The organism is Halorubrum sp. JWXQ-INN 858 (genome assembly GCF_009806985.1).
Taxonomy (GTDB): domain Archaea; phylum Halobacteriota; class Halobacteria; order Halobacteriales; family Haloferacaceae; genus Halorubrum.
In genome coordinates this window covers 53,706-109,599 of the sequence record NZ_WUAX01000009.1, presented here as the reverse complement: position 1 = coordinate 109,599, position 55,894 = coordinate 53,706, and the positions used below count along the sequence as shown (strand labels likewise).

53 protein-coding genes and 1 tRNA gene (2 of these 54 only partly in view) are annotated in these 55,894 nt (G+C 69.7%); 31 read left to right on the top strand and 23 right to left on the bottom strand.

Going from position 1 to position 55,894, the window contains the following annotated elements; genetic code table 11:
- Nucleotides 1-332: the 3' portion of an acyltransferase gene (locus tag GRS48_RS07730; RefSeq protein WP_159485217.1), read on the top strand. It extends 577 nt beyond the left edge of the window; 332 of the gene's 909 nt are visible here — the last part of the coding sequence; the start codon falls outside the window, past its left edge; its stop codon occupies nt 330-332.
- 104 nt (nt 333-436) lie between these two features.
- Nucleotides 437-1,198: a hypothetical protein gene (locus GRS48_RS07725; RefSeq protein ID WP_159485215.1), complete on the top strand. Its 762-nt coding sequence runs from the start codon at nt 437-439 to the stop codon at nt 1,196-1,198.
- Between the two features lie 68 nt (nt 1,199-1,266).
- Here the strand turns inward: GRS48_RS07725 and hisS are convergent, their stop codons facing one another.
- From hisS to GRS48_RS07705, 4 genes are all read right to left on the bottom strand, one after another.
- Nucleotides 1,267-2,583 carry a histidine--tRNA ligase gene (hisS, locus tag GRS48_RS07720; RefSeq protein ID WP_159485213.1) on the bottom strand — a complete coding sequence of 439 codons (1,317 nt, stop codon included), beginning with the start codon at nt 2,581-2,583 and terminating at the stop codon, nt 1,267-1,269.
- Nucleotides 2,584-2,692: 109 nt separating this feature from the next.
- Nucleotides 2,693-3,055: a DUF5518 domain-containing protein gene (locus tag GRS48_RS07715; protein ID WP_159485211.1), complete on the bottom strand. Its 363-nt coding sequence runs from the start codon at nt 3,053-3,055 to the stop codon at nt 2,693-2,695.
- 125 nt (nt 3,056-3,180) lie between these two features.
- Nucleotides 3,181-3,774 carry an alpha hydrolase gene (locus GRS48_RS07710; protein ID WP_159485209.1) on the bottom strand — a complete coding sequence of 198 codons (594 nt, stop codon included), beginning with the start codon at nt 3,772-3,774 and terminating at the stop codon, nt 3,181-3,183.
- The gene (locus GRS48_RS07705; protein WP_159485207.1) at nt 3,775-4,125 is read right to left on the bottom strand and encodes a DNA-binding protein; all 351 of its coding nucleotides are present in this window, start codon (nt 4,123-4,125) and stop codon (nt 3,775-3,777) included.
- Between the two features lie 225 nt (nt 4,126-4,350).
- Between GRS48_RS07705 and GRS48_RS07700 the strand changes: the two genes are divergently transcribed.
- Complete coding sequence (locus tag GRS48_RS07700; RefSeq protein ID WP_159485205.1) at nt 4,351-5,463, top strand: 60S ribosomal export protein NMD3; 1,113 nt, start codon at nt 4,351-4,353, stop codon at nt 5,461-5,463.
- 176 nt (nt 5,464-5,639) lie between these two features.
- Here GRS48_RS07700 and GRS48_RS07695 read toward each other — a convergent pair whose 3' ends face one another.
- The 3 genes from GRS48_RS07695 to GRS48_RS07685 all read right to left on the bottom strand — a co-directional run bounded on the left by GRS48_RS07695 (nt 5,640) and on the right by GRS48_RS07685 (nt 8,373).
- Entirely contained in the window at nt 5,640-5,831 is a 192-nt protein-coding gene (locus GRS48_RS07695; RefSeq protein ID WP_159485203.1) for a UPF0175 family protein, read from the bottom strand.
- 397 nt (nt 5,832-6,228) lie between these two features.
- Nucleotides 6,229-8,109, bottom strand: coding sequence for an ATP-dependent DNA helicase (locus GRS48_RS07690; protein ID WP_321168349.1), 1,881 nt, complete (start codon nt 8,107-8,109; stop codon nt 6,229-6,231).
- A 111-nt stretch (nt 8,110-8,220) separates the two neighbouring features.
- On the bottom strand, nt 8,221-8,373 hold the full coding sequence (locus GRS48_RS07685; RefSeq protein WP_159485201.1) for a hypothetical protein: 153 nt from the start codon (nt 8,371-8,373) through the stop codon (nt 8,221-8,223).
- A 164-nt stretch (nt 8,374-8,537) separates the two neighbouring features.
- Here GRS48_RS07685 and GRS48_RS07680 point away from each other — a divergent pair, with 164 nt between their 5' ends.
- Nucleotides 8,538-10,616, top strand: a complete 2,079-nt coding sequence (locus GRS48_RS07680) for a long-chain fatty acid--CoA ligase (protein WP_159485199.1) — start codon at nt 8,538-8,540, stop codon at nt 10,614-10,616.
- Nucleotides 10,617-10,648: 32 nt separating this feature from the next.
- On the opposite strand, the gene GRS48_RS07675 is transcribed toward GRS48_RS07680, so the two are convergent.
- Both GRS48_RS07675 and GRS48_RS07670 read right to left on the bottom strand, forming a co-directional pair.
- Nucleotides 10,649-12,055, bottom strand: a complete 1,407-nt coding sequence (locus GRS48_RS07675) for an aspartate ammonia-lyase (RefSeq protein WP_159485197.1) — start codon at nt 12,053-12,055, stop codon at nt 10,649-10,651.
- A gap of 113 nt (nt 12,056-12,168) precedes the next feature.
- A complete protein-coding gene (locus GRS48_RS07670; protein ID WP_159485195.1) occupies nt 12,169-13,551 on the bottom strand; it encodes an aspartate aminotransferase family protein in 1,383 nt (460 codons plus the stop codon).
- A 255-nt stretch (nt 13,552-13,806) separates the two neighbouring features.
- Here GRS48_RS07670 and ilvD point away from each other — a divergent pair, with 255 nt between their 5' ends.
- Nucleotides 13,807-15,591 carry a dihydroxy-acid dehydratase gene (ilvD, locus tag GRS48_RS07665; protein ID WP_159485193.1) on the top strand — a complete coding sequence of 595 codons (1,785 nt, stop codon included), beginning with the start codon at nt 13,807-13,809 and terminating at the stop codon, nt 15,589-15,591.
- A gap of 153 nt (nt 15,592-15,744) precedes the next feature.
- Here ilvD and GRS48_RS07660 read toward each other — a convergent pair whose 3' ends face one another.
- Together GRS48_RS07660 and GRS48_RS07655 are read right to left on the bottom strand one after the other, a co-directional pair.
- The gene (locus tag GRS48_RS07660; RefSeq protein WP_321168348.1) at nt 15,745-17,334 is read right to left on the bottom strand and encodes an MATE family efflux transporter; all 1,590 of its coding nucleotides are present in this window, start codon (nt 17,332-17,334) and stop codon (nt 15,745-15,747) included.
- Between the two features lie 121 nt (nt 17,335-17,455).
- Entirely contained in the window at nt 17,456-18,565 is a 1,110-nt protein-coding gene (locus GRS48_RS07655) for a mechanosensitive ion channel family protein (RefSeq protein WP_159485189.1), read from the bottom strand.
- Nucleotides 18,566-18,656: 91 nt separating this feature from the next.
- On the opposite strand from GRS48_RS07655, the gene GRS48_RS07650 reads away from it, so the two are divergent.
- The 7 genes from GRS48_RS07650 (at nt 18,657) to GRS48_RS07620 (ending at nt 25,034) form a co-directional block, all read left to right on the top strand.
- Nucleotides 18,657-19,397, top strand: a complete 741-nt coding sequence (locus GRS48_RS07650) for a proteasome assembly chaperone family protein (RefSeq protein ID WP_159485187.1) — start codon at nt 18,657-18,659, stop codon at nt 19,395-19,397.
- A gap of 224 nt (nt 19,398-19,621) precedes the next feature.
- Nucleotides 19,622-20,671 carry an HTH-type sugar sensing transcriptional regulator TrmB gene (trmB, locus tag GRS48_RS07645; RefSeq protein ID WP_159485185.1) on the top strand — a complete coding sequence of 350 codons (1,050 nt, stop codon included), beginning with the start codon at nt 19,622-19,624 and terminating at the stop codon, nt 20,669-20,671.
- Nucleotides 20,672-20,864: 193 nt separating this feature from the next.
- Complete coding sequence (gene thyA, locus GRS48_RS07640; protein WP_159485183.1) at nt 20,865-21,893, top strand: thymidylate synthase; 1,029 nt, start codon at nt 20,865-20,867, stop codon at nt 21,891-21,893.
- Nucleotides 21,893-22,444: a dihydrofolate reductase gene (locus tag GRS48_RS07635; RefSeq protein WP_159485181.1), complete on the top strand. Its 552-nt coding sequence runs from the start codon at nt 21,893-21,895 to the stop codon at nt 22,442-22,444. Before thyA ends, GRS48_RS07635 begins: the two co-directional genes overlap by 1 nt.
- Before the next feature lie 184 nt (nt 22,445-22,628).
- Nucleotides 22,629-23,432: an archaeal proteasome endopeptidase complex subunit alpha gene (gene psmA / locus GRS48_RS07630; RefSeq protein ID WP_159485585.1), complete on the top strand. Its 804-nt coding sequence runs from the start codon at nt 22,629-22,631 to the stop codon at nt 23,430-23,432.
- A 101-nt stretch (nt 23,433-23,533) separates the two neighbouring features.
- A complete protein-coding gene (locus GRS48_RS07625; RefSeq protein ID WP_159485179.1) occupies nt 23,534-24,478 on the top strand; it encodes an MOSC domain-containing protein in 945 nt (314 codons plus the stop codon).
- Between the two features lie 16 nt (nt 24,479-24,494).
- The gene (locus tag GRS48_RS07620; protein WP_159485177.1) at nt 24,495-25,034 is read left to right on the top strand and encodes a hypothetical protein; all 540 of its coding nucleotides are present in this window, start codon (nt 24,495-24,497) and stop codon (nt 25,032-25,034) included.
- A gap of 61 nt (nt 25,035-25,095) precedes the next feature.
- Here the strand turns inward: GRS48_RS07620 and GRS48_RS07615 are convergent, their stop codons facing one another.
- Nucleotides 25,096-25,959 carry a hypothetical protein gene (locus tag GRS48_RS07615; RefSeq protein ID WP_159485175.1) on the bottom strand — a complete coding sequence of 288 codons (864 nt, stop codon included), beginning with the start codon at nt 25,957-25,959 and terminating at the stop codon, nt 25,096-25,098.
- Nucleotides 25,960-26,120: 161 nt separating this feature from the next.
- Between GRS48_RS07615 and GRS48_RS07610 the strand changes: the two genes are divergently transcribed.
- The 5 genes from GRS48_RS07610 (at nt 26,121) to GRS48_RS07590 (ending at nt 30,598) form a co-directional block, all read left to right on the top strand.
- The gene (locus GRS48_RS07610; RefSeq protein WP_159485173.1) at nt 26,121-26,822 is read left to right on the top strand and encodes an HAD family hydrolase; all 702 of its coding nucleotides are present in this window, start codon (nt 26,121-26,123) and stop codon (nt 26,820-26,822) included.
- The gene (locus GRS48_RS07605) at nt 26,819-27,460 is read left to right on the top strand and encodes a class II aldolase/adducin family protein (protein ID WP_321168347.1); all 642 of its coding nucleotides are present in this window, start codon (nt 26,819-26,821) and stop codon (nt 27,458-27,460) included. Before GRS48_RS07610 ends, GRS48_RS07605 begins: the two co-directional genes overlap by 4 nt.
- 54 nt (nt 27,461-27,514) lie before the next feature.
- The gene (locus tag GRS48_RS07600) at nt 27,515-28,471 is read left to right on the top strand and encodes a ribose 1,5-bisphosphate isomerase (RefSeq protein ID WP_159485171.1); all 957 of its coding nucleotides are present in this window, start codon (nt 27,515-27,517) and stop codon (nt 28,469-28,471) included.
- Nucleotides 28,468-29,607 (top strand): carbohydrate kinase family protein, encoded by a 1,140-nt coding sequence (locus GRS48_RS07595; RefSeq protein ID WP_159485169.1) that lies wholly within the window; start codon nt 28,468-28,470, stop codon nt 29,605-29,607. Before GRS48_RS07600 ends, GRS48_RS07595 begins: the two co-directional genes overlap by 4 nt.
- Nucleotides 29,608-29,692: 85 nt before the next feature.
- Nucleotides 29,693-30,598, top strand: coding sequence for a DUF6159 family protein (locus tag GRS48_RS07590; RefSeq protein WP_159485167.1), 906 nt, complete (start codon nt 29,693-29,695; stop codon nt 30,596-30,598).
- Nucleotides 30,599-30,617: 19 nt separating this feature from the next.
- On the opposite strand, the gene GRS48_RS07585 is transcribed toward GRS48_RS07590, so the two are convergent.
- On the bottom strand, nt 30,618-31,568 hold the full coding sequence (locus GRS48_RS07585) for a D-2-hydroxyacid dehydrogenase (RefSeq protein ID WP_159485165.1): 951 nt from the start codon (nt 31,566-31,568) through the stop codon (nt 30,618-30,620).
- Between the two features lie 118 nt (nt 31,569-31,686).
- Between GRS48_RS07585 and GRS48_RS07580 the strand changes: the two genes are divergently transcribed.
- On the top strand, nt 31,687-32,157 hold the full coding sequence (locus GRS48_RS07580) for a nuclear transport factor 2 family protein (RefSeq protein WP_159485163.1): 471 nt from the start codon (nt 31,687-31,689) through the stop codon (nt 32,155-32,157).
- A 48-nt stretch (nt 32,158-32,205) separates the two neighbouring features.
- Here the strand turns inward: GRS48_RS07580 and GRS48_RS07575 are convergent.
- Nucleotides 32,206-32,278 (bottom strand) — tRNA-His (locus GRS48_RS07575).
- Nucleotides 32,279-32,393: 115 nt separating this feature from the next.
- Between GRS48_RS07575 and GRS48_RS07570 the strand changes: the two genes are divergently transcribed.
- From GRS48_RS07570 to GRS48_RS07545, 6 genes are all read left to right on the top strand, one after another.
- A complete protein-coding gene (locus GRS48_RS07570) occupies nt 32,394-32,849 on the top strand; it encodes a DUF5814 domain-containing protein (RefSeq protein ID WP_321168346.1) in 456 nt (151 codons plus the stop codon).
- 69 nt (nt 32,850-32,918) lie between these two features.
- A complete protein-coding gene (locus tag GRS48_RS07565) occupies nt 32,919-33,797 on the top strand; it encodes a COX15/CtaA family protein (RefSeq protein WP_343160880.1) in 879 nt (292 codons plus the stop codon).
- 149 nt (nt 33,798-33,946) lie between these two features.
- Nucleotides 33,947-35,536, top strand: a complete 1,590-nt coding sequence (locus tag GRS48_RS07560; RefSeq protein ID WP_159485161.1) for a COG1361 S-layer family protein — start codon at nt 33,947-33,949, stop codon at nt 35,534-35,536.
- A gap of 11 nt (nt 35,537-35,547) precedes the next feature.
- Complete coding sequence (locus GRS48_RS07555; RefSeq protein WP_159485159.1) at nt 35,548-36,552, top strand: ABC transporter ATP-binding protein; 1,005 nt, start codon at nt 35,548-35,550, stop codon at nt 36,550-36,552.
- Nucleotides 36,549-37,331 carry an ABC transporter permease subunit gene (locus tag GRS48_RS07550; RefSeq protein WP_200840229.1) on the top strand — a complete coding sequence of 261 codons (783 nt, stop codon included), beginning with the start codon at nt 36,549-36,551 and terminating at the stop codon, nt 37,329-37,331. The genes GRS48_RS07555 and GRS48_RS07550 overlap by 4 nt, the downstream gene beginning before the upstream one ends.
- A 27-nt stretch (nt 37,332-37,358) precedes the next feature.
- A complete protein-coding gene (locus tag GRS48_RS07545) occupies nt 37,359-38,150 on the top strand; it encodes an ABC transporter permease subunit (RefSeq protein WP_159485157.1) in 792 nt (263 codons plus the stop codon).
- A 32-nt stretch (nt 38,151-38,182) separates the two neighbouring features.
- On the opposite strand, the gene GRS48_RS07540 is transcribed toward GRS48_RS07545, so the two are convergent.
- The 3 genes from GRS48_RS07540 to GRS48_RS07530 all read right to left on the bottom strand — a co-directional run bounded on the left by GRS48_RS07540 (nt 38,183) and on the right by GRS48_RS07530 (nt 42,875).
- Nucleotides 38,183-39,250 carry a zinc-dependent alcohol dehydrogenase family protein gene (locus GRS48_RS07540; protein ID WP_159485155.1) on the bottom strand — a complete coding sequence of 356 codons (1,068 nt, stop codon included), beginning with the start codon at nt 39,248-39,250 and terminating at the stop codon, nt 38,183-38,185.
- A gap of 59 nt (nt 39,251-39,309) precedes the next feature.
- The gene (locus GRS48_RS07535) at nt 39,310-41,085 is read right to left on the bottom strand and encodes an L-lactate permease (RefSeq protein WP_321168345.1); all 1,776 of its coding nucleotides are present in this window, start codon (nt 41,083-41,085) and stop codon (nt 39,310-39,312) included.
- 284 nt (nt 41,086-41,369) lie between these two features.
- A complete protein-coding gene (locus tag GRS48_RS07530) occupies nt 41,370-42,875 on the bottom strand; it encodes a replication factor C large subunit (protein ID WP_159485153.1) in 1,506 nt (501 codons plus the stop codon).
- A 153-nt stretch (nt 42,876-43,028) separates the two neighbouring features.
- On the opposite strand from GRS48_RS07530, the gene GRS48_RS07525 reads away from it, so the two are divergent.
- Nucleotides 43,029-45,707: an AAA domain-containing protein gene (locus GRS48_RS07525; protein ID WP_321168344.1), complete on the top strand. Its 2,679-nt coding sequence runs from the start codon at nt 43,029-43,031 to the stop codon at nt 45,705-45,707.
- A 192-nt stretch (nt 45,708-45,899) separates the two neighbouring features.
- Here GRS48_RS07525 and GRS48_RS07520 read toward each other — a convergent pair whose 3' ends face one another.
- Together GRS48_RS07520 and GRS48_RS07515 are read right to left on the bottom strand one after the other, a co-directional pair.
- Nucleotides 45,900-46,076, bottom strand: coding sequence for a 50S ribosomal protein L37e (locus GRS48_RS07520; RefSeq protein ID WP_159485151.1), 177 nt, complete (start codon nt 46,074-46,076; stop codon nt 45,900-45,902).
- Complete coding sequence (locus tag GRS48_RS07515; RefSeq protein WP_159485149.1) at nt 46,073-46,315, bottom strand: LSM domain-containing protein; 243 nt, start codon at nt 46,313-46,315, stop codon at nt 46,073-46,075. Before GRS48_RS07515 ends, GRS48_RS07520 begins: the two co-directional genes overlap by 4 nt.
- A 452-nt stretch (nt 46,316-46,767) precedes the next feature.
- On the opposite strand from GRS48_RS07515, the gene GRS48_RS07510 reads away from it, so the two are divergent.
- The 3 genes from GRS48_RS07510 to GRS48_RS07500 all read left to right on the top strand — a co-directional run bounded on the left by GRS48_RS07510 (nt 46,768) and on the right by GRS48_RS07500 (nt 50,386).
- Complete coding sequence (locus tag GRS48_RS07510; RefSeq protein ID WP_159485147.1) at nt 46,768-48,120, top strand: ribonuclease J; 1,353 nt, start codon at nt 46,768-46,770, stop codon at nt 48,118-48,120.
- Nucleotides 48,117-49,163: a geranylfarnesyl diphosphate synthase gene (gene idsA3, locus GRS48_RS07505; RefSeq protein ID WP_159485145.1), complete on the top strand. Its 1,047-nt coding sequence runs from the start codon at nt 48,117-48,119 to the stop codon at nt 49,161-49,163. The genes GRS48_RS07510 and idsA3 overlap by 4 nt, the downstream gene beginning before the upstream one ends.
- 296 nt (nt 49,164-49,459) lie before the next feature.
- Complete coding sequence (locus GRS48_RS07500) at nt 49,460-50,386, top strand: DMT family transporter (RefSeq protein WP_321168343.1); 927 nt, start codon at nt 49,460-49,462, stop codon at nt 50,384-50,386.
- A gap of 63 nt (nt 50,387-50,449) precedes the next feature.
- Here GRS48_RS07500 and bcp read toward each other — a convergent pair whose 3' ends face one another.
- Nucleotides 50,450-50,920 (bottom strand): thioredoxin-dependent thiol peroxidase, encoded by a 471-nt coding sequence (bcp, locus tag GRS48_RS07495; RefSeq protein WP_159485143.1) that lies wholly within the window; start codon nt 50,918-50,920, stop codon nt 50,450-50,452.
- A 323-nt stretch (nt 50,921-51,243) separates the two neighbouring features.
- Here bcp and GRS48_RS07490 point away from each other — a divergent pair, with 323 nt between their 5' ends.
- The 3 genes from GRS48_RS07490 (at nt 51,244) to GRS48_RS07480 (ending at nt 53,141) form a co-directional block, all read left to right on the top strand.
- Nucleotides 51,244-51,801: a diadenylate cyclase gene (locus tag GRS48_RS07490; RefSeq protein ID WP_159485141.1), complete on the top strand. Its 558-nt coding sequence runs from the start codon at nt 51,244-51,246 to the stop codon at nt 51,799-51,801.
- A 55-nt stretch (nt 51,802-51,856) separates the two neighbouring features.
- On the top strand, nt 51,857-52,282 hold the full coding sequence (locus GRS48_RS07485) for a universal stress protein (protein ID WP_159485139.1): 426 nt from the start codon (nt 51,857-51,859) through the stop codon (nt 52,280-52,282).
- A 76-nt stretch (nt 52,283-52,358) separates the two neighbouring features.
- Complete coding sequence (locus tag GRS48_RS07480) at nt 52,359-53,141, top strand: MBL fold metallo-hydrolase (protein WP_159485137.1); 783 nt, start codon at nt 52,359-52,361, stop codon at nt 53,139-53,141.
- Between the two features lie 108 nt (nt 53,142-53,249).
- Here the strand turns inward: GRS48_RS07480 and GRS48_RS07475 are convergent, their stop codons facing one another.
- From GRS48_RS07475 to GRS48_RS07465, 3 genes are all read right to left on the bottom strand, one after another.
- Nucleotides 53,250-53,804: an HIT family protein gene (locus GRS48_RS07475; RefSeq protein ID WP_159485135.1), complete on the bottom strand. Its 555-nt coding sequence runs from the start codon at nt 53,802-53,804 to the stop codon at nt 53,250-53,252.
- A 268-nt stretch (nt 53,805-54,072) separates the two neighbouring features.
- Nucleotides 54,073-54,978 carry a type II methionyl aminopeptidase gene (gene map, locus GRS48_RS07470; RefSeq protein ID WP_159485133.1) on the bottom strand — a complete coding sequence of 302 codons (906 nt, stop codon included), beginning with the start codon at nt 54,976-54,978 and terminating at the stop codon, nt 54,073-54,075.
- A gap of 161 nt (nt 54,979-55,139) precedes the next feature.
- On the bottom strand, nt 55,140-55,894 hold the 3' portion of the coding sequence (locus GRS48_RS07465) for a type II glyceraldehyde-3-phosphate dehydrogenase (protein WP_159485131.1). Its footprint extends 313 nt past the window's final position; the window shows 755 of its 1,068 coding nt (coding positions 314-1,068); the start codon falls outside the window, past its right edge; the stop codon is at nt 55,140-55,142.

Sequence of the window (55,894 nt, the reverse complement as noted above, 5' to 3'; positions counted from 1 at the left end):
AGACCGCGGTGCGGAACTTCCACACCGAGATCGGCGACGACGCGCGCGTCACCTACGACGCCATGGTGCGGGCGGGCTGCCGGATCGGCGAGAACAGCGTCGTCGGCGCGCGCGCCGTCGTACAGGGCGACGTGCCGGATCACCACGTGGTCGTCGGCACGCCCGCCCGGAGCGTCCGCGTCAAGCCCGGCTGGGAGGCCGTCGCCGAGGAGGTCGAGGACGGCAAGCTCGAGAACCGACAAGACGAGCGGGAGATCCCCTACGAGCTCCCCGACGACCTCGACCGGTTCGACGAGTTCGACCGCCACCTGACGCCGCCGGACTCGAAGTAGCCCGGTCGGGTCGAACCGACGCCCCGTACCGCCTGGATCCACCGTCCCGTACCGCCTGGATCCACCGTCCCGTACCACCACGACCCACCCGTACCACCACGACCATGCCACGCGCCGTCGCCGTCAACGTCGCCGCCAACACGAACGAGCCGGGGTTCCGCGGCCCGGTGTATCCCGACGGCTCGTTCGCGTACGTCCCGATCCCCGAGCCGGCGGCGACCCTCCCGCGCGACCGATTCCCGGTCGACGAACCCCTCCCGACGTACGCCGACCTCGACCTCCCGTTCTCGCTTCCGGAGGAGCTTCGCGGGACCGCCGTTCACATGGACCCGGAGTTCCCGGGCGTCCACGGCCGCCGCCACGCCACCTACGGCGACCCGTACGCCGTCAAGGCGGGACCGATAGCCGACCTGGCGGCCGGCGACTGGCTGCTGTTTTATGCAACGCTGACGGCGCGTCCGTACGGCTGGCGGGGACCCGTCGGTCAGGGGACGGACGCCGTACCCGACCCGGGCGCGATGGACGACGACCTCGCGCCCGACTGGGGGGCGTACCTCATCGCGGGGATCCGCGTCGAGACGGTCCTGGAGGGGCCGGGCCGCGAGGCGGCGGCCGCACTCGCGCCGACCAACGCGCACCTGAAGCGCGACCCGTTCGACGCCCGCGTCGTCGTCCGTGGCGACCCGGCGGCGTCGGGCCGCTTCGAGCGCGTGGTTCCCCTCAGTACGCCCGACGCGGGGGCGACAGCGAACCGGATCGTCACGGCGCTTTCGTCCGACTCGGGCAAGGGTCCGTGGTGGCGGCGACCGATGCGGTTCGACGAGGACGCGACGGCGACGCTCCTCGATCGGATCGCGTTCGAGTAGCAAATCCGCCGATACCGCGTCGTCGGGGCGGTGGACGACGAAATAGAACTGCTACGCGGCGGTGACGCTCACTCGTAGTCCTCGTAGGTGGGTCGGCCGGACGCGGGCGGGAACTCCTCGACGGGGACGGTCGTCTCGTCGCCGCTAGCCATGTCCTTGATCGTGAGCTCGCCGTTCGCGAGGTCGCGCTCCCCGACGACCACGACCGTTTCGGCGTTGATCGAGTCGGCGTAGCCGAGCTGGGCCCCGAACGAACGGCCCGAGACGTCGCTCTCGACGACGTGGCCGAGGTCGCGAAGCCCGCGCGCCACCTCGGCGGCTTTGGCCCGGGTGTCGCCGACGGAGAGGACGTAGTAGTCGGTCTCCAGCTCCTCGTCGGGCCAGACGCCCGCGCGCTGACACAGCAGCTTGAGCGTCGCGTGGCCCGGCGCGACGCCGACCGCGGGGGTCGGCTGGCCGCCGAAGCTCTCGATGAGGTCGTCGTAGCGCCCGCCGCCGAAGACGGAGCGGGACACCTCCCCCGTCGAGTCGAAACACTCGAAGACGACGCCGGTGTAGTAGTCGAGCCCGCGGGCGGTGGTCAACGAGACGTCACAGAACTCGCCCGCGCCGAAGTCGTCGGCGGCCGCGAGCACGTCCCGCAGGTTCTCGACGGCGTCCTCGACGTCGTCGCCGCCGGCGTCGGCAACCGCGTCGAGGTCGTCGACGTCCTCGACGCCCGTGATCAGGTCGTCGAACTCGCGGGCGGTGGCGCGGTCGAGCCCGGCGTCCGAGAGCAGGCCGAGGTACTCGCCCTCGTCGACCTTCGCGCGCTTGTCGACCGCGCGGATCGCCCCCGCGGTGTCGACCGCGTCGGGGTCGGCGGCGAGCGCGCGAACCAGCCCGCCGAGGATGTCACGGTGGGAGACGCGGAACTCGAAGTCGTCGCCGGTCAGTCCGAGGTCGACCAGCGCGTCGGCGGCGACCGCGAGCACCTCGGCGTCGGCCTCCGGGGCCGCGGAGCCGAACACGTCGATGTTCGTCTGGTAGAACTCACGGAACCGCCCCTGCTGGACCTGCTCGTACCGCCAGAACGGACGGGTGGACATCCACTTGATCGGTTTCGAGAGCTCCTGACCCTTCGCGACGACCATGCGGGCGACCGTCGGCGTGAGCTCGGGGGTCATCGCGACCTCGCGACCGCCCTTGTCCTCGAACGCGTACAGCTCGTCGACGATCTCCTCGCCCGACTTGTCGACGTACATCTGCGTCCGTTCGAGCGCGGGGGTCGCCACCTCGCGGAAGCCGTAGCACGCGGCGGCGTCCTCGATCGCGTCCGTCACCTCCCGACGGGCCGACTGCTCGCCCGGATAGAAATCGCGGAACCCTTTGAGTCCGTCGTACATAAGGGCCGGTTCGATAAGCGGCCGCTTGAAACCACTCCTTTGGCTCCGTGGCGCTCGACCGGTCGACCGGTCGGCCACGGTCGGACGCGTCGACGAACGCGCCCCGCCGTCAGTCCCCGAGAACGCCGCCGATCGCGCCCGCCAGCGCGGAGTCGATCGCGAACAGGAGCGTGAGGAACAACCCGACGACGAACACCCCTGCGCCGCCGAGGAGGCCGCCGAGCGGCCCGCCGACGAGCCCGACGAGCCCCCCGAACGTCGCGAGCACCAGCGTGACGACGATTCCGCTTATCGACCCCGCGAGCAGCCCGTGCCACGTCCCCGAGAGGAGCCCGCCTCCGGCGACGTAGCCGGCGACGAACCCGCCGATCAGCCCCGCACCGATGTGGCCGACGATCGGCGCGAACGACGCCAACAGCCCCGCTATCACCATCACGACGAACCCGTATCCGACCGCACGCCAGTCGGTCATACCGCTCCGTAGTCGGTCAACGCTGATAAGGGTTGACGACGGCGTCGACCGCGATCGGGCCGTGTCAGTCGTGTGAAACGCACGGATCGTGTGGATCGTACTGGCGAGCGCCGACGTCGAGGGAGTCAGTCGTTCCGGCCGTGGACGTACGTCTGGTCGTGGTCGGGGAACACGTCGGCGACCGTTGCCCCGCCGTGTTCGGCCGCGATGAGCGCCCGGATCTCGCCCTCGTAGTCGGCCTTGGGGATCTCCTCGCTCGGCCCCTGTTCGACCTCGAACGTCGCCGCCACCAGCCGGTCGACCGCGTGACGGCCGAAGCCGGACAGCGGCGAGATGTAGTCGACGCCGTGGCGGTCCTCCAAGCTCTGTGCCTGTGCCCGCGAGACGGTCGGCACGCGGTCGTCGCGTCGCGTGCCGTCCGCGACCGCGTCGACGTCGAGCTCGGCGATCGTCTCCAGCGCGTGCTCGTGAACGCGCTGGATCCCGTTTCGGGGGTAGCCGTCGGCGAGCATCCGATCGGCGGCCTCCTCGGCGACCGCACGGTCGAGGGGGACGCGCTCGAACGGGAAGCCGAGCTCCGCGGCGGCCCGTTCGGCGTGTTCCCAGTCGTCGGTGAGCCCGAAGCTCCCCGTCACACACCGGACGTCGTAGAAGCGATCGAGCAACAGCGCGGCGAGCGAGGAGTCCTTCCCCCCGCTGTACAGGAGCGCGAGCTCCATCTACCGCCGCCGGATGTCGAAGCTCTTCTGCTCGGGCTGGAGCTCCTTGAGCAGGTTCCGCATCTGGTCCTCGTCGATCCGGCCCTGGACCCGACCGCTCTGGGCGAGCGAGGCGACCTGCTGTTTCACCTGCTTTGCGAACTCAGGTTTCGACATCTCGACCGCGTTGAGTCGCTGTCGCGCACCGTCCGTGAGGTGCTGTTTGAGAACCGCCTCCTGTTGGGCCTGGGCGCGTTCTTGGGCCTCCTGCTGGGCCTCCTCGTTGCCGCCCTCCTGTGCGCGGTCCTGGAGCTCCTGCATCTTCTTTTCGCGCAGTTCTTCGAGCCGTTCGTCGTCGGGGTTCCCGCTCATAGACGCCCTTCTCGTTCCGGGCGAAAAACGATTTCGGAGGATCACGCCTCGGCGACACGCCCCGACGAACCCCGGCGACATGCCCCGACGAACTCCGGCGACGCGCCCCGACGAACCGAGCCGAGGGGTCGTGGACGCGCCGATTCGCGTGGATCCGTCCGAGCCGATCGGCTCGGGGCGGGCGGGTCGGGCCGCTTAAACCGGTCACCGACGTACGACGGCGACATGAGCGAGTCACGCGAGTTCTGTCCCCGCTGTGGTGACGCCGTCCCGGAGCGTCGCGAGCCGCTACCCGGCGAGCCGCGCGGGCGGGACGCGTTGCTGTGTGACGACTGTTACTTCGAGGACTTCGAGCTGGTCGACGCGCCGGACCGGATCGAGGTGTTGGTCTGTTCCGGCTGCGGCGCGGTCCGTCGCGGCGAGTCGTGGCGGGACGTCGGCGCGCGCGACTACACGGACGTCGCCGTCGACGAGGTCGCCGAGGCGCTCGGCGTCCACGTCGACGCCGAGGACGTCGAGTGGGGCGTCGATCCGGAACAGGTCGACGAGAACACGATCCGGATGCACTGTCGGTTCTCCGGCGTCGTCCGCGGCACCCTCCGCTCGGCGGACGTCACCGTCCCGGTGAAGGTCTCGCGCGGGACCTGTGACCGCTGTGGGCGGATCGCGGGCGGGTACTACGCGGGGATCGTCCAGATCCGCGCCGACGACCGACCCCTGACCGCCGAGGAGCGCGCGGAGGCGTTGGAGATCGCCGAGTCCTACGTGGCCAGACAGGAGGGGAAAGGCGATCGGGAGGCGTTCATCACCGAGATCAAGGAGACGGACGACGGGCCGGACGTCAAGGTGTCCTCGAACCAGCTCGCCGAGAACGTCGCGACGCGGATCACGGAGCGGTTGGGCGGTAGCTTCGAGTCGTACCCGACGCTCGTCACGGAGGACGGCGACGGCAACGAGGTGTACCGAGTCACGTTCGCGATCCGACTCCCCCGGTACGCCGCCGGCGAGATCGTCGACCCCGAGGACGGCGACGGACCGGTGTTGGTGACGAGCGTCTCCGGCCGGGTCGGCGGGATCCGGCTCGCCACCGGCGAGCCGTACGCGTCGGCGTTCGAGGACGCCGACGCGCCCGAGGTGACCCGCCTGGGAACCCGCGACGACGCGGCCGAAACCACCGTCGTGACGGTGGAGGACGAACACGCGGTCCAGGTCCTCGACCCGGAGACGTACGAGGCGAAGACCGTCCCGAAACCCGACTTCTTCGATGACGACGCCGACACCGTGTTGGCGATCAAACACGGCGGGGACGTCCACGTCGTCCCGGACGAGGAGACGTAGCGGTCGGGGCGGGAGAAGCGGGAAACGGGAGGAACGGAAACCCGGGGAGCGGGAGAAACGAACGTACCGAGACCTGCCGCCGGCGCTCGGACGGAGAGCGACGCGTGAACGGGTCTAAAGCGCAGAACGGCTGAAAAGGGCTGAAAGCGCTGCTGTCGGTCGATTCCGCTCGCCGCTCAGTCCGCGCGGACCGCCTGCTCGCCGTCGAGCGCGGCGGCGCGCTCGGACTCCGTGACCTCGATCCCGCGGCGCTGGAGCTGGTCGATGAACTCGGCCTCGCTGAGGCCCGCCTGCGTGGCCGCCTGGGACAGCGTCAGCGTTCGCGCACCGTACAGCGTCAACGCGGTGGACAGCCCGTTCGTTGCCATACACAACCGTGCTGCGCGAAAGATTATGAAGGTTACTACTTCCTTCAGGTCCCTGATACACCTTATACGATAATAGGTGTCGTGCGATCCGATCGAGAGTGTATAAGGACGCCCCTGGAACCTCGTATGAATCTCGCATGAACCTCGCATGAACCTCGCAGGAATTATCACCCTCGCCGGCCGAGGGCAGGTATGAACAGACAACAGTTCTTCGCGCTGTTCTTCGCGTTCCTCATGGTGAGTTCCATGGTCGCGTGGGGAGTCAGCCTCATATAGCGGGTCGCCCGCACCGCGACCCCTTCGCCGTCGTTGAGCCGTCGGTCCGTAACTCTCCGCTTTGCAGACTCCCCGTCTCGTAGATCCCTCTCCGCACCTTACAGCTCATCAACCGCGCCTCTCAGCGATCCCCCCACACGTCCGACAGCGGGTGGTTGTCCCGCCGCTCGGCGTCCGCCTCCGTTCGGGTTCGCGTCCCGCCGCTCGCCCCGCCGCCCTTCGAGGTTCCGTCTCCTCCCGATCCGCTCGACGGCGAGCCGCTTCGCGCCGATCCGCCGCCCGCTGCCCGGGTCCCCGACCCGCCCGCCCGTCGGGGGCCCGACGGCTCGGCGTCGATCCCCGCGAGCGCGGCCGCCGCGTCGAACGGGGGAAGCGAGGGAGCGGTCATCGCCTCGACTTGGTCGCGGAACCACGGCGGGGTGTCCGCCTTCGCGCGGTCGAACAGGTCGAAAAGCGAGTCGTCCGCGAGGTACGTCGCGCCGTAGTCGTCCGGCGCGCGCACGACGCGACCGCACGCTTGGATGACGGTCCGTAGCGCGGCCCGGTGGTACCACGGCCACTGTCCCTCCGCCAGCCGGCGGGCGACCCGTGAGTCCTTCGTGTTGAGGTACGGAGCCTTACAGATCACCTGCCAGCGACAGAGGTCTCCCTTGAGATCCAGCGCCTCCTCCATCTTCACCGAGACGAACACCTCGGGGTCGGTGCTCGCCTTCCACGTCTCCAGCTCCGCGTCGCGGTTCCCGCTGGTGTGTCTGCGGACGCGCGCGGCGACGCCGAACTCGCCGAGCTTCTCGACGAGCCGCCCGGCGATGTCGTACGAGTGGGCGTGGATCAGCCCCTTCTCGTCGGGGTGTTCCGCCATCAGGCGCACGATCAGCCGGGCGATCCCGGGGATCGTCTCGTCGCGGTGGTCGTACGTCATCGACCCCTGTCGGACGTCGTACAGCGGACGGTGTGCCAGCGGGAACGTGTGTTCGACGTCGACCAACGCGACCCTGTCGGGGGCGAGCCCCACCCCCCGACAGAACGCGTCCTTCGAGAGGATCGTCGCCGACAGCAGCGCGAACCGGTTGCCCCGGTCCCACACCGTGTGCCGGAGGTACCGGGCCGGATCCAGCGGCTTGATCGTGATCGTCGTCCCCTCCCCGTCGGGCTGGTCGACCACCCACGTCGTCGGCGACTCCGGGTCGCGGTAGTCCTCGAGGAACCAGCCGAGCTCGGAGATCAGCTCCTGGAGCCGATCGCGGCGGGCGACCTCCTCGCGGCTCAGCTCGGGCCGACCGACCAGGTCGTCCTTCGCGCGCTTGGCGACCCCGCTCAACGTCTCGACGAACCGCGCGGTCCGGTCGAGCGCGTCCTCGTCCGCGGCCGCGTCGCGCTCGACGTCGGGGACGCCCACGTCGTCCCAGACGGGCACGCGCTCGGGCGAACACTCGATCGTCGCGTACATCTCCGCCCACTCGGCGAGCCCGTGTGCCTCGTCGATGACGACGACGTCTCGCTTCCGGAACACCTCGGAGCCCGCGGTCTGCATGAAGTACGCGAGGGTCATCGCGGCGAACCGCCGCGAGGAGGCGATCGCGCGGTCCGAGAAGTACGGGCATCGGTGTTTCACCGTGCAGTCGAAGCCGCGCTCGCGGACGCAGGGCGCGCGGTCGACGGTGGTGTCGTGCTCGCCGGGGAGGATGCAGTCGTAGTTCGATTTCCCACGGATCACGTTGAGGTCGTCGAGCAGGTCGTCGGTCGCGACGTCGTCGAGCTGGGACACCTGTGGAGTCGTGTAGTACGCCCCGGTCGCCTCGCTCGGCGCGGCGTCGGCCATCTCGCGTGCCGCTCCCATCACCGCCCGCGCGATCAGGGACTTGCCGCTCCCGGTCGGCGCGCGGACGAGGACGACGTCGTTGCCCGCGGCGAACGCGTCCCGTACGTCGGCGAGCGCCCGCTCCTGTGCGCCGCGGAAGCTCGGTGCGGGGAACTCCGCGGGGATCCGGTCGGGGTCCACAGGCGTCCCTGGCGCGCTATCCGCCTAAAAGGCTCGGAGTGGGATCGGAGTGGATCGGAGTGGGATCGGAGTGGATCGGAAGACGGGTGACGCCGCAGCGACGGTGCGACTTCAGACGATGATCGAGGTCGCGAGGTGGCCGTACGTCAACAGCAGCCACGTCCAAATGAAGAACATCCCGATCCAGATCGGGCCGATGACCTTCAGGTCGCGACCGAACTGCTCGTCGGAGACGTCCCCGGTCGTGTGAGAGGTGAAGCTCATGACGGCTACGTCTCCGGCGGCCGGGACACAGTCGCTAACGCTTGATTATCGCGGTTTTTAAGTCTCGGACGGGAGCGTCGGCTCTCGGTCCGAATAAACGGGGGACAACGGACAACTGAACAACTACCCGATCGTTTATTAGGGTCTGTGGAATGGGTGGCGGTATGGGTTTCGAGGAGGCGGAACGCGCGTTCACGGACGACGTGGTGGCGATGGAGACGCTGCCGCGGACGTTCGAGCGCGCCGCCGAGCGCAACGCCGACCGGGTCGCACAGCGATATAAGGGGGGGATCTACGACCGGTCGCTCGTCTCGGCGGGCGTGGTCGACCCGGTCCCGGCGGGCGAGTACGGTGACCTGACGTACGCGTCGATGCGGGGGATCGTTCGCTCCCTCGCGGCGGGCTTCCGCGAGATCGGCGTCGAGACCGGGACGCGAGTCGCGATCTACGCGCACACGCGGATGGAGTGGGCACACGCCGATTTCGCCGCGCTCGCCGCCGGCGCGGTCGTCACCACGGTGTACCCCTCCTCTTCGCCCCGTCAGTTGCGGTACCTCCTCTCGGATCCGGAAGCGACGGTCGTCGTCGCGGAGAACCGGAGCCTCCTCGAGGAGGTGCTCGCCGCCGCGGACGACCTCGATCACGACCTCGCGGCCGTCGTGACGATGGACGACGTCGACGCGGCCGCCGTCGCCGGCGGGGACGACTCCCCCGACGATGCGACCGCCGCCGAGGAGGGGTCGGCCCCCGACGTCTACACGCTCGGGGACCTCCACGCGACGGGCGCGACCGCCTTCGAGGAGTCGCGCTACGAGTCGTGGCTCGACGAGGTCGCCGTCGACGACCTCGCCAGCCTGATCTACACCTCGGGGACGACGGGCGAGCCGAAGGGCGTTCGGCTGACACACGCCAACTTCCGTGAGAACCTCACCCAGTGTTACCGGCGGTTCGCGGACCGCCCGGACCGCGACCCGTCGGTTCCGGGGATCTCCGCGGAGACGACGACGCTCTCGTTTCTCCCCCTCGCGCACGTCTTCGAGCGCCTGGCGGGCCACTACATGATGTTCGCCGCGGGCGCGACCGTCGGCTACGCGGAGAGCCCGGACACCCTCAGGGAGGACTTCGGGCTGGTCCGGCCGACGACGACGACGAGCGTCCCGCGAGTGTATGAGAAGCTCTACGACGCGATCCGCGACCAAGCCGGCGAGTCGCCGGTCAAAGAACGGATCTTCGAGTGGGCGGTCGCGGTCGGCCGCACGCACCACGAGACCGACGACCCGGGCGTCCTCCTCGACGCCAAGCGCGCGATCGCCGACCGGCTCGTCTTCTCGTCGGTTCGCGAGGCGATCGGCGGCGAGGTGGACTTCTTCATCTCCGGGGGCGGCTCGCTGTCCGCGGAGCTGTGCGCGCTGTACCACGCGATGGACCTCCCGATCCTCGAGGGGTACGGGCTCACCGAGACGTCGCCGGTTATCAGCGTCAATCCCCCCGAAGCGCCCGCGGTCGGGACCATCGGTCCGCCGGTGCTCGACACGGAGATCGCGATCGACGGGACCGTCGTCGGCGAGGAGGTCGCCGACCTCCCCGGAGAGGTGGGCGAGCTGTTCGTCCGCGGCCCGCAGGTGACCGACGGCTACTGGAACCGACCGGCGGCGACCGCGGACGCGTTCCTCGATCCGGACCGGCTCCCGGAAGGGACCGTCACGGCGGGAACGCCCCCGGCCGAGCGCGACGGCGACCCGGACGCGCCGTGGTTCCGCACGGGCGACATCGTCCAGCTCCGCCCGGACGGCTACCTCGCGTTCCGCGAGCGCGCGAAGCAGCTGCTCGTGCTGTCGACCGGCAAGAACGTCGCGCCCGGCCCGATCGAGGACCGGTTCGCGGCCAACGAGTTCGTCGAGCAGTGTGTCGTCCTCGGCGACGGGCGGAAGTTCGTCTCCGCGCTGCTCGTCCCGAACTTCGAACGGGTGGCCTCGTGGGCGGAGACGCGGGGGATCGACCTCCCCGACGACCCCGCCGCCATCTGTCGCGACGAGCGCGTGCGCGACCGCATCGGGGAGGAGGTCGACCGCGTGAACGACGCCTTCGAGCCGTACGAACGGATCAAGCGGTTCCGGCTCGTCGCCGAGGAGTTCTCCGAGGAGAACGACCTGCTCACGCCGACGATGAAGAAGAAACGGCGGAACATCCTCGACCGTTTCGGCGACGAGGTCGAGCTGATCTACGACGACGATTCGACGTGACTCGCCTCAGCCGTCGCCGAGGATGACTCGCCTCAGTCGTCGCCGAGGATGACTCGGTGGGTCATCGCCTCGGGGTCGAGCACCTCGTCGGCCTCCGCTTCGGTGAGGTACCCCTCCTCGACGGCGACCTGTCGAACCGTCTTCCCCTCCGCCAGCGCCTGCTTGGCCACCTTCGAGGCCTTGTCGTAGCCGATCGCCGGGTTGAGCGCGGTCGCGAGCGCCATCGACTGTTCGACCTGCTCGGTGCAGTGTTCCTCGTTCGCCTCCAGCTTCGCGACGAACCGCTCGCCGAACGTCGACGCGGCGTTCGTCAACAGCGCGGCGCTCTGGAGGAAGTTGTGCGCGATGACGGGTTTATACAGGTTCAAGTCGAGCTCGCCGCGGGCCGCCCCGTTGGAGACGGCGGCGTCGTTGCCGACGACCTGCGTGTGGACCTGGTTGACCGCCTCGGCGACGACGGGGTTGATCTTCCCCGGCATGATCGACGATCCCGGCTGGTTCTCCGGCTGTTCGATCTCGCCGAGGCCGTTGCGCGGGCCGGACGCGAGCAGGCGGAGGTCGTTGGCGATCTTGTTCAGGCTGCCGGCGACCGTCCGGAGCGCGCCGTGGGCGTCGCCCATCGCGTCGTGGGCCGCCTGCGCCTCGAAGTGGTTGTCCGCCTCGCGGAACGTCGTGCCCGTCTCCTCGGAGATGTACTCCGCCGCGAGCGCCGGGAAGTCGGGGTGCGTGTTGAGCCCGGTGCCGACGGCGGTGCCCCCGAGCGCGAGCTCGCGGAGCTGGTCGCGGGACGCGCCGACCCGCTCGATCCCCTTCCCGATCTGCGTGCGATAGCCGCCGAACTCTTGACCGAGCCGGACCGGGGTCGCGTCCTGGAGGTGGGTGCGGCCGGTCTTGACGACGCCGTCGAACTCGGCCTCCTTCGCCTCCAGCTCGGCGTGGAGCGTCTCGAGGGCGGGAAGTAAGTCCTTCTCGACGGCCTCCAGTGCGGCGACGTGCATCGCCGTCGGGATCACGTCGTTGGAGGACTGGCCGTAGTTGACGTGGTCGTTCGGGTGGACGACCCGGTCGCCGATCCCCGCGCCCGCGATCTCGGCGGCGCGGTTGGCGATGACCTCGTTGGCGTTCATGTTCGAGGAGGTGCCGGAGCCGGTCTGGAACACGTCGACCGGGAACTGGTCGTCGAGTTCGCCGGCGATCACCTCGTCCGCGGCGGCGACGATCGCCTCCGCGGTGTCGTCCTCGAGGAACCCGAGCTCGCGGTTGGCCTGTGCGGCCGATTTCTTGACGACCCCGAGCGCCCGGACGAACCGTCGACCGAACGCGATCCCGGAGATCGGGAAGTTCTCGACGGCGCGCTGGGTCTGTGCGCCCCAGTAGGCCTCGGCCGGAACCTGCATTTCTCCGAGACTGTCCTCCTCAGTGCGGTAGTCCTCGCTCATACGCGACGGTTCCGACGGAGAGGTGGTAAAAGCTACTGATGGGCTCCGCCGTCGCCGGTTCGGTGACCGTTACGGGCCGTCGATCCGCGGCGGTCGGGTGACCGACCGCGAAGTCAGACGGTCGACGCCGCCTCGGCGGTCGCGTGGTCGATCCCGTCGGCGATCACGTCGAGCGCGACGTCGGCGAGCTCCGCGGTGAGCACGAGCGGCGGGAGGAGCCGGAGCACGTTGCCGTGGCGGCCGGCCTTCCAGACGAGGACGCCGTGCTCGAAGCAGTAGTCCTGTATTTCGTCGACGACGTCGCCGAGCGGTTCGCCGTCGGCGTCGCGGAACTCGGCCCCGATGAAGAGGCCGGTTCCACGTACTTCCACGAGCTCGTCGGTCGAGTCGCCGACCGCGCGAAGCCGCGCTCGGATGTCCGCTCCGAGGTCGCGAGCGTGCGCGAGCAGGTCGTGCTCCTGGATGTACTCGATGGCGCGCGTCCCGGCGCGCATCCCGACGACGTGACCGCGGTACGTGCCCGCGTGGTCGCCCGATCCCCACGTGTCGAGGTCCTCGTGGTACATCGTCGCCGACAGCGGGAAGCCGATCCCGCCGAGCGCCTTCGCCGAGGTCATCACGTCCGGCGTCACGCCGGCCCAGTCGCTGGCCCACCACTCGCCGGTGCGGCCGAGGCCGCTCTGGATCTCGTCGAAGACGAGCGGGAGGTCGTTGTCCGTCGCGATGTCACGGAGCCCCTGTAAGAACCCCTCGGGCGGGGTGACGATCCCGCCCTCGCCCTGGATCGGTTCGACGAAGATCCCGGCGGGGTTCGCGAGCCCGCCGTACGGGTCCTCGACGATCTCCTTGACCTCCTCTAAGGCGTGGTCGACCGACTCCTGTGGCGGCTTCCCGTCGCGGAGCGGATGCGGGTACGGGGCGTGAACGACGTCGCCGAGCAGGGGCGTGTAGTCCTCCTTGAACCCCTTGTTCGACGTGATGCTCATCGCGCCGGAGGTCGCGCCGTGGTAGGAGCCGCGGAACGCGATCAGGCCGTCCCCGCCGGTGTTGTACTTGGCGAGCTTGATCGACGCCTCGACGGCGTCGCTCCCGGTCGGGCCGCCGAAGACGACGCGGTTCTGCCCGGCGAGCCCCGTCGGAGCGATCTCGTCGAGCTTCTCGATCAGGTCGAGGCGGGCCTCGGTCGGGAAGTCGACGGTGTGGACGAGCCGGTCCGTCTGCTCGTGGACCGCCTCGAGGACGTACGGGTTCGCGTGGCCGACGTTCAACACGCCGATCCCGGCGAACATGTCGATGAACGTGTTGCCGTCGGCGTCGCGCAGCGTCGCCCCCTTCCCCTCCTTGAACGCGATCGGGATGTCCTCGGGATACGCGACGGCGCTGCTGTCGATACGCTTCTGTTTCGCCAGCAGCTTCTGGCTCCTCGGTCCCGGGACCGAGCCGACGTCCGGCGCGTCCTCGAAGTGCAGCTCCTCGATCGGTGGGCCTGCGGTCATGCATCTACCCACGAAGAAGGCGAATAAATACCTTGTCCACGATAATCACGATCGAGGTACACAGAATTCGATACCGTCCACGGGGTCCGCCGCCTGCTGATCACGCCCACGTCGCCGTCCGCATCATCCTTTCCGCCGCCGTCCGCATCACCGTTTCCGCCGCCCTCGGTCGCGTCCGCGTCGGCACCCTCCGCCCGAGTCCGGACGCCTCGCCCCCTTGCGGCGTTTTAAGGGGACCGAGCGCTACTGGCGGATATGAGCAGCCAGCCACCCCGATCGGACGCCGGGGACGACAGCGAGCGGCGAGACGCGGACCGGTTCGCGGGCGAGAAGGACGACGACCTCCCGAGCAAGGACGTGACCGAGGGGGCCGAACGCGCCCCCCACCGGTCGATGTTCCGTGCGATGGGGTTCGACGACGAGGACCTCTCGTCACCGATCGTCGGCGTCCCCAACCCCGCCGCCGACATCACCCCGTGTAACGTCCACCTCGACGACGTCGCCGCCGCCGCCATCGACGGGATCGACGCCGCGGGCGGGATGCCGATCGAGTTCGGCACCGTCACCATCTCGGACGCCATCTCGATGGGGACCGAGGGGATGAAGGCGAGTCTCATCTCGCGGGAAGTGATCGCCGACTCCGTCGAGCTCGTCTCCTTCGGCGAGCGGATGGACGCGCTCGTCACGGTCGCCGGCTGCGACAAGAACCTGCCGGGGATGATGATGGCCGCGATCCGAACGGACCTCCCGAGCGTCTTCCTCTACGGCGGCTCGATCATGCCCGGCAGACACGACGGCCGGGACGTCACCATCGTGCAGGTGTTCGAGGGCGTCGGCGCGTACGCCCAAGGGGAGATGAGCGGCGAGGAGCTCGACGAGCTCGAACGCCACGCCTGCCCGGGCGCGGGGTCGTGCGGCGGGATGTTCACCGCGAACACGATGGCGTCGATCTCCGAGGCGCTGGGGCTCGCGCCGCTCGGATCGGCCTCGCCGCCCGCCGAGAACGAGGAGCGCTACGCCGTCGCCGAACGCGCCGGCGAGCTCGTCCTCGACTGCATCGAGAACGACCGCCGCCCCTCGGACGTCCTGACACGCGAGTCGTTCGAGAACGCGATCGCCGTCCAGACCGCGATGGGCGGCTCGACGAACGCCGTGCTCCACCTGCTCGCGCTCGCAGGGGAGGCGGACGTCGACCTCACGATCGAGGACTTCGACGAGATCTCCCGCCGGACGCCGAAGATAGCCGACCTCCAGCCCGGCGGCAGCCGCGTGATGAACGACCTCCACGAGGTCGGCGGCGTCCCGGTCGTGATCCGCCGGCTGCTGGAGGCCGGGCTGTACCACGGCGACGCGATGACGGTGACGGGACGGACCGTCGCCGAGGAGCTGGCCGAGCTGGAGGCGGCCGGCGACCTCCCGGACGACGACGCGATCGAAGCGGACTTCCTCTACAGCGTCGACGAGCCCAAACAGGCGGAGGGCGCGATCAAGGTCCTGAAGGGGAACCTCGCGCCGGACGGGGCGGTCCTGAAGGTGACCGGCGACGACGCGTTCCACCACGAGGGGCCCGCCCGCGTGTTCGAGAACGAGGAGGACGCGATGGCGTACGTCCAGTCGGGCGACATCGAGTCGGGCGACGTGATCGTCATCCGAAACGAGGGGCCGCGGGGCGGCCCCGGCATGCGGGAGATGCTCGGCGTCACCGCCGCCGTCGTCGGCGCGGGCCACGAGGACGACGTCGCGCTCCTCACGGACGGCCGCTTCTCGGGCGGCACCCGCGGCCCGATGATCGGCCACGTCGCCCCCGAGGCCGCCGTCGGCGGCCCCATCGGACTCGTCGAGGACGGCGACCACGTGACGGTCGACATCCCGAACCGCGACCTCTCGGTCGACCTCTCGGACGACGAGATCGAGGCGCGCGCCGCGGATTGGGAGGCCCCCGAACCCCCATACGAGGGCGGCGTGCTCGCGAAGTACGGCCGCGACTTCGCCTCGGCGGCCGACGGTGCGGTGACGAACCCGCGGCTCACGCGAGAGTAGCGTCGCTTCGGCTCGCCTCCGGCCTTTCCCGCCCCTCTTCCGCGTCCCGTCGTCTCCGCTGTTCTCGTCGTTCCCGCTTTTCCCGCCCTCCCCGCTTTTTCGTCGTTCCCGCGTTCCCGTCCGCTCGCACCCGCACCGCGCCGGCGACGTGCGTCAGTCCTCGCCGATCGGGTCGGCCTCGGGGCGCGGGTCGTCGACGTATCGCTCGGTCCAGGTGCCGCGGGCGAACCACGCGACGCCGATGACTGCGCCGAGGACGTTACCGACCGCCATCCCGACCCACACCCCGGTCACGCCCCAGCCGGCGACGAACACGAGGTACCCGACGCTCGCGACGCGGCCGACCCAGAGGGTGAGTATCGAGATCACCATCGCGGTCTTGGTGTTGCCGGCCCCGCGGAACGCGCCGAGGATCACCTGTGAGACGCCGATAAAGGCGAACTCCACGGACCGGATCCGCACGTAGTCGACCGCGTACGCGATCGTCGCCGGGGCGTCCGGCACGTCGCCGAGGAAGACGGCGACGATCGGCTCCGTGAACGTCACGGCGACGACGGCGACGACGAGCATCACCCCCGCACCGGTCGTCGCCGCGAGCCGGACCGCTCTCGCGGCCCGATCGGCGCGCCCCGCGCCGAGGTTCTGACCGACCATCGTGTCGATGGCGCGGCCGAGCCCCATCGCTGGCAGGAAGACGAGCGATATGAGCCGGTTCCCGAGCCCGTAGGCCGCGACGACCGGGGGCGAGAACGTCACGATCATGGCCGTGAGGGTGATCATCGCCAGCGCGCTCGTCGTCTGCTCGACGCTGGAGGGGAGCCCCAGCCGAAAGATGTCGCCGATGAACTCGAGGTCCGGCGCGAGGTGGGCGACGGTGACCGCCGGCCCGAGGTCCGTCGCGAACAGCAGCCAGAGGCCGACGGCGGTCGCGACGCCGCGCGCGGCGATCGTCGCGAGCGCCGCCCCCTCGATCCCGTACCCGGTGAACCCCGTCGCCGCGAACAGCGACGCCTCGACGGCGACGGGATCGAGCGCGGCGACGCCCGGGACCGCGGCGAGCCATCCGAACAGGGGGTTGTCGGCGAACCCGAAGATGAGGAACGGGTCGAGGACCACGTTCAGGAGCACGGAGAGGAACATCACGGCCATCGGCGTTCGAGTGTCGCCGTAGCCGCGCATCAGCGCGGAGAAGACGAAGAAGCCGAACATCAGCGGGATCCCGAGGAAGATGATCTCCATGTAATCGGCCGCGAGCGGGACCACCGTCGCCGCGGTGTCCGGATCGCTCGGCAACAGCTCCAGGGCCGGCCGGGTGTAGAGGTAGCCGACGGCCCCGATAGCCACCGAGAGGACGGCGACGGTGAGGACCGTCTGTCCGGCGACGAGGCCGGCCGAGCGGTCGCCTTTCGCGCCGGTGTACTGAGCGACGAGGATCGCGCCCGCCGTGGTGAACCCGCCGGCGACCGCGATCAGCAGGAAGATGAGCGGGAACGCCAGGCTGATCGCCCCGACCGCCTCCGCCGAGAGCCGGCCGAGGTAGAGGGTGTCGACGACGTTGTACGTCACCTGGAGCAGCTGGATGACGACGATCGGCCACGCCAGATGAAACAGCGGACGGATCAGGCTCCCCTCGGTGATCGAGTCGCGAGGGTCGTCGGTATCGGCCGACGGCTCCGGAGGCCGATCCTCGCTGCCGCTCGGCTCGTGGTCGTCTGACGGATCCGTGGAGGGCGGGCTCGTCACGTATCGATAGGGGTGCTCGTCCGCCAATCACCCTTGCGGTTCCGACCGACCGATCTATAGGGATCCGTCTGGCCGATCTATAGGGATCCGCCTGGCCGATCTACGCGCCCTCGTCCGGGTCTCATCCCGGAGGGTTCGCGTCCTGGTCGTCGCGATCGGGGCGGCGATCGAGGTCGTCGTCGCGTTCGCGTCCCGTTTCTCCGCCTCCGGAGCGTGTCCCGCTCCTCTCGGACTCGGTTTCGGCGTCGGAGCCGCCAGGATCGGACGCGTCCGCGCCACCGTCGACGTCCTCGGCCGAGGTGTCGCCGTCGGCGTCCCCGATCGGAGCGTCGTCGGGATCGAGGCCGACGCGAGCGATCCCCGAGGTGTCGTCGAAGACGAGGTGACGGTGGGGGTACGCCATCTCCACGTCGGCGTCGGCGGCGAGCTCGCGGACCCGTGCGTTGACGTCGGACTGGACCTTGCCGAGCTTGTACGGCTTCTTCACCCAGTACCGCAGGCGGAGGAGGACGCCGTCGTCGGCGAACTCGTGGACGCGACAGTCGGGGCTCGCGTTGTACCGCGCGACGCCGATCCGGATGTCGGGGCCCCCCTCGATGACCGCCTTACAGTTCCGGGCGGCTCGCTCCATGATCCGGCGGGCCTCGGCGACGTCGCACTCGTAGGTGACGAGCAGGTCGAGGGTCCGGCGGGTGCGCTCGTCCTCGGCGGAGTAGTTGGTGACGTCGCGGTCGCGCATGTTCCCGTTCGGGACGACGAGGAAGGTGTTGTCCAGCGTGAAGATCTTCGTGTACCGGATCGTGATGTCGTCGACGAACCCCTGGGTGCCGTCCTCCAACTCGATCATGTCGCCGATCTCGAACGGCTGGTCCGCGAGGATGAACACGCCGTTGATGAAGTTCCCGATGAGCGGCGCGAGGATGATGCCGATGACCGCGGAGAGCACCGTCCCGATGAGGAGCACGTCGGTGAACCGGACGCCGACCGACCACAGCCCGAACAGCAGGGCGGACCCGATGGTCCCGACGCGGACGCCCCGGATGATCGTCTGGGCGACGCTCTGTCGGGAGAACCGTTGCGCGACGGGACGGCCGAGGAGCCGGACGAGGAATCGCGCGAACACCGCGCCGACCACGACACAGAGGACGACGAAGAGCACGCGCACGCCGGGCACCTCTGCCAGCCACGGGAACCACTCGGTGACCGGCACGATGCCGTCCGTCTGGACCATGGCCTATCCGCGTCCCCCACCCGAAAAAGCGTTTCCTCCCGCGGATCCGGACCGGGGGAAACGCTAACACGACTCCGAACGAATCGCACGTATGTTCGGGATGTTCCGCGACACTCCGTCGTTCGACGTCACTCACGAATCGTCCCCGAGTGAGAGCCTCCTCGCTGGGTTCTCTGCGTACGGCCTCGCCGGACTCACCGCGGTCGACTACCTCGTCGACCACCTCGAACTCGAGGAGACCGGCCACATCCGCGCGGAGGGGGTCCCGTCGATCACCCCGTTCGAGAAGGGACGCCCACGACACCCGACGCGGCTCTACTCGCGGCCGGACCTCGACGTGACGATCCTCGTCGGTGAACAGTTCGTTCCCTCCGTCCTCGGCGAAGCGCTCGCGACGTCGATCCTGGACTGGACCGCGGACAACGAGGTCGCCGAGATCTCTGTGCTCGCCGGGGTCCCGATCCCACACGGGGAAGAAGGGCACCGAACGTTCTACGTCGCGACCGACGACTACCGGGAGAGTCGCCTCGAAGGGCTGGACGTTCCCCCGATGGAGGCCGGGTTCCTCGACGGGATGAACGCCGCGTTCCTCGAGTACGGGATGGACTCGCCGCTGGCCGTCGGGCTGTTCGTCACGCCCGTCCACGCGCAAGCGCCCGACGTCGACGCGGCGGTGCGGCTCGTCGAAACGGTCGACGAGGCGTACGATCTCGGCGTCGATGCGGGGCCGTTGGAGACGTTCGCCGCCGAGATCCGCCAGTACTACCAGGACCTCGCGGAGCGGATCGAGAGGCGCGAACACGAACAGAGCGACGACCGGATGTACATGTAGCCGACGGCTCAGCGATCCGGTGGCGACCCGGTGGTAACCCGGTTCGAATCCGTGGCGTCCCGTCAAGCGGTCGAGTCGTCAAGCCGTCAAGCGGTCGAGTCGTCAAGCCGTCGAATCGTCGAACAGTCGGCCCCTCGTGCTGCAAGTCGGGTATTCAGCTTCGAAACGGCGTGCAACTCGTCACATAGTAAAAACATATACCGCGGGGCCGTGTTGGACGGGACATGGCAGACGATCTCCGCGCGACCCTCGATTACGTCGGCGACCGGTTCAACCTCGGCGAGTACGAGATCGACGCGTACCTCGCCGTGTTAGAACACGGGGAACTGACCGCGAGCGACATCGCCGAGCGAACGGACATCCCACAGCCGCGCGTGTACGACACCGTCCGGAGCCTCTCCGACCGCGGGCTCGTCGAGCTCCGGGAGTCGCGTCCGATGAAGATCGTCGCGGTCGACCCCGCCGACGCGTTCGGGGAGCTCCGATCGTCGTTCTCGGAGATGGTCGACGAGCTGGAGGCCCGGTACACGGCCCCGACCCGCGAGACGGAGGCGGTGTCGCTCGTCAAGTCGCGGTCGACGATCCTCCGATACATCGAGGAGGTGATCACGGGCGCGGAGTACGAGCTGGCCGTGTCGCTGACGCCCGATCTGCTCCGTCGGTTCCGCGACGACCTCGCGCGGAAGGTCGCCGAGGGCGTCAGCATCGAACTGCTCGTCACGCCCGCCTCGCGCGCGCCGGACCCTGCGGAGTTCGACTACCTCGACGTCGCGACCATCGCCCGGGCGCGACGCGGGATCACCACGCCGGTCCTCGCGGTCGGCGACGGCGAGTACTCCGTCTACGCCACCCAGGACGCGCTCCGCGACGACCGAGAGCGCTACGGCGTCATCTTCAACCGCTCGGCGCTCGGCTTCCTCGTCTCCGGCTTCTTCGGCACCGTGCTCTGGACGACCGCCGAGACGCTCGTCGCCGACGGGAAGGCACGACCGTTCCCGCGTCGATACGCCTCGATCCGCCGCGCGGTGAAGGACGTCCGCGAGCTGGACGGCGAGTTCTACGCCGCCGTGGAGGGCCGGGACATCGAGACGGGCGAGCCGGTCACGGTCCGCGGAAAGGTCGTCGACGTCGCCTTCGAGGACACGGAGGAGGTCGCCTCGCTCGTCGTCGAGACGGAGTCCGGTCCCGTCGAGATCGGCGGCCGGGTGGCCGCGCTGGAGGACGTCGAGGGACAGGAGATCGTCCTCGGCCGCGACGGGATCCCGGATTTATAAATCACTCGGGATGTCGCCCGATGGGGACCTCGGGACCCCGCCGGAGCCGATCCGTTCGTTGTCTCGACCGATCACCTCGTCAACCCGACCGATCCGTCCACGACTGTTTCCGGACCGTTTACGTCCTTGCCGGTCCGCGCTATGGTAGAGACTCCACCCCGCCGACCGCGACGGTCGCGGGGGACCGACACCCATGCAACAGTACCTCGATCTCGTCGACGACACCCTGTCGACGGGCACGTACAAGCCGAACCGGACCGGCGTCGACACCGTCGCGAGCTTCAGCGGCCAGTACACGGTCGACCTCTCGGAGGGGTTCCCCCTCCTCACGACGAAGCGGATGGACGGCTACCGCTGGAACTCGCTGATCCACGAGGTGCTCTGGTACCTCTCGGGCGAGGAGCACGTCCGGAACCTGCGCGAGGAGACGAAGATCTGGGACGCGTGGGCCGACGAGGCGGGGCGGCTCGACACCGCGTACGGTCGGTTCTGGCGACGATACCCCGTGCCGGACGACGCCGCCGGCCTGCCCGGCGAGACGTGGCCCGAGGACGCACACCGCTGGGTGACCGTCGAGGAGGACGCCGACGGCCACGAGCGCCGGACCTTCGACCAGATCGGGTACGTCCTCGACACGCTCGCGGAGAACCCTCGTTCGCGTCGGATGGTGGTGAGCGCGTGGCATCCCGCGAACGCCGCGACCTCGACGCTGCCGCCGTGTCACTACACGTTCGTCGTCAACGTACAGGACGGCCGGCTCAACCTGCACCTCACACAGCGCTCCGGCGACATCGCGCTCGGAGTGCCCTTCAACATCGCCGCGTACGCGCTGCTCGCGAACGCGCTCGCCCAGCAGTCCGGGTTCGAGGTCGGCGAGTTCGGCCACACCGTCGTCGACGCCCACGTCTACTGCGGACGGGGTGACCGCGGCGCGTGGTACGCACAACACCTTTCGGAGCTTCAGGAGCGGCTCGCGGACGTGGACGACAGGGCGGGCTACCTGTCGATCAAGGAGTGGCTCGAAGGGGAAGCTCCCGCGGAGGCCGACGGGGAGGCGGGGTACGACCACGTCCCCGGGCTCCTCGAACAGCTCTCGCGGGAGCCCCGTCCGCGACCGCGGATCGAGATCGCGGACAAGCCGCTCGACGAGCTGACGTACGAGGACGTCGCGATCGTCGACTACGACTGCGCCGACGGGCTGACGTTCGCCGTCGCGGAGTGATGACGGGGACGAATGCTGATGCGGACGCGGGGACGAACGCCGACGGGGACGTCGAGTTCGTTCTCGTCGCGGCCGTCGCGGCGAACCGCGTCATCGGCGCGGACGACGGGATGCCCTGGCACTACCCGGCGGACCTGCGGCACTTCAAACGGCTCACCGTCGACCACCCAGTGATCGTCGGGCGAACCACCTACGAGAGCATCGCCGACCGGATCGGTGGCCCGCTCCCGGACCGAACGAGCATCGTGTTGACCACGCGGGACCTGGACCTCCCGACGGGGGCGGTCGTCGCACACGACGTCGAGGCGGCGATCGAACGCGCCCGGGCGAACGCCGTCGACCGCGGCGTCTCGACCGTCTACGTGATCGGAGGGGCGACGGTGTACGAGGCGTTCCTCAACGTCGCGGACCGGATGGTTATCACGGAGATCCCCGACTCGCCGGACGGGGACACGCGCTTCCCGGCGTGGGACCCCACGGAGTGGGTCGAAACGGACCGGCAGGTGGAAGGAGACCTCGCGTTCGTCACCTACGTTCGTGCGGAGAACTGAAGGCGGCGCACACCCGCCGTTCCGTGCGATGCGCCCCCCACCGCTCCGTGCGATGCGCCCCCCGCCGTTCCGTGCACCGCACCCATCGCCGGCCCGTCCCGGTTAGGGAGGCTTTTTCAACCGTCCGCCGTTACGTAGTGGCAATGAGCGAACGCGTACACGTGTGGACGGGTGATCGTCGATGATGGGCGGTAACGACCAGCAGGCATACGACCGCGGTACGTCGCTGTTCTCGCCGGACGGTCGGATCTATCAGGTCGAGTACGCCCGCGAGGCGGTCTCCCGCGGCGCGCCGAGCGTCGGGGTCCGAACCGCTGAGGGCGTCGTCTTCGTCGCGATGTCCCGCGCCTCCTCGACGCTGATGGAGGCCGAGAGCATCGAGAAGCTCCACAAGCTCGACGACCACGTCGGCACCGCGAGCGCGGGCCACGTCGCGGACGCCCGGCAGCTGATCGACTTCGCGCGCCGGCAGGCACAGGGGAACCGCCTCCGGTACGGCGAGCCGGTCGGCGTCGAGGCGCTGACGAAGTACGTCACCGACCACGTCCAGGAGAACACCCAGCGCGGCGGCACCCGCCCGTACGGTGCGGCGCTCCTGATCGGCGGGATCGAGAACGGCGAGCCGCGGTTGTTCGCCGCGGACCCCTCCGGGACCCCCAACGAGTGGAAGGCGACCGTGATCGGGGGCGGCCGGAAGGCGATCCAGGAGGTCCTCGAGGAGGAGTGGAGCGAGGACCTCTCGCTCGACGACGGCGTCGGTCTCGGGATCCGCGCGCTCGCGGCTCGCGACGACGAACTGGAGCCCGGCGACCTCGCGGTCGCGACGATCACCGACGCGGACGGCTACCACACGGTCCCCGAAGACGAGGTCGCCGCCGCGTTCGATGCGGCCGGGATCGAGGTCCCCGATGACGACGCTGACGACGCTGACGACGCGGACGATGCGGACGACGCCGACGACGCGGACGACGCCGACGACGCCGAGTAGCGTAACGCCGAGGGCGGTTCCGACGTCGCGTCCGACTGTCCCGTCGGATACGGAACCCATGGCGTCCGACCGTTTTTATCGTCCCCCGACCAACCGCCGCTATGGCACGAATCGGCGAACTCGTCGCGTACCCGGTGAAGTCCCTCGACGGAGTCGTCGTCGACCGTGCGTCGGTCGGCACGGCGGGGGCGCTCCGCGGGGACCGCTCGTACGCGTTCGTGGAGGCCGGCGTCGACCCGAACACGGCGTCCGTCGGGGGCGGTGGCGGCTACGTCAACGGGAAAAGCGAGCCGGCCATCCATCGGATCCGTGCGAGCTACGCCCTCGCCGGAGAGACCGACGCGACACCGACGGCGGTGACGCTCCGCCGACCCGAACGCGACGGAACCCCCGCCGACGAGCGCACGTTCGACCTCCCGGACGACCGGTCCGTGATCGAGTCGTGGATGGGCGATTATCTCGGCTACCCCGTCGACCTCGTCCGGGAGCCCCACGGCGGGTTCCCGGACGACCGGGAGGCGACCGGGCCGACCGTCGTCTCCGCAGCGACCCTCTCGGCGTTCGCCTCGTGGTTCGACGGCGTCGCCGACGCCACCGAGGCCCGGCGGCGGCTCCGACCGAACGTCGTGGTGGCGGACGTCCCCGCGTTCTGGGAGGACCGGCTGTTCGCCGACCGCGACTCGCGCGTCCGGTTCTCGATCGACGGGGTCGACCTCCTCGGCGTCAACCCCTGTCAACGGTGTGTCGTCCCCTCGCGACACCCCGACACCGGTGCGGAGCACCCCGATTTCAGGGAGACGTTCCTTCGGAAGCGCCGGGAGACGATGCCCGACTGGTCCGGCGGCGACTGGTTCGACCACGACTTCCGGCTGATGGTCAACACCGTCGTTCCCGAGACGTCATGGGGGAGCGCCGTCGCCGTCGACGACCCCGTCAGGATCGGTGATCGAGTCCCGCTCGACGCGGGAGGGCCGGGCGACACGGTCGACACGGACGACACGGTCGACACGGACGACACGGACGAACCGGAGGTGACCGGCTCGTGAGGGGCCGCTATCGTCGATGACCCGTCGTCGCGGGCCGCCAGGGAGGGAAACCGCCGCCGCTCGAACGACGGAGCGGCGGACGTGGTACGGGTACGGCCACCTCACTCGGACCGAGAAGAGCGGTGTCGGCGTCTTCTTACACGACGCGACGCGGATCTTCGCGGAGGTCACGGTCTTCTCGCTCCCGGTCCTGCTGTTCGTGATGGACTACCCGGCGACTGGGTGGTTCGACGCGAAGGCGACGGGGCTCGTCGCGTGGGCGGTCGCGGTCTTCATCGGCACGCTCGTCCGTGGCGGCTGGATCCGACCGTTAGCGACTGACACCCTCGGGTGGGTGACGCTGGCCCCCTCGCTGCTCGTCCTCCGGATCCCCTACTACAACGGGGTCATGGCGCTCGCCGTTTTCGGTGGCCTCGCCGTCGGCGGGAGGGTCGCCGCATCGGTCGATCCCGGGATCGGCGTGGGCGCGGGGCTGGGAGCGACGGTCCTGGTCGCGCTGGTCGGCGTCCTCGCGTTCCCGCGGGTCGCGGAAGCGTGGCTGGAACGACTCGGGTAGCGGAGCGTTGGCCGTCATCCCGAGACGTACGGACGGTCGTAAGCCGTGATGATCGAAGCCGCTACCGTCCGCCGTCCGTGAGCGCGACGGGCTCGTCCTCGGTGTCGTGAGCGACGGGGTCGGCCGTGCCGGGCTCCGCCGCGGGCGCGTCGGCGGTCGCGTCGGTCGCGAAGCGGGTCCAGAGCGTGACGGCGACGACGGCGTAGGCGACGAGGTCGTAGTGGACGTTGCCGCCGAAGCCGGTGAAGGCGGCGAGCGTGCTGTACCCGTACACCGCGAGGATGCCACCGACGAAGGCGACCTCGCTCGTCGGCCGGCCGGCCAGCAGCGCGTCGGCCGCGCGGCGAACCATCGGCCCGCAGGCGACGAGGAAGGCGATGCCGGAGAGCGCGGCGAGGTTGACGAAGAAGTGGGTGGCGACGCGTGAGTCGAGGATCGACTGGAGGTACGCCACGGTGACGGGATCGTAGAACAGCCACTCGACCCGCGTCGGGTAGAGCACGCCGACGTACGGCACCGCGACCATCAGCCCGAAGAGGACGGCGACGGCGACCCGCGCGGCGTCGAACTGTGCGGCCCGGCGCGTCGCGAACGCCTCGTCGCCCGGCGCGACCGCGAGCCCGTACGACTCGAGCTCCGCCCGCAGGTCCGCCCGGCTCACCGCGGGGTCGTGGTGAACGCCGACGGTCCCGTTCCGCCCCGTCGCCGACGCCGCGCTCACGCCCTCCCGGTCGGCCAGCAGCGCCTCTGTCAGCGCCTCTCGCCGCTTGGTGTCGATCCCGTCGACGGCGAAGGTGTCGTTGACGTGCGGCTCCGGAACCCGCGCGACCCGCGGCCCGGTTTCTGTGTCGGGGGGGTCGATCCCCCGGTCTCGGGCCGCGGCGTCGAGGGGTGTCAGACGGCCCCGATCGTCGCTCGCGTGCATGTCGGTACCAAGCGCGGCCACGAGCATGAAGCTTGTCCCACCGAACGACGCCGAGCCCACCGAACGACGCCAGCCCCGCCGGATCGGTCGACGGCCCACATTTAAGTGCCACGGCGCAGGTGACGGCCCACCCTTAAGTGGCGGTCACGTGACGGTCAGTCATGGGCTACGAAGCGGCGTTCTTCGACCTCGACGACACTCTCTACCCGTACCCGCCCTGCAACGAGGCGGGCAAGCGCGCGGCGTTCGAGACGTTCCGCGACCTCGGCTACGACCTCGATCGCGAGGCGTTCGACGCGCTGTACGCGACCGCGCGCCGGGAGACGAAACGGGAGCTGCGCGGGACCGCGGCCTCTCACGAGCGTTTTCTCTACTTCAAACGCGCGCTCAGGGTCCACGCCGACGTCCACGACGCGGCGGACGCGCTCGCGATCGGCGGCGCGTACTGGGACCGCTACGTCGAGCGGATCGAGCCGTTCGCGGGCGTCGAGGAGACGCTCCGGGCGCTTCGGGAGGCCGGCCTGACCGTCGTCGTCGTCACCAACCTCACGACCCGGATCCAACTGGAGAAGCTCGCGCGGCTGGGGGTCGACGACCTCGTCGACCGCGTCGTGACCTCGGAGGAAGTGGGCCGGGAGAAGCCGAGCGCGATCGCGTTCACCACGCCGCTCGCGGCGCTCGATCTCCGCCCGAGCGAGGCGTTCATGGTCGGCGACGACGTCGAGGCCGACGTCGTCGGCGCGAACGCGGTCGGGATGGACACGGTCCTGTTCAACGCCGATCCCGACCGCGATCTGACGGGGCCCGAGCGGCCGGACCACCGGATCGACGCGTTCGCGGACGTCACGGAGGTGGCGCTGTGACCCTCGAGCGCGAGCGCGAGACCGTCGTCGAGTACGCGCCGGCGCTCGCCGACCTCACGCCGGGGCGGACCGGCAACCTGAGCGTTCGCCGCGGCGACGCGTTCGCGGTCACCCCGACGGGGGTCCCCTACGACTCGTTCGACGCCGCCGACGTGCCCGTCGTCGGGCTCGACGGCGAGCGGAAGGCGGGCCGGATGGCCCCCTCCAGCGAGGTGCCGATGCACACGGGGATATACAAACACGACCGGCCGGGCGCGATCGTCCACACCCACTCGCCGTGGGCGACGACGATGGCGACGCTCCACCGACCGCTCCCGCCGATCCACTACATGATCGTCGCGGTCGGCCGCGAGGTGCCGCTGGCGGGATACGCGCCGTACGGCACGGAGGACCTGGCGGCCAACGCCGTCGCCGCGATGACGGAGGCGGACTCCGACGCCGTCATCCTCGCGAACCACGGGCTCGTCGTCACCGGGCCCGACCTCGAAACCGCGGTCGAGAACACCCGACACGTGGAGGACCTCTGTCGGCTCTACCTGCGATCGTCCGCCGTAGGGGAGCCGCACACGCTCACCGACGAGCAGCTCGCGACCGTCGAGGCGAAGTTCGAGAGCTACGGACAGGGCTCCGAGCAGTGAGACGCCCCCGCGGACGCCCGGTTTTATAAATACCGCGACGGCTACCGTACCGGTATGACCGACCCGAAGCTGGCACCCGCCGTCGAGGAGACCGCGGAAGCCATCGCGACCATGGAGATCCGGGGGGCGGCGACGATCGCTTCCGGGGCCGCCGAAGCGTTGGCGACGCAGGCGCGGGAGATCGAAGCGGACGACCCCGCCGCCTTTCGCGCGTCGATGCGCGCCGCGGCGCGGACCCTCCACGAGACCCGTCCGACCGCCGTCTCGCTGCCGAACGCGCTCCGATACGTCCTCAGACGGATGGCGGGGGACGACGTCGGCGCGCTTCGGCGGAGCATCCTCGACGCCGTCGAGGAGTTCGTCCGCCAGCTCGACCGCGCACAGGACGACCTCGGTGAGATCGGCGCGAACCGCCTCGCCGACGGCGACACCGTGATGACGCACTGTCACTCGACGGACGCGCTGGCGTGCGTCGAGGCGGCCGTCGCACAGGGCAAGGAGATCGAGGCGATCGTCAAGGAGACGCGCCCGCGGAACCAGGGCCACATCACCGCCGAGCAGCTCCGCGACGCGGGGGTTCCCGTCACGCTCATCGTCGACTCCGCCGCGCGGCGCTACCTCGACGACGTCGACCACGTCGTCGTGGGCGCCGACTCGATCGCCGCGGACGGCAGCGTCATCAACAAGGTCGGCACCTCGGGGCTCGCCGTCAACGCCCGCGAGCGCGGCGTCCCGATCATGACCGCCGCCCAGACGATCAAGCTCCACCCGGAGACGCTGACCGGCCACACCGTCGAGATCGAGATGCGCGACGAGGCCGAAGTGATAGCGCCCGACGCCCGGGCGGCGATCGGCGAGATCTCCGTCGAGAACCCCGCCTTCGACGTGACGCCGCCGCGGTACATGGACGCGATCGTCACCGAACACGGGCAGTTCCCTCCCGAGAGCATCGTGACCCTGATGCGCGAACTGTTCGGCGAGGGGGCGGCGCGGCCGTGGGCCGAGCCATGAGCGAGGAGGGAGCGGATCCCGGTCCGGAGACGGCTCCCGAACGGGACCGGAATCACGACCCGGACCAAAGCCCGAATCACGGCCCGGACCAGAGCCCGAATCACGACCCGGGCCCAAGCTCGAATCGCGACCCGGAGCCAAGCCCGGATCCCGACCCGAACCTCGAACCCGAGGCGTCGACGACGACGCCGAAGGTGATCTCGGCGGGCCACATCAACTGGGACGTGACGATGCACGTCGGTCGGCTCCCGGAACCGGACGGGGAGACGCGGATCGAGCGGCTCGAACAGTCCGGCGGCGGGAGCGCGGCCAACGTCGCCGTCGGACTGGTCGACCTGGGCGGACAGTCGGTCGTGTACGGCAGCGTCGGCGGCGACGAGTCGGGGGCGCTGGCGCTGCGGGCGCTGGCGAACGCGGGCGTCGACCCCGGTCACGTTCTCATCGACGCCGACGCGCCCACCTCGGTGAAGTACGTCATCGTCGACGCCGACGGGGAGCTGATGATGCTCGCCAACGACGGGGCCAACGAGGCGTTCTCGGCGGCCGACCTCGACCACGACACGCTCGACGCGGCGGACCACCTGCACCTGACGAGCCAGCGGCCCGAGACGGCGACGGCGCTCGCGGCGGCGGCCGGCGAGGCGGGCGCGACCCGGAGCTTCGACCCCGGCCGTCGCGTCGGCGACCGCGCGTACGACGCGGCGCTCCACGCCACCGACGTCCTGTTCGTGAACGCCCCCGAGGCGGAGGCGGTCGCGGAGACGACCGACATCGACCCGTGGGAGCCCGACGACCGGGTCGTCGTCATCAAGCTCGGCGGCGACGGTGCGACCGTCCGGACGCCCCACGGCGACGTCTCACACCCCGGGTTCGACATCGATCCGGTCGACACGACCGGGGCGGGGGACGCCTTCGCGTCCGGGTTCCTCGCGACGGCGCTGCGCGACCCGGCGATCGCCGGCGACGGCTTCTCACACGATCCCCGTGACTACCAGGTCCCCCTGCTCGTCGGGAACGCCTGTGGCGCGCTGGCCGCGCAGGCGGTGACCGCACGCGTCGACCTCTCGTGGGACCGGATACGGGAGACGATGGGGGGGTCGCCCGAGACCGATCTCCTCATCGAGATCCGGGTCTGAACCGACGGGGCGGTCGTCGACGACTCCGCCGTCGGTGCCCGCCGGACGTGTATACTTATAAACCAAGTGGGAGTAACCCACCGCTATGTCAATAGGGACCGGTTCCAGCCGCGTCGGCTTCTTCGACCGGGTGAAAACCGGATGGACGCTCACGAAGGACAGCGTCGGCGTCATCCGTGATCACCCGAACCTCATGGTGTTCCCGCTGCTCGCGGGGGTCGCCAGTGCCGCGTTCTTCGTGCTGTTCTTCTTCCCGCTGCTGATCGCGAACCTGATCGGGAGCGGGCTGGAGTTCCTCGTGCTGTTGGTGCTCTACTTCCTCACGACGTTCGTCAGCACGTACTGTGCGTGCGCGCTGGTGTACGGCGCGAACGAGGCGTTCCACGGGCGAGAGCCAGCAGTGATGGACTGTCTGAAAGCCGTGAGCGACCGACTCGGACCGATCGTCGTCTGGTCCGTGATCTCCGCGACCGTCAGCGTCGTCCTCAAGGCGATGGAGGACTCGGACAACCCGATCGCCGGGATCATGCGGTCGCTGTTCGCGGTCGGGTGGGCGATCATGACGTTCTTCATCGTCCCCGTCATCGTCTTCGAGGACGTCACGGTCACGTCGATGTTCTCCCGCAGCGCGAGCGCGTTCCGCGAGACCTGGGGCGAGACGATCGGCGCCGGCTTCGGGATCACGCTCATCGTCGCGGCCGTGGGGGTCGTCCTGGCGATCGGGGCGCTCGCGCTGTCGTTGCCCGTCGCCGCCGTCTTCCCGGGGCCGGGGATCCTGCTAACGGTCCTGCTTTTAGGCGGCGTGCTCGTCTTCACGTATCTCCTCAGCCAGACGATCTGGGGGATCGCGAAGACCGCCCTCTACGTCTACGCCGTCGAGGGGCGCACCCCCGAGGGCTTCGAGAACTTCGAGTTCGAGACGCTCGGCGGGCGGACGGAGCGCACCGCGTCGCCCGGATCGGCCGGGACGCGTGACACCCTCGATCGCTGATCGCGTCTCCCCGACCCCGTCACACCACCCGGTTTCGGAGGTCGTCGCTGCCGGCTGACAGCCGGTCGACGTTCTCCGCGAGGACGTCGACGACCCGGTCGAAGTACGCCGGCGTGTGGCCGGCGTTGTGCGGCGTGATCGTGACGTTGCCGAGCCCCCACAGCGGGTGGTCCTCCGGGAGCGGCTCGGGGTCGGTGACGTCGAGGGCCGCCCCCCGGATCCCGTTCGACCGGAGCGCGTCGACCAGCGCGTCCGTGTCGACGACCTTCCCGCGGGCGACGTTGACGAGAACGGCGTCGGGCCGCATCGTACGGAAGGCGTCGGCGTCGACGAGCCCGCGCGTCGCGTCCGAGAGCGGACACGCGAGCACGACGTACTCCGCGTCGGTGATCGCCTCGTGGAGCTCGTCGAACCCGTACACCCGATCGGTCGGGCCGCCCTTCTCGGGGGAGTACCGGACGCCGACCGTCTCGACGTCGAACGGCTCCAGCCGGTCGACGACCGTCCGTCCGATCGCGCCGAGGCCCACGACGGCGACCGTCGAGCCGTACACCTCCGTCGTCGGGTAGCTCCGCCACTCGCGGTCGATCTGTTGGCGATGGGCCCGGTGGAACTCCCTCGCGTGGCCGATCATCGCCCCGAGGACGTACTCCGCGATGTTCGGGCCGTGAACCCCCGAGGCGTTCGTCACCGCGACCCCGTGCTCCGCGAAGGCGTCGCGCGGGAGGTGGCCGGTGCCGGCGTACACGCACGCGAACAGCTCCAGGTTCTCGGCGGCCGCGAGCGCGGCCTCGTCGATGTCGAACCCGACGGCGATCCGCGCGGTTTCGAGCAGTTCGCGTTCCTCCGCGGGCGTCCGTGCCAGCGCCACCTCGAGGTCGGGGAGTCGCTCGCGGATCGTCGCAGCCAGTTCGGGCCCGCCCACGCCGTGGATCGTCTGTCGCAACACGACGACGTCTGGGTCGCTCATGTCCGAGTCATCGACGGCCGCCCTCAAAAGGCTCCGCGTCGCGGCGGTCCGGGGTCCCGACCCGATCGGACGGTTCGTCGCCGGGTCACTTATCAGGGCGGAGTCGACAGTTCCGGACATGTCCGTGCCTCCCGAGGAGCTCGACCCCGAGTCGCTCGTCCGTCGCTACTACGACCTCGTCGACGACGAGGCGTACGAGCCGCTGTTCGACCTGTTCACCGACGACGTGGTGTACGAACGACCGGGACAGGCCCCGATCGAGGGAAAGGCGGCGTTCGAGGCGTTCTACGAGCAGGATCGGCCGCTCGAGGACGGCACACACGAAGTCGACGCCGTCGTCGTTGAGGTCGGCACGGACGGCGAGGGCGGCACGGACGGCGAGGGCGGCACGGACGGCGAGGGCGGCACGGACGGCGAGAGCGGAACGGACGATGACGCCTCCGACGCGAACGCGGTCGTCGCGGTTCGCGGGACGTTCTCGGGCGTCCAGGGCGACGATCGCGTACGGTTCGGCTTCGCCGACTTCCACGAGTTCGACGGCGACCGGATCGCCCGTCGGTACACGTACACCGACCGCGACGAGGTGTGAGGCTGGCGGCGACGAGCCGCGCCGCTTCTCGGACGGGCGTTGGAGAAGGTCCGGGTGCGAGAATCGAACCCGCGTCTCAGCCTCCACAAGGCTGAAGGATAGTCCACTACCCTAACCCGGACACGCATCGTCACGTACCCCGCTTTCACAGATAACCGTTACGACTCCCGGTCGACCGTGGGACCGAGTGACGACCACGCCCCTTTTAATCCGTGGCGGCGTATCGACGGACAACTGTGGCGTTCACGGACAAGATCTACGTGAAGAACCACCGCCAGCTCGCCTCTCAGCTGGAGACGAACGTCCCCAAGGGAGCGTTCTCGGGGGCGACGCTCGACCTGCTGTTCACCGGCGACGGGCTCTCGAAGCTCGACTCGACGACCCGTGATCGCATCCTCGACTTCTCCGAGGACTTCCTCGACTGCGACTGCCAGGCGAACCCCTACTGCGGCTGCCCGGAGCGGAAGTTCATCCGCTACGTGCTGGAGCTGCGCGCGGAGGGGCTCGGTCCCGGGGCGATCGTCGACGTGATGACCGACGACTACATGGTGTACGCGTACACCGGCGACGTGCGCTCGTTCCTCGATAACGCCATCCGGAAGCTGGAGGCCGTCGAGACGCTCGCGGACGTCGAGGGCAACGACGGGATGTCGAGCACGGCCCGGCAGGCACGAACGGAGCTGTCCCGGTAGTCATTCGCTCGTTCCCGCCCGCGTGGAGCGGTCGAACGGTCTAAGTACGCCGAAGCCCGATCCCAACCAATGAGTCTTCGGCCCGCGTGGCTGACGTTCCGGCGGTACGCGGCGGCGACGACGGGAATGACGCTGACGCTGTTCGCCCTCGGCGTGTACACCGCGGCGACCGGCTCGGGGCTGGCCTGTCAGGCGCAGTGGCCCCTCTGTTCGGATCAGCTCATCCCCGCGCTCACGATCAACCCCGACTTCATCGAGTGGTTCCACCGCGTGTGGGCGATGGTCACCGGCTTCCTCATCATCGGGGTCGCCGCGTGGACGTGGGCCGGCGACTTCGACCGCCGGACCCGGCTGGCGGCGACGCTCGCCGTCGTCGTCCTCCCGGTACAGATCACCGTCGGCGCGGTCACGGTCACGATCGGCGGGCTCGTCCCGGGCGGCTACACCGTCTCCACGCACGCCGCACACCTGATCGTCGCGCTGGTCATCTTCACTCTGCTCGGGCTGGCGACGCTGTGGGGAGGTTCCCGGCCGGGGCCACGGCTCCTCCGGATCGGGCTCGGCGTCGCGCTTGCGGGACTGCTCGCGGGCGTCGCGTTCTCGCGGGCCGTCCCGCTCGTCACCTACTCGCCGGGCGCACAGGCGGCGTTCTACGTCGCCACCCTGAGCGCCCACCTGGGCCTGCTCGCCGTCGCCGTCTCGGCGACCGAAGGGGCGAACGGGACCGCCGTCGACGCCGCTCGGGTCCGTGCGCTCGCGGTCGGATCGATGGCTTTCCTCGTCGTCACGCTGCTGCTCGGCCGCGACCTCGTCCTGTACACGGGGACGTGGCAGACGGTCAACCTCCTCGCGATCGCGGGGGCCGTCGCGCTCGCCGCGGCCGCCGCGTGGAGCGTGCGGACGGCCGAACCGAACGCGGCGGGGCGGGCCACGCTCGGCGGCGACTGAGCGGTTCCCGACGGGACGGAAGCGGGAGACGCACCCTCCAAAAGGCTAAGTCCGAGTGACAAGAACTCCGTGGCATGGTCCCCGTCAGTCGCGGAGCGCGGCGCGAGTCCGCCCGCCCGAGAGCCGGTGGTGTCCCGGAGGTTGCGTAGATGCGGCGACGACACGTCGGGGTGGTGTTGGTGGTCGCCCTCCTCGCCGCGGGCGTCGCGGGCGTCGCGGTCGCACAGGAGGAGTCGTCGTTCGTCCGCGGGGAGCCCGGGATCGACGTGTACGCCCCGGAGTCGACGCTCACGGCGGCGAGCACCGACGAGCTCGTCCTGCAGGTCGCAAACGACGGGGAGGTCCGGGCGGGCGCCGCCCCGCAGCGGGACCTCGTGACCACCGCGCGCGCGGTCACGGTTGAGGTCACGGACGAGGGCCCGTTCGAGGTCCACACACGACGCCAGTCCGTCGGGACCGTCCCCGACGGGGCTGTCGCGCCCGTGCCGCTTTCCGTCACCGTTCCGGAGGACGTCGAGCCCGGCGAGTACGACGTCGACGTCCGGGTCCGGTACTCACACACGTCGCTGTACTCGCCGGCGGGGAACGTCGTCCAGGAGCGGTCACGGACGGTCCGAACCTCGGTCGACGTGACCGTCGAGGACCGGCCCCGGTTCGCGGTCGACACCGTCGAGAGCGACGTCCAGGTCGGCGACTCGGGGTCGCTCGTCACGAACGTGACCAACGTGGGGAGCGAGGCCGCCCGCGACGTCGTCGTCGGCCTCGAGTCGCGGAGTACGGACGTGTCGTTCGGCGAGGCCCCCCGGAACACGGCCCGCGTCGAGCGGCTCGATCCCGGCGAGAACGCCACGATCGCCCATCGGGTCACCGTGCGCGAGGACGTCGACGTGCGCGACCTCGCGCTCGACGCGTCCGTCGAGTACACGGACACGGACGGGGTCGCGGGCGTACAGGAGGGACTCACCGCCGGGGTCGTCCCGGCCGGCGAACAGTCGTTTTCGGTGTCGGTCACCTCCTCAACGCTCCGCGTCGGCGAGGTCGGGGCGATCGAGGGAACGGTCCGCAACGACGGTCCCGTCGACGTCGACGCCGTCCGGCTCGCGCTCGGCGACGCCCGGATCGAGCCCCGTACGGACTCGTACGCGGTCGGGTCGCTCGCGGCCGGGGAGTCCGCGACGTTCCGGTTCCGAGGGACCGTCCCGCCCGGAACGGACCCCGTCCCGCAGCGGCTCGACGTGACGACGCAGTACCGAACGACGGCGGGCAACGACCGGGCGACGGTCGATCCCGTACGCGTCGACGTGGCCGAGCGCCGCGACGCGCTCGACGTCGACGCGGTGAACGCCAGCTTCGCCGCCGGCGAGAGCGGGACGCTCCGGGTCGACGTCACGAACCGGCGCGAGGTCGACGTCCGCGACGTTCGCCTGACGCTCGACGTCGCGGACCCGCTGGAGAGCGACTTCCGGTCGACGGTCGTTCCGGCGCTCGCGCCGGGCGAGAGCGAGGTCGTCGCCTTCGATCTGGAGGTCGACGGCGACGCGCCGGCGAGCCGGTATCCGGCGACCGTCGGCGTCGAGTACATCGATCCCGACGACGAGACCGTGATGGCCCGTCCGGCCACGCTCGCCGTCGAGGTTACCGAGGCGACCGACGACGGGCTCCCGGCGATCGAGGTGGTGATATTCGGCGCCCTCGCCGTCCTGGTCGCCGTCGTCTTCGTGTGGCTCTACCGGAGGTGACCCACCGATCCATGCCAGCCATCCAGACGACGGACCTCACCAAGCGGTACGGCGACGTCGCCGCGAACGACGGCGTCACGTTCAGCGTCGAGTCCGGGGAGGTGTTCGGCTACCTCGGCCCCAACGGCGCGGGGAAGACGACGACGATCCGGATGCTGCTCGGGCTCATCAGGCCGACGTCCGGGACGGCCGAGGTGCTCGGGGCCGACGTTCACGACCGGCGCGCGCTCACCGCGGTCAAATCGGAGATCGGCTACCTCCCCGACACGCTGGGGTTCGACGACCACCTCACCGGTCGGCAGGTGCTCGATTACTTCGCCCGGATGCGGGGCGACGAACGGCGCGGGGAGCTGTTGGAGCTGTTCACGCCGCCGCTCGACCAGCCGGTCGGGACGTACTCCGCGGGGAACCGGCGGATGTTGGGGATCGTCCAGGCGTTCATGCACGACCCGGCGTTCGTCATCATGGACGAGCCGACCTCCGGGCTCGACCCGCTCAAACAGGACCGCCTCCGGCTGTTCCTGGAGTCGGAGCGCGACGCCGGGAAGACGATCTTCTTCTCCTCACACGTCCTCAGCGAGGTGCAGCAGGTGTGTGACCGCGTCGGCATCATTCGCGACGGCGAGCTGGTCGCCCTCGAGGACATCGACGAGCTGCTGGCACGGAGCGGCAAGGAGGTGCGGGTACAGCTCGCGGAGCCGGTCGACGAGGAGGACTTCCTCACGGACGACATGATCGACGTGGAGCTGTTCGACGACGCCGTCCACTTCACGTACACCGGCGACGCACAGTCGCTGCTCGAACACCTCGTGCGGTTCGAGACCAGCGACGTCGACATCGGGAACCCACAGCTGGAGACGATCTTCAAACACTACTACACGGGCGAGTCAGGGGACGAGCCACGAGGACGGGACCCAGCGAACGAGCCACGAAGAGGGGAGCCAGCGGACGAGCCACGAGGAGGAGACTCAGCGAACGCGTCACGTGAGGGCCGCTTCCGAGGGGAACGGCCGTGACCGCGATCCTCCTCAACGAATCCAAGGGGTACCAGCGGAGCTCCCTGGTGCTGACCGGCGTGTTCGCCATGCTCGCGGCCGTCTTCCTCGCCGTCTTCCCGGCGATGAAGGACGAGGCGGACGCGATCGAAGCGGCGTATCCCGACTACATGCTCGAGCTGATGGGCCTCGAGGAGCTGAGCACGATCGAGGGGTTCGCCGGCGGGTACGTCTACCCGTTCGTCTGGATCCTCTTTGCCGGAATGTACTTCGGCTACGCCGGCGCCGGCACGGTCGCAGACGACGTCCGGACGCGGAAGATGGACCTCACGCTGTCGTATCCGGTGTCCCGGGAGTCGGTGATCGTCCAGAAGGTCGCCGCCCTCTGGGTGCCGATGGCCGCGCTGAACGTCGGGATGCTGGCCGTGATGGCCGGCGGCGCACGGCTCGTGGGCGAGTCGTTCGACCCCGTCGCGCTGGCGATGGTCCACCTGCTCGGGGTCCCGTACCTGCTGGTCTGTGCCGGCATCGGGGTGGTCCTGTCGGTCGGCACCGACCGCCCGGGACGGGCCCGGACCGGGGCCTTGGGGCTCGTCTTCCTGCTCTGGCTGCTGGACGGGCTCGCCGCACTGGAGCCGGATTACGAGTGGATCGCCGAACTCACCCCGAGCCACTACTACGACCCGACGGCGATCCTCCTCCACGAGGAGTACGCGTTCCTCGACGCGGCGGTTTCGCTCGGGGCGTTCCTCGTCCTGCTCGTCGTCGCGACGACCGTCTTCGTTCGGAGGGACATCTGAGATGCGTCGCCGGCCCGAGGGACGACGATGACCGCCATCCTTCGCAACGAGGCGAGAGGGCTCCGCCGCGGCCCGCTCGCGCTCGTCGGCGTCCTCGTGCTGTTCTCGGTGCTGTACTTCTCCATCTATCCCGACTTCGCGGACGACGCGGAGGCGCTCGACGGCGTCATGGAGGCGTTCCCGGAGGGGATGATCGAGTTCTTCGGGATCGAGGCGATACACACGATAGAGGGGTTCATCGCCGCCGAGATGTACTCGTTCTTCTGGGTCGTCCTCGTCGGGATCTACTTCGCGTACGTGAGCGCCGGCATGATCGCCGGCGACGTCGAGAGCCGGAAGATGGACCTGACCCTCTCGACCCCGGTGTCTCGAGAGTCGGTGATCGCCCAGAAAGCCGCCGCCCTGGCGGTCCCGCTCGTCGTGTTGAACGTCGGCGTCGGCGTCGTCGTCTACGTCGGCGCGCTGTCCATCGGCGAGTCGTTCGATCCCGTCGCGCTGACGATGGTCCACCTGCTCAGCGTCCCGTACCTGTTGGTCTGTGCCGGCATCGGACTCGTCCTGTCGGTCGTGGTCGACCGCCAACGGACCGCGCAGGCGGCCGCGCTCGTGGCCGTGTTCATGCTCTGGCTCGTCGAGGGGGCCTCGAACGTCGACCCCGACTACGAGTGGATCGGCTACGTCACGCCGAGCCGGTACTACGACGAGACGGCGATCCTCGTCCGCGAGGAGTACGCGTTCCTCGACGCCGCGATACTGCTCGCGGCGTTCGTCCTCCTCGTCCTCCTCGCCGCGGGGCTGTTCGTGCGTCGGGACATCTGACCGGCGCACTCGGCTGAACGCGGTCGCGACGCTCAGTCGAACGCGGTGACGACCTCCACGCCCCGCACGTCGTAGTCGTCCATCGCGGCGAGCCGGGACGACACCTCCGACAGCGACAGCTCGCGGCTCACGAGCGCGCCGGGGTCGACCCCGGTCGCCTCGACGAGCGCGAACAGGTCGTCGTAGTTCGTCGGCGGCATCCCGCGCGAGCCGACGAACGACACCTCCCAGCGCGTCATCCAGTCGGTCGGCAGCGACACCGACCCGCGCTCGGCGTCCGTGGTCAACCCCACCTGCACGTGCGTTCCTCGCGGGCGGACCGACCGAACGGAGTTCCGACAGGTCTCGGCGATCCCGAGCGCGTCGACGGAGACGTCCACGCCCCCGTCGGTCAGCTCGCGGATCCGTTCGGGGACCGAGCCGTCGATCGATCCGGGGTTCACCGCGTCGTCCGCGCCGATCGACCGCGCGTGGTCGAGGGCGTCGTCGTCGACGTCGACGGCGACGACACGGGCCCCGAGGGCGTCGCCGAGCTGGACCGCCGAGAGCCCGACTCCGCCACAGCCGTGGACCGCGAGACGGTCGCCGCCGGAGAGGCCGGCCCGCTCGGAGAGCGCGTGGTACGCCGTCATGTACCGGCAGCCGAGCGCGGCGGCGTCGCGCGCGGAGAGCCACGCGGGGCGCTCGACGAGGTTGTAGTCCGCGGCCGGAACCGCGACCCGCTCCGCGAACGCGCCCGGCGCGTCCGGCTCGAACCCGAGCGCGCGACCGTTCGCACAGACGTTACCGTGGCCCCGCCGGCAGTAGCCACACCGTCCGTCGCCCAGCGAGAAGGGGACGACGACGGGGTCGCCGGGGGCGAACCGGTCGACCTCCGGCCCGACCGCCACCACCTCGCCCGCGGGCTCGTGACCGAGCGTCTGTCCCAGTGGGACCCGGTCGTCGGCCCACTCGCCGTGGCCCTTCCAGGCGTGCCAGTCGCTGCGACAGACCCCGCAGGCGTCGACGCGGACGACCGCGCCGTCCGGGTCGGGCTCGGGGTCGGGAAGCTCGCGGATCGCTAACGGTTCGCCGTACTCGGTGAGGGCCGCGGCGCGCATGGCCGTCGTTCGCGACCGGGGGTGAAAGCGTTACGTGAACGGGACCCGCCCGGTCCCGATCAGAACGCGGTCGGGAGCAGGACGTAGACGAACAGGAGGGTGAGCGTCCCGCCCGCGACGAGGTAGTACGCGAGCGGGATCAGGTTGAGCCTGATGACGCGGCCCGCCTCGCCGACGAGCCCGACGGTCGCGAGCGCGGCGATCACGTTGTGGATGGCGATCACGTTGCCGATCGCCGCGCCGATGCTCTGTGCGCCGACGAGCAGCTGGGTCGGGAGCCCGAGCCCCTGGGCGATCTCGAACTGGAAGGTGACGAACGTGATGTTACTCACCGTGATCGAGCCCGCGATGAACGCCCCGAGCGCCCCGACGGCCGGCGCGAAGAAGGGGTAGGCCGGGCCGAACGTCGCCGCCGTCGCGTCCGCGAGCACGACGATCATGCTCCCGTCGACGGCCGCCGAGTGGGCGTCCGTCTCCAACATGACCTCGACCATCGCGATCACGAACGCCAACGCGATCGCCGGGGACACGATCTTCGCGGCCGCCTCGCGCCACGCGCCGGCCACCTCGCCCCGATCCATCCCGAACAGCGGGATCGCGACGAGCGCGGCGACGACGAGCCACGTGCCGGGGACGTACGCCCACGCGATCTCCCCGCCGATCCCGGTCCCGAGGATCCCGGACCACGCGATCGCCGTCCCGGGGCCCTCTTGGAGGAACGTCTCCAGGGGGGCGACGACCCGGGTGCCGACCAACAGGACGACGAGGACGAGGTACGGCGACCACGCGCGGAGCAGGGACATCGCCGAGGCGTCGGTCCCCGTGTCGGGGGCCGCGTCGACACCCGCTTTCGAGTCATCGGCCGTCTTCGCGTCGTCCGTCCCCGCGCCCGTCGGCCCGCCGTTTCCGCCGCCGGGTTCGATGGTGCCGACCCAGTGGGCCGGCCACTCCTCGCGGGGCGGGAACGTCCACTCGTCGTCAGGGAGCAGGTATCCGGCCTTCAGCGTCGCGACGACGACGCCCCCGCCGACCATCGCGGCGACGATCGACGGGAGCTCCGGTCCCACGAGCCACGCCGCCGCGACGTACGGGACCGCGAACGCGACCCCGGCGAACACACAGAGCGGTGCGACCGCGATCGCGGGGCCGAGCGACCGGTCGTCGGGATCGGTCTCGCCGAAGAAGTAGACGACCATCCCGACGGCGAAAAGCGGCATCAGGACGCCCAAGAGGCCGTTGAACACCGCTGCCCAGCCGCCGGCGGTGGCGGCGTACTCCCCGACCGTGAACCCGCCCGCCGCGATGGCGTCCGAGACGTTCTCGAGGGGCGCTTGGAAGCCGACGACGACGGGCGTGCCGACCGCGCCGAACACGGTCGCGACGGCGTGACCGACGAGCGCGGCGACGACTGCCGCGAGCGCGGGGAACCCGAGCGCCAAGAGCAGCGGGGCGACCACCGCGGCGGGGGTGCCGAAGCCGGCGACGCCCTCGATGAACGTCGCGAGGAAGAACCCGAGCAGCACCACCTGGACCCGGCGGTCGTCGCTGATCGCCGCGAACCCGGCGTTGATCCGGTCGACCGCCCCGGATCGCATCAGCGTGTACAGCAGGACGAGCGCGCCGAAGACGATCCAGAGGATCTCGATCGCGGTCATCACCCCGCGTATCGACGCCGCGGCGATCCACGCGACCGGCATCTCCCACGCGAGGAAGCCGACGACGGCCGCGGCGAGCCACGCCGCCGGCATCGCCCGCGAGGCGGGCCAGAGGAGCCCGACGAGCAGGACGGCGACGACGGCCAGCGGCACCAACGCCAGCAGCGCGCTCCCCGTCACACTCCGTCACCTCGAATCCCCCGTGAGCACCGGGAAGTCGACCGGTCGCGGTCGGTTCGTTCCCGACCGATCCGTCGTCGCTCGAGGTCGGAGTCCGCGCCGGAACGGGGTTCACGGCCGCCATCGACGTGCATACGTGAGTCGTCAGGGATCGCGTCGATAAAAGCCGTCGGTCGGTTTCCGACGCGCCGAGAAACGACGCGTTCCGGCCGCCTGTCCGCTCGCCCGCCTGCTCGTCGCCGGGTGGACGGTTCGGCGGCGGATCCGGTTCCTCCGGGCCGGGCTCAGAAGAAGTCGCTCAGCCCGGACTGTCCGTCGTCGCCGGCAGCGTCGCCGGCGTCACCGTCGGCACCGGCATCGGTGTCGGAACCGTCGTCCGTCACACCGTCGCCGTCGTCCGCGGTAGCGGCGGACCCCTCGCCGTCCGCGCCGTTCCCGTCCGTGTCCGCCCCCACGGTCCGAGCACCGCCGCCCGCGAACGCGCCGTCGGCGTTGCTCTCGATCAGCGCCTCGCGGCGCTCCCGCGCGTCGGCGACGACGGACGCCACCTTGTTCGTCGACTCGCCGGAGCCGGTGACGAACGCGACTCCGGCCTCGTCGAGGTCGTACGCCGCCGCCATCGTGACGGTGAGCTCGCGCGGCTTGCAGTGGTGTGTCAGCGCGGCGAGGAACGGGAGCACCTCGCGCCGCGCCGTCTTCATGCTGTACCCGCCGCGCTCGGCGATCCGCTGGACCACCTCGTCGGCGGTGCCGTCGGACGACCGCCAGAACTGCGGCCGCCCGTATCGCGTCCAGCCACCCTTCGTCCCGTCGCGGGCCGCGGCGGTCCCCGCCGCCGCGTTGTCGCCCGCGTAGCGCCAGTACGAGTAGTTCTGCGTGGCGCGGACGCGGCCCAGCCACCGGTCGGCGTTCGCGAGGAAGTCGTACGCGCGGGTCGCCTCCGCGGTGTCGTACACGTCCAGCATGTTGTCCTCGATCCACTTCGTCAGGTCGTCGGGCGTCTCGTCGACGTCGTACGACGACTGCAGCGCCTCGCGCGCGGACCCCTCTTTCAACACGACGTCGAGGTACGGGAAGATCCCCATCGCCTTGTCGCGGTCCGCCGTGACGACGTCGTCGACGCCGATCGAGGACCGTCCTTCGGCGGCCGCCTGCAGGTCGTTGACGGCCCCGCGGAGGTCGCCGCGGTTCCGCTCGGCGATCCGCTGGAGGGCGTCGGGGTCGAACTCGATCCCCTCCTTCCGGCAGACGTCACGGAGCACCGGAACGATGGAGCGCGCCGAGACGTCGCGGAACTCGATGTCCTGACAGGCGGACCGGAGCCCGCGGGAGATGTCGTAAAAGGCGTTGGCGATACAGACGATGGGCTGGCCCGACTCCTTGACGAGCTTCGTGATCGCCGAGGCCCCGCCGCGGTCGTAGTTGCCGTGGATGTTGTCCGCCTCGTCTAAGATCACGAGCTGTCGCGAGGCGGTGTCGCCGCCGTCCGCGCCGGCGCCGGCGGCGCTCCCGCCCAGGGTCGCGTTCATCGCCGCCCGGCCGGCGAACCGCTCGATGACGTCGGCGGTGCGCTGGTCGGAGGCGTTCAGCTCGACCGTCTGCCACCCCATGTCGCTCGCGAGCGCGTGTGCCGCGCTCGTCTTCCCGACCCCGGGGCTCCCGTGGAGGATCACGGCCTCGCGGTGGTCGTCCCACGAGCGCGCCCACTCCGCGAACGCGTCCCGCGCCTTGTCGTTGCCGCGGACCTCCGAGAGGGTGCTCGGGCGGTACTTCTCCGTCCAGTCGCTCATTACCGGTGGAAGGTGCGAGGCGTGTATAGTGATTGCGGAGCGCTACTCGCCGTCGGCGGGGGGACCGAGACGACGGGCGCGTTCCGATCGTGGACCGGCTGGGGCCACCCGAGGCACCGACAGCGTTTTTCGCCGGCGACGAGGAGGGAGAGCGTGAACGTACGGGGGCCGATCCTCTCGGTCGGGGACGTGCGGACGGTGTCGACGTCGTACGGCGAGCGGGAGCTGCGAGAGCTCCGGATACGGCCGGAGCGCGGGGCGGCGGACGCGGTCGACGTGACGCTGTGGGGCAAGTGGGCGGAGACCGGCGAGCACGCCGCGGTCGGCATGGAGCTGCTCGTCACCGACGCCGAGGCGGACGAGTTCGGCGGCGAGACGACGTACTCGACCACGGGCGACTCGTGGGTCGTGCTCGAACCCGACTTCCTCGTCGACGTCACGGGGATCCGCTCGTGGGTGCAGTGCCCGCGGATGTACTACTTGAACAAGCTCTCGGGGATCCCCCTCAACTACCCGGTCGTCAAGGGGACGATCGTCCACGAGGTGTTCGGCGACCTGCTCCGCGGGATGGACCTCGAGGAGTCGGTGACCGACCGGATCGACGAGGCGGGCCTCGATCTGGGGCTGCTCGGCCGCGACGCCACCGAGGTGGCGGACGAGGTGCGACGCAACGCCGCCGCGATCGAGGGGTGGCTCGCGCAGGGGACCCTCACCGACGACGACACGTGGCGATCCGAGTTCACCCTCATCTCGCCCACGTTCGGCTTAAAAGGGCGGGCGGACGCGTTGCGCCGTGGAACGCCGGTCGAGCTCAAGACCGGGAAGAACACGAACCGCGAGCCGCGCTTTCAGGACAAAGTGCAGGCGGCGTGCTACGCGCTCATGCTCGAGGAGCGCGGCGTCGACCCGGACATCGGGACCCTCCTGTACACGAAGAACACCGCGCTCGACCGGAACGAAGAGACGGGCGATCTCGCGCCGGCCAAGGAGTTCACGATCGGCGACGGCTTCCTCGCGTTCGTCGTCCGCGAGCGAAACGCGCTCGCGGCGATGGAGTGGCGCGCGCTCAACGACCCCGGGGATCGACCGACGGTCCCGACGGGATACGAGGCGGACGCGAAGTGTCAGTACTGTTTCGAGCAGGACACGTGTATGGTCGTCTCCGGTCGTCTGGACCAGGAGTCGAAGGCGGGGCAGATCGGGTCGCCGGTGCCCGACGCCGAGCGCGACTACTTCGACCGCTTTTATACCGCGATCGAGCAGGAACGGCGCGAGACCCACGCGGAGTACCGCAAGCTGTGGGAACAGAGCCCGGCGGAACGCGCGGCCGACGACCGGGCCCTGATAAACCTCGAGCCGGTGTCGCGGACGGAGATCGACGACAACCGGTGGGAACTGCGGGCGCGGAAGCCGGACGACGCCGTTTCCAAGCTCCGCGAGGGCGACGTCGCGCTGGCGAGCGACGGCGACCCCGTGAGCGGTCACGCCGAGTTGGGTCGGATCACCCGCCTCGGCGACGCGGTCGTCGTCGAGACCGACGAGCCGGTGGACCTCCGACGGCTCGACGTCTACCCCTCGGAGTTCTCCGTCGACCGGATGCTCACGGCGCTCCACGACGCCGTCTTGAAGGGGGACGCGGATCGCAAGGACGTGCTCTTCGGTCGACGCGAGCCGGCCTTCGCCGACGACGCGAGGGACGAGACGTTCATCGACAACAACGCGTCACAGAACGCCGCCGTCGAGCTGGCCGTGGCCGCCGAGGACTGCGCGCTGATCCACGGGCCGCCCGGGACCGGCAAGACGTACACCATCGCTCGGACCATCCGCGCGCTGGTGGCGCGCGGCGATCGGGTGCTGCTCGCGGCGTTCACGAACCGCGCCGTCGACAACGCGCTCGAGGCGCTCCGCGAGCAGGGGTTCGAGGACGTCCTCCGCGTCGGCACGGAGAACGGGGTCCGCGAGGACATGCAGGACGTGCGACTGATCCAGCGCGGCGATCCCGACCGAAAGGCCGCCGAGCTTCGGGACGCGCCCGTCGTCGCCGCCACCACCGCCGCCTGCGGCTCTCGGGTCATGCGCGAGTGCGAGTTCGACGTCGCCCTCGTCGACGAGGCCTCGCAGCTGACGGAGCCGAGCACCCACGCCGCGATCAACCTGGCGGATCGGTTCGTCCTCGTCGGCGACCACCAGCAGCTCCCGCCGGTCGTGCGCGCGGAGAACGACCTTCAACGGTCGCTGTTCCAGCGGCTCATCGAGGCGTACCCGGACGCGAGCGTCATGCTCGACCGCCAGTACCGGATGAGCCAGCGGATCCAGGCGTTCGCGTCCGCGGAGTTCTACGACGGCGCGTTACGCCCCGCGACGCCGGCGATCGCGGGACAGACGCTCGCCGATCTCGGCGTCGACGTCGACGGCCTCCCGCCGGAGCTCGGTGCCGGAGTCAACCTCGTCGACCCCGACGGAAGTCGCGACGGGAACCGCAACGTCCGCGAGGCCGAGCGCGTCGCGACGATCGTCGACGCGTACCTCGATGCGGGCGTCGCCCCCGGCGACGTCGGCGTCATCGCGCCGTTCCGCGCGCAGGTCGCGGAGATCGGCCGCCGCACGGACGTAACGGTCGACACGGTCGACCGCTTTCAGGGCTCCTCGAAGGAAGTGATCGTCGTCTCCTTCGTCGCCACCGGGTCGCTCGAGGGCCCCATCTTCGAGGACCACCGCCGCGTCAACGTCGCGCTCACCCGCGCCAAAAAGGAGCTCACGCTCGTCGGCGACGTCGACGCGCTCACGTCCGACCCGTTCTACGAACGGATGCTCGACTGGGCCCGCCGCTAAACGGGTGCTCGACTGGGTCCGCCGCTGAACGGCGTCACGTATGCGTGTGTATGCCCGTAGATCGGGAATCATTGAGATCGACTGGGACGGAACCTCGAGATCGACCGGAACGGAACACCGATGTCGATGCGGCGATCCGACGAACGGGGCGGTCGCTCGGGATGGGCGCGGAAACGAAGGAGGAGAAACCGATCAGTTGTCGCCGGCCTTCGACTGCCAGGCGTAGCCGCGGCGTTTCGCGGACTTGCCGAAGCCGCACGAGGCGCAGCGCTCTTTTTTGACGTGGTAGGACTTCTCGCCGCAGCGGCGGCACTTCACGTGGACTGTCTTGTTCTTTTTCCCTTGAGAGGGCGTGCCGGAGCCGGTCATGCTTTGATCGTGACGACGTTATCGCCGCGTATAATCGTTGTGTCTTCGATGGCGACCGCGAACTCGCCGTTGATGTCGTCGTCGACGCGATCGACGACGCCCGGCTCCGGTTCGATCACGACGTTCATGTGCTGGTCGTAGCCCGCCAGGATCCCGTAGTAGGTCGTACCGTCCTTCAGGTGCACCGTCACGGGGTCCTCGAGCGACGCTTCGAGCACGTCGAGGGGTCGTCCACTCATTACGTACACCGGTGCCCGTCGCGCTATTAAAAATACCGGGTGAGAAGGCGTAAGACAACGACTGACGTGCTCGAGACGTCCCGCTCTCCCCGTCACCGCCCCGGTGGCGACCGCCCCGAGTGCGATCGTCCCGGTGGCGACCACCCGGTGGCGACCGTCCCGATTGCGACCGTCCCGACGGTGTGGCGTCGATGCGAGCCGTGGTGCGGCCGCCTCCCGTGTACCGTGGTGCGGCCGTCTCTCGCCTCCCGCGTGCGCTCTCGAACCCAGTAGTTTTTAACAGATGCCACTGTACCCTCGAACATCACACTCCCGCGGGACACGGTGGGCCGACGTCGGCTCGACCGTAGCGGGGCCTTCGCCGACGCGCTGGAAGACGCCGGGTCTGACGGGGCCCTTATGCGGGCACAGTGACAGAGACGCCGTTCGGCGGCGTCGACACTCGACACACCATGGAAATCGAAATCGCGACAATCGGCGGATACGAGGAAGTCGGACGACAGATGACGGCCGTTCGCGCGGGCGACGACATCGTCATCTTCGACATGGGCCTGAACCTCAGTAAGGTCCTGATCCACGACAACGTGGAGACCGAAAAGATGCACAGTCTCGACCTGATCGACATGGGCGCGATCCCGGACGACCGCGTCATGAGCGACCTGGAGGGCGACGTCAAGGCGATCGTCCCCACCCACGGTCACCTCGACCACATCGCGGCGATCCCGAAACTCGCTCACCGGTACGACGCGCCCATCGTGGCCTCCCCGTACACGATCGAGCTGGTCAGACAGCAGATCCAGGGCGAGAGCAAGTTCCAGGTCGACAACGACCTCGTCAAGATGGAGGCCGGCGGCACGATGCCCATCGGCGATTCCGGCAACGTCGAGATGGAGTTCGTCAACGTGACGCACTCGATCATCGACGCGATCAACCCGGTCCTGCACACGCCCGAGGGATCGATCGTTTACGGGCTCGACAAGCGGATGGACCACACGCCCGTCATCGGCGACCCGATCGACATGAAGCGGTTCCGCGAGATCGGTCGCGAGGGCAACGGCGTCCTCTGTTACATCGAGGACTGCACGAACGCCGGCCGGAAGGGCCGCACGCCCTCCGAATCGGTCGCGCGCAAACACGTCCATGACACGTTCAAGTCGATGGAGGACTACTCGGGCGGGATCGTCGCGACGACGTTCTCCTCCCACATCGCCCGCGTGCAGTCGCTCGTCGAGTACGCCCGCGAGATCGGCCGCCAGCCGGTCCTCCTCGGTCGCTCGATGGAGAAGTACTCCGGCACCGCCGAGCGCCTCGACTTCGTCGACTTCGGGGGCGACGTCGGGATGTACGGCCACCGAAAGTCCGTCGACCGCGCGTTCAAGCGGATCATGAAGGAGGGCAAGGGGAACTTCCTCCCCATCGTCACCGGCCACCAGGGCGAGCCACGAGCGATGCTCACCCGCATGGGTCGCGGCGAAACCCCCTACGAACTGGAAGACGGCGACAAGGTCGTCTTCAGCGCCCGCGTCATCCCGGAGCCGACCAACGAGGGCCAGCGCTACCAGTCCGAACAGCTCCTCCGGATGCAGGGCGCTCGCATCTACGACGACATCCACGTCTCCGGGCACCTCCGCGAGGAGGGCCACTACGACATGCTGGACGCGCTTCAGCCCCAGCACGTCATCCCCGCCCACCAGGACCTCAAGGGCTTCTCGCCGTACGTGAACCTGGCCTCCTCGCAGGGGTACAAACTCGGGCGTGACGTCCACGTCACGGAGAACGGCAACACCATCCAGCTCGTCGAATGACGAGCGAAACCAGGGAGGCGCGGGTGTTGGAGGCCATCCGCGAGCGGCGCGAACTGGTCAACGCCGCTATCGACGAGGAGCTGCCGATTCAACGACCCGAGCGTCTCTACGAGGCGTCGCGGTACATCCTCGAGGCCGGCGGGAAGCGGCTCCGCCCCACGGTGACGATGCTGGCGGCGGAAGCGGTCACGGACGTCGAGCCGATGTCGTCCGACTACCGGTCGTTCGCCTCGCTCGACGGCGACGACGTCGACGTGATGCGCGCGGCGGTATCGATCGAGGTGATCCAGTCGTTCACGCTGATCCACGACGACATCATGGACGAGGACGACCTCCGACGGGGAGTCCCGGCCGTCCACGAACAGTACGACACCTCGACGGCGATCCTCGCCGGCGACACGCTGTACTCGAAGGCGTTCGAGATCATGACCGAGACGGGCGCGGACCCCTCCCACGGGCTGGAGGCGATGCGGCTGCTCGCGTCGACCTGCACCGAGATCTGTGAGGGGCAGGCGCTCGACGTCGCCTTCGAGTCGCGCGACGACATCCTCCCGGACGAGTACCTGGAGATGGTCGAACTGAAGACCGCGGTCCTCTACGGCGCGGCCGCAGCGACGCCCGCGGTCCTGCTCGGGGCCGACGACGAGGTGGTCGAGGCGCTCTACCGATACGGGATCGACTCCGGTCGCGCGTTCCAGATCCAAGACGACGTCCTGGACCTGACGGTGCCGTCCGAGAAGCTGGGCAAACAGCGCGGCTCGGACCTCGTCGAGGAGAAGGAGACGCTCATCACCTTACACGCGCGACAGGAGGGCGTCGACGTCGACGCCCTCGTCGACGCGGACACGCCGGCCGAGGTCACCGAGGCCGAGGTCGACGAGGCAGTCGCCGCCCTCGAGGCCTCCGGCTCCATCGCGTACGCCCGCGAGATGGCCGAGGACCTCACGGCGCGGTCGAAAGACCACCTCAAGGTGCTCCCCGACAACGAGGCGCGACGCCTCCTCGAGGACATCGCCGACTACCTCATCACCCGCGGCTACTGATCCCGCGGTCGGCTGTCGTTGGGGGCCCGTCGTTGGGGGCCCGTCGTTGCTCCCCTCGTCGAGGTCTCGTCGATCGAACCCGTTGTCACGCCCGTACGACGAGTCACGACGCCGCGTTCACCGGAAACGTGGTGTGGCAACGCTCGACGAGGGAGCACGCTCACTGAGGGAGCAACGCTCACTAAAGGAGCCCCCTCGATGCGGAGACGATCGGGGATAGAAGAAGAGAGAGGAGGGTGGAGGAAGAGAGAGGAGAAACGAACACGGCTTTACGCGCGCCGCCCGTCGGAAAGGTCGTGTCACGGTATCGCGACGTCCTCCTGTTCTTCGCGCTCGCGGGGCTGTGGGGCGGCTCGTTCGTCGCCATCGAGGTCGGCCTGGCGTACTACCCGCCGGTGTTGTACGCCGCCTACCGCTTCGACATCGCGGCGCTGCTGCTCGTCACGTACGTCCTCCTGACCGAGAGCGGTCCGCTCCCACGGACCCGCGGCGACGCGGCCGCGATCCTCTTCAGCGGCGGCCTCTCGATCGCCGCCAACAACTCGTTGCTGTTCACCGGCCAGCAGTACACGACGAGCGGGATCGCGTCGATCACCTACAGCCTCGTCCCCATCGTCACGGCCGCGGTCGCCGCCGTCTGGGTCGGCGAGTCGAGCCTCGACCTTCGGGGGTCGCTCGGCGTCGTCCTCGCGTTCGTCGGGGTGGCGCTCGTCGCCCAGCCCGACCCGGCGAACCTCGCGGGCGGCGTTACGATTGGGGTCGGGCTCATCTTCGTCGGCGTGATCGCCGTCTCGATCGGGAGCGTCGGGCTCCGCGTCGTCGAGACGAGCTTCTCGAGCATCGCGCTGACCGCGTGGGCGATGCTGTTCGGCGGGCTGGCGATGCACGCCACGAGCGTCGCGCTGGGCGAGCCGCAGGGACCGCCCGTGACGGCGCTCCCGGCGCTCGTCGCGCTCGCCTTCCTGGCGGTGTTGTCGTCGGCGGTAGCGTACACGATCTACTTCACGCTGCTCGAGCGACTCGGGGCGTTCGAGATCAACCTCGTCTCCTACGTCGTTCCCGTCGTCGCCACCATCGCGGGCGTCGTGTTGCTCGCGGAGCCGGTCACCCCGCTGACGGTCGTCGGGTTCCTCGTCATCGTCGCGGGCTTCGGGCTGGTGAAACGTCACGCGATCGCCGAAGAGGTGCCGAAGCTCCTCGCGAAGGTCGGCGGCGTCTTTTAACGGTTCGGTCGGCGAACCACGCGGCTTCGCGTTCGCTGTGCAGCCGTTCGGTCGCTCGCCCGTTCAGTCGTCCGCCAGCGCCGCGACGTCCGCGAGGATCGCTTCGGCGTGGTCCTCGGGCGAGACGTCCCCGTACGCGAGGACGACGGCGCCGTCCGCGTCGACGACGTAGGTGTTCCGGAAGACGCCGTCGAAGGTGTTGCCGAACATGTTCTTCTCGCCGTAGGAGCCGTACGCGCTCGCGACCTCGCCGTCGGGGTCCGAGAGCAGGTCGAAGGGGAGGTCGAACTTCGCGGCGAAGTCGGCGAGGTCGGCGACGGGGTCGTCGCTGATCCCGACGACGGCGACGTCGGCGTCGGCGAACGCGTCCCAGTCGTCGCGGAACCCGCACGCCTCCGTCGTGCAGCCGGGGGTGTCCGCCCGCGGGTAGAAGTAGACGACCGTGTACGCCGCGTCGATAGACGCGAGCGACACCGGCTCGTCGCGGTGGTTCCGAAGGGTGAACCCGGGTGCGTCGTCGCCTGGCTCGAGCATGGTCCCGGTCGGTCCGGCGTCGACAAGAGCGGTTCGGTTCGGATGGACGGGGCGGCCTCCCGGCCCGGCCGGGTCGGCCTCATCGGGTCGGTCTCATCAGGTCGGTCTCATCGGGTCGGTTTCACCGGGTCGGTCTCATCGGGTCGGTTTCACCGGGTCGGTCTCATCGGGTCGGTTTCACCGGGATCAGTCCCATCGGGCCGATGTCGTCGGATCGGTATCGCTGTCGATGTCGCGGACTCGAAACGGCTTACTGGCCGGATCCACAACCGTTAGCGTATGTACGTCGACAGGACTCCGGACGGGTCGTCCGGGGGGTCACGATGACGCGGTTGACGGTCGATTACGGAACTCACGACCGGGTACGGGAGGTCGTCGACCGGTTGGTGTACTGTGCGGAGTCGGTGAGCATCGACTTCGACCGCTGGGACGACCCGCACGTGAAAGGGCCCGGGCTCTACTTCGCCGTCGTCGCGGACCGTGAATACGGGAGGTACGCCGACCCGATGGGGGACAACCGGTGGCCGCGGGGGCGCTGTGCGTCCGTCTTCGAGGAGGACGAGTTCTTCGAGGCCGCAGAGCGGGTCAGCGTCGAGCGGGACGGCGGGGTCGTCGTCGCCGTCGACGGCGAGGCGGAAGCACAGATGGTTCGGTTCCGCGACTTGGGGACTCGGACCGACGAGTCGGACCTCGTCGACGACGTCGACTACGAGCCGTGGATGGGATCGCGCCACATGAGCGCGCTCGAGACGTCCGTCAGGCCCGAGGTGGTCGCGACGGTCACGTTAAGCGAGGAGACCGGGCGCGTGAGCGTGTTCCGCGACGGGGAAGCGGACACGGCCAGACGGAACGCGCTCGGCGGCCCGTGGCGCGGGGAGTGAACGAGCGCCCGCCGGCAACCTTACCGTTAACAGGTCGGCACCCGAAGCGCCGGGTATGTACGACGACGTGCTCGTGCCGACCGACGGGAGCGACGCGGTAGACCGAGCCCTCGACCACGCGATCCGACTGGCGAGCGATCACGATGCGCGGATCCACGCCGTATACGTCGTCGACCGCCGCATCGCCACGGCGAACTCGGGTGACCTCCACGACGACGTCGTCGCCGACCTCGAATCGCAGGGGGAAGACGCCGTCGCCGCGGTCGCCGAGCGGGCCGAGTCGGCCGGCCTCGACGTCGAAACCCACGTCCTTCACGGCACCCCGGACAAGGAGATCGTCGCGTACGCCGACGAGTCGGACGTCGACGTGATCGTGATGAGCCCGGAGGGCAAGTCGCCGCGCGAGCGGATCCGGTCCCTCGGAAGCGTCTCCGACCGCGTCGCCGACGACGCGTCCGTCCCGGTGTTCCTGATAAAGTAACCACCGGCAACGTCGCCGACGCCGAGCCTGTCAGCCGGTGGACCAGCTACTTGTCCCCGCCGACCGATCGGGAGGTATGGAACTCACCGTGCTCGGATCGGGGAGCGCGATGCCGGTCCCGGACCGCGTGCAGGCCGGATCCCTCCTCACCGCCGACGATCGCGCCCTCCTCGTCGACTGCGGGAGCGGGGTCCTCAACCGACTCTCAGGCACCGACGTCGGCTACGAGGGCGTCTCGACGGTCCTCCTGACACACCACCACCTCGACCACGTCGCGGACCTCCTCCCGCTGTTGAAGGCCCGCTGGCTCGCCGGCGAGGAACACCTCGAAGTGGTCGGCCCGTCGGGGACGAAGTCGCTCGTCGACGGGCTCCTCGGCGTCCACGACTACCTCGACGGGCGCGTCGACCTCTCCGTCCGCGAGGTGGGCGCGAGCCAGCCCTTCTCGGTTGCGGGGTTCGGGGTCGTCGCCCGCGAAACGCGCCACTCGATGCCGGGGTTCGCCTATCGGTTCTCCGCCCCGGAGCGGTCGGTCGACCCCGCCGACGGACCGCTCACGCTGTCGGGCGACACGGAGGCGTTCGGCGGGCTGGCGCGGTTCGCCGCCGGCAGCGACGTGCTCGTTCACGACTGTTCGTTCCCGGACGGCATCGACGTCTCCAATCACCCGACGCCGACGTCGCTCGGCGAGGTGCTCGCAGGGACGGACGTGGGGATGCTCGTCCTCTCGCACCTGTATCCGCACACGGGCGGCCGGGAGGCCGAAATGGAGCGCAGCGTCAGGGCAGCGGGGTTCGAGGGCGACGTCACGGTGGCACGCGACGGGCTCCGCCTGTCGCTCCCCGACCCGACCGCGTAGGCGGCGTCCCCTCTCCCACCCTCCGTGGATCGGTCGCACGCGTATCGCGTGGTCGATCGCGTGTGTATCGCGGGTCGGTCGCGCGCTTATCGCGGGTCAGTCGCGCACTTATCGCGGATCGAACGACAACCGGACGGGGTCGCCGGCGTCGAGGTCTCCCTCGTCGACCACGTCGTCGCCGGCGGCGAAGCCGGCGTGGAGGTGCTCGTAGGTCCGGTCGAGCCCCTCGACGATCACCTTCGTGTCGCTGACGACCGGCATGAAGCTCGTGTCGCCGTGCCAGCGGGGGACCACGTGTGTGTGGAGGTGGTCGACGGACCCTCCCGCGGCCCCGCCGCCGAGGTTGAGCCCCGTGTTGAAGCCCTCGGGATCGGCGTTCCGACGGCTCGCCTCGATCGCCGCCGCCTTCAGCCGGCCGTGATCGAGGACCGTCTCGTCGTCGAGCGCGGTCCAGTCGTCGACGTGGGCGTCCGGGATCACCATGACGTGGCCGGGGTTGTACGGGGCGTTGTTCAACAGGACGTAGTTGTGGTCGCTGCGCGCGACGACGTGTGCCTCGCGCGCGTTCGAGCGTTCGGGGAGCACACAGAACGGACAGCCGTCGATCGGGTCCTCGTCGCGCTCGACCCAGTCGATCCGCCACGGGGCGTAGATCTGCTCCATACCGAGCGGATCGGTGCGTGCGCCTTTCAATGGCGGCGGTCCGACGACGATCCGACGACGACACCGCGACACGACGGCGACCGGTCAACGACGAGCGAGCGCCGGAGCCGTTCCACGGATCGTTTATAAACCCTGGACGGCCATCCGCACACGTCTTATAAATCCTGGAACGGCCTTCCGCACGCGTCTTATAAACAACGTCGAACTGCCGGGAGATCGCGTATCACCGTTCGACGCCGGGGGCCGCGCTGTTCGCACCCGGACGGGGTCAGTCGAAGCCGTGGATGCCCGCCGTCGTCACCTCGACGCCGTCCTCCGTGATCAGCATCGTGTGTTCGGCCTGGCTCACGAGCGCGTCGTCGGATTCCTTCAACACCGGGTAGCCCTTCACGACGTTCTGACGTTTGAGCCGTCGGAGCGCCATGTCGACGCCGTCTCCCTCCAGCCACCGCGCGGCGAACGGGAGGCCGTCGAACTCCGCGATCCGTTCGAGCGTCTGGCGCGCGCGCCGGTCGCGAACGCTGCGCTCGTGTTGGAGCTCGTAGATCTCCTCGTCGGTCCCCTCGCCGACCTTGCCGCGGCCGTCCGTCGCGAACGGCTCGATGGCGACCACCTGCCCGGGCTGGAGCTCGACCGAGCGGTCGACGCCGCGGTTCGGGACGCTCGGGCCGGTGTGGGCGTCGTAGCGCTCGACGCCGTGTCCCGAGAGGTTCAACACGGGCGTGTAGCCGTACCCGCGGATCGTCTCCTCGATCGCCTGCCCGACGACGCCGACCTCGACGCCCGGGCCCGCCTCGTCGACCGCGGCCGAAAGCGCCGTTTCGGCCGCCTCGACGAGGTCGTCGGTTCCGGTGTGGTCGACGGTCACCGCCGCGTCGGCGATGTAGCCGTCGACGTGGACGCCGATGTCGAGACAGACCATCTCCTCGCCGAACTCGGTGTCGTCGTCGCGGCCCGGCGTCGCGTGCGAGGCCTCCTCGTCGACGCTGACGTTGACGGGGAACGCGATCCCGGCCCCCGACTCGCGGATGAAGTCCTCCGCCCACTCCGCGACCTCGAGGTGGGTGCGTCCCGGCTCGACCATCTCCCGCGCCTCGTTCATCGCCTCCACGAGGACCGCGCCGGCCTCGCGATAGCTCTCGACCGCGTCGTCGTCGAGGGATCCGTAGCTCATGGACGGGGGTTCGACCAGGGGGCGCAAAGAGGTTGCGGGAGCGGACGGGGGGCGGTGGTGAATGCGGGGCGTGTGTTGGTGACGGATGCGGGGCGTGTGTTGGTGACGGATGCGGGGCGTGTGTTGGTGACGGATGCGGGCGATGGCGGCCGGGAACCGGCTCAGTCGTCCGCGGTCATCGGCTCCCAGTCCCCGTCGACGGGCGTGTCCGGGTAGTCGAACCCGATCCCGAGCGTCTCGTTCGTCATCGCGACGGAGTCGTCCGCCGAGCGGTCCGTACACATCGCCCGGATGGCGTCGACGTTCTCGGGGACGACGTCGGCCTCCTGGTGAACGTTCTGGAACAGGTAGAGGTCGCGGCCGACGACGTTGATCGACTTCTCCCAGATGCAGTTCTCCCAGAGGTCGCCGCGGGGGCGGCCGACGTCCATCGCGAACTCCTTGAGTTTGCCCGCGCCGTCGATGTCGGCGTGTTCGGGAATGAGGAACGTGCGTCCCTCCGCCGCGAGCAGCTCGCGCACCTCCTCGGGGGTCGGCTCCGACTCCAGCGTGACGTTGAGGCTGTGCGTGTGCATCTGGGTGGCGGGCACCGTCAGCCCGAGGGTGTCGATCGCCAAGTCCGGGAAGATCGTGTTCACGTCGGGCCCGTGGTGGGAAGGGACGGCGACCGGGTCGGGAAGCACGTCGTTGATCGGCCCCCTGTCCGACTGGGCCGGGTCGCCGCCGCGGCGCACGAGCGTCGCGCGCACCTTCTCGATGCCGTACGCCTCCTGGATCGGGGCGACGATCCGCGAGATCCCGGTCGTGTTACAGGAGACGACGCGAACGAACTCGGCGTCGCGCGCCGCCTCGAAGTTCGCCCGCGAGTTGAACGAGACGTCGGCGACCTCGGCGCCCTCCCCGCCCTGGAAGACGG

What these genes read in the sequence shown, in the direction of transcription:
- GRS48_RS07695 (WP_159485203.1), bottom strand. Translation starts at nt 5,831, where the DNA reads ATGGCAACGAACGGGCTGTCCACCGCGTTGACGCTGTACGGTGCGCGA.
- GRS48_RS07595 (WP_159485169.1), top strand. Translation starts at nt 28,468, where the DNA reads ATGAGCGAGGAGGGAGCGGATCCCGGTCCGGAGACGGCTCCCGAACGG.
- map (WP_159485133.1), bottom strand. Translation starts at nt 54,978, where the DNA reads ATGAGCTACGGATCCCTCGACGACGACGCGGTCGAGAGCTATCGCGAG.
- GRS48_RS07710 (WP_159485209.1), bottom strand. Translation starts at nt 3,774, where the DNA reads ATGGAGCTCGCGCTCCTGTACAGCGGGGGGAAGGACTCCTCGCTCGCC.
- psmA (WP_159485585.1), top strand. Translation starts at nt 22,629, where the DNA reads ATGGGCGGTAACGACCAGCAGGCATACGACCGCGGTACGTCGCTGTTC.
- GRS48_RS07530 (WP_159485153.1), bottom strand. Translation starts at nt 42,875, where the DNA reads ATGAGCGACTGGACGGAGAAGTACCGCCCGAGCACCCTCTCGGAGGTC.
- GRS48_RS07480 (WP_159485137.1), top strand. Translation starts at nt 52,359, where the DNA reads ATGGAACTCACCGTGCTCGGATCGGGGAGCGCGATGCCGGTCCCGGAC.
- bcp (WP_159485143.1), bottom strand. Translation starts at nt 50,920, where the DNA reads ATGCTCGAGCCAGGCGACGACGCACCCGGGTTCACCCTTCGGAACCAC.
- GRS48_RS07670 (WP_159485195.1), bottom strand. Translation starts at nt 13,551, where the DNA reads ATGACCGCAGGCCCACCGATCGAGGAGCTGCACTTCGAGGACGCGCCG.
- GRS48_RS07685 (WP_159485201.1), bottom strand. Translation starts at nt 8,373, where the DNA reads ATGAGCTTCACCTCTCACACGACCGGGGACGTCTCCGACGAGCAGTTC.
- GRS48_RS07490 (WP_159485141.1), top strand. Translation starts at nt 51,244, where the DNA reads ATGACGCGGTTGACGGTCGATTACGGAACTCACGACCGGGTACGGGAG.
- GRS48_RS07600 (WP_159485171.1), top strand. Translation starts at nt 27,515, where the DNA reads ATGACCGACCCGAAGCTGGCACCCGCCGTCGAGGAGACCGCGGAAGCC.
- GRS48_RS07565 (WP_343160880.1), top strand. Translation starts at nt 32,919, where the DNA reads ATGAGTCTTCGGCCCGCGTGGCTGACGTTCCGGCGGTACGCGGCGGCG.
- GRS48_RS07540 (WP_159485155.1), bottom strand. Translation starts at nt 39,250, where the DNA reads ATGCGCGCCGCGGCCCTCACCGAGTACGGCGAACCGTTAGCGATCCGC.
- ilvD (WP_159485193.1), top strand. Translation starts at nt 13,807, where the DNA reads ATGAGCAGCCAGCCACCCCGATCGGACGCCGGGGACGACAGCGAGCGG.
- GRS48_RS07705 (WP_159485207.1), bottom strand. Translation starts at nt 4,125, where the DNA reads ATGAGCGGGAACCCCGACGACGAACGGCTCGAAGAACTGCGCGAAAAG.
- GRS48_RS07520 (WP_159485151.1), bottom strand. Translation starts at nt 46,076, where the DNA reads ATGACCGGCTCCGGCACGCCCTCTCAAGGGAAAAAGAACAAGACAGTC.
- GRS48_RS07485 (WP_159485139.1), top strand. Translation starts at nt 51,857, where the DNA reads ATGTACGACGACGTGCTCGTGCCGACCGACGGGAGCGACGCGGTAGAC.
- GRS48_RS07675 (WP_159485197.1), bottom strand. Translation starts at nt 12,055, where the DNA reads ATGAGCGAGGACTACCGCACTGAGGAGGACAGTCTCGGAGAAATGCAG.
- trmB (WP_159485185.1), top strand. Translation starts at nt 19,622, where the DNA reads ATGGCAGACGATCTCCGCGCGACCCTCGATTACGTCGGCGACCGGTTC.
- GRS48_RS07590 (WP_159485167.1), top strand. Translation starts at nt 29,693, where the DNA reads ATGTCAATAGGGACCGGTTCCAGCCGCGTCGGCTTCTTCGACCGGGTG.
- GRS48_RS07650 (WP_159485187.1), top strand. Translation starts at nt 18,657, where the DNA reads ATGTTCGGGATGTTCCGCGACACTCCGTCGTTCGACGTCACTCACGAA.
- GRS48_RS07725 (WP_159485215.1), top strand. Translation starts at nt 437, where the DNA reads ATGCCACGCGCCGTCGCCGTCAACGTCGCCGCCAACACGAACGAGCCG.
- GRS48_RS07635 (WP_159485181.1), top strand. Translation starts at nt 21,893, where the DNA reads ATGACGGGGACGAATGCTGATGCGGACGCGGGGACGAACGCCGACGGG.
- GRS48_RS07700 (WP_159485205.1), top strand. Translation starts at nt 4,351, where the DNA reads ATGAGCGAGTCACGCGAGTTCTGTCCCCGCTGTGGTGACGCCGTCCCG.
- GRS48_RS07610 (WP_159485173.1), top strand. Translation starts at nt 26,121, where the DNA reads ATGGGCTACGAAGCGGCGTTCTTCGACCTCGACGACACTCTCTACCCG.
- GRS48_RS07655 (WP_159485189.1), bottom strand. Translation starts at nt 18,565, where the DNA reads ATGGTCCAGACGGACGGCATCGTGCCGGTCACCGAGTGGTTCCCGTGG.
- GRS48_RS07555 (WP_159485159.1), top strand. Translation starts at nt 35,548, where the DNA reads ATGCCAGCCATCCAGACGACGGACCTCACCAAGCGGTACGGCGACGTC.
- thyA (WP_159485183.1), top strand. Translation starts at nt 20,865, where the DNA reads ATGCAACAGTACCTCGATCTCGTCGACGACACCCTGTCGACGGGCACG.
- GRS48_RS07715 (WP_159485211.1), bottom strand. Translation starts at nt 3,055, where the DNA reads ATGACCGACTGGCGTGCGGTCGGATACGGGTTCGTCGTGATGGTGATA.
- idsA3 (WP_159485145.1), top strand. Translation starts at nt 48,117, where the DNA reads ATGACGAGCGAAACCAGGGAGGCGCGGGTGTTGGAGGCCATCCGCGAG.
- GRS48_RS07545 (WP_159485157.1), top strand. Translation starts at nt 37,359, where the DNA reads ATGACCGCCATCCTTCGCAACGAGGCGAGAGGGCTCCGCCGCGGCCCG.
- GRS48_RS07615 (WP_159485175.1), bottom strand. Translation starts at nt 25,959, where the DNA reads ATGCACGCGAGCGACGATCGGGGCCGTCTGACACCCCTCGACGCCGCG.
- GRS48_RS07510 (WP_159485147.1), top strand. Translation starts at nt 46,768, where the DNA reads ATGGAAATCGAAATCGCGACAATCGGCGGATACGAGGAAGTCGGACGA.
- GRS48_RS07585 (WP_159485165.1), bottom strand. Translation starts at nt 31,568, where the DNA reads ATGAGCGACCCAGACGTCGTCGTGTTGCGACAGACGATCCACGGCGTG.
- GRS48_RS07475 (WP_159485135.1), bottom strand. Translation starts at nt 53,804, where the DNA reads ATGGAGCAGATCTACGCCCCGTGGCGGATCGACTGGGTCGAGCGCGAC.
- GRS48_RS07620 (WP_159485177.1), top strand. Translation starts at nt 24,495, where the DNA reads ATGACCCGTCGTCGCGGGCCGCCAGGGAGGGAAACCGCCGCCGCTCGA.
- GRS48_RS07625 (WP_159485179.1), top strand. Translation starts at nt 23,534, where the DNA reads ATGGCACGAATCGGCGAACTCGTCGCGTACCCGGTGAAGTCCCTCGAC.
- hisS (WP_159485213.1), bottom strand. Translation starts at nt 2,583, where the DNA reads ATGTACGACGGACTCAAAGGGTTCCGCGATTTCTATCCGGGCGAGCAG.
- GRS48_RS07560 (WP_159485161.1), top strand. Translation starts at nt 33,947, where the DNA reads ATGCGGCGACGACACGTCGGGGTGGTGTTGGTGGTCGCCCTCCTCGCC.
- GRS48_RS07515 (WP_159485149.1), bottom strand. Translation starts at nt 46,315, where the DNA reads ATGAGTGGACGACCCCTCGACGTGCTCGAAGCGTCGCTCGAGGACCCC.
- GRS48_RS07680 (WP_159485199.1), top strand. Translation starts at nt 8,538, where the DNA reads ATGGGTTTCGAGGAGGCGGAACGCGCGTTCACGGACGACGTGGTGGCG.
- GRS48_RS07580 (WP_159485163.1), top strand. Translation starts at nt 31,687, where the DNA reads ATGTCCGTGCCTCCCGAGGAGCTCGACCCCGAGTCGCTCGTCCGTCGC.